The following is a 56,920-nucleotide window of genomic DNA, read 5'->3' as shown; positions in this document are numbered from 1 at the left end:
CCCCTCGACGCGAAGGGCAAGCTTCCCAAGCTTTCGAAGACCATCGTCCTGCTGTTTGCGCGGACTGTTCCGGGACGACCGGGCGAACTCAGCCTTGTTGACGGCGGCGCGCAGCTCCCTTGGAACGGGCAGATCGAGGCGCGGACGAGGGCAATCCTGACCGAGATGCTCTCGCCCGAGGCCCCGCCGCGGATCAAGGGCGTTCGCGAAGTGCTCTATGTGCCGGGAAATCTCGTGGGCGAAGGCGAAACGCAGGTTTTCCTTCAGACAGAGAACAATGCGCCGGTCTCGCTTTCGGTGGTGCGCCGCCCGGGCATGGAGAAGACCTGGGGCGTCAGCTTTTCGGAAATCGTCGATCAGGCAGCGCGGCCACCAGAGCGCGATACGCTGACATGGTATCGCCTCGCCTGCTTCCTTCCCGCGTCCATGCCGCCCGGCGCCAGCCTTTCGGGCAGCGCAGGCCAGGTGCGCGCGGCAGCGATGGACTATGACTTCGTGGTCAAGTCGCTGGGCGAGTGCACGCGCACACGTCCGGCCGTGCAGCGTTGACGTAGCGGGAAACCCGTCGGGCGACAGGCAAAGCGGTTATTGCCCGATGGCCTCTCCTCCCCTAAGGCCCGGCCCGCAGATTCTGCACTTTCCAGCGGACGGGAATGACATGAGCGAACCTTTGCGCATTGCGCTGGCCGGGCTTGGCACGGTCGGTGGCGGGGTAATCCGGCTGATCGAGGCCAACGCAGACCTTATTGCCAGGCGCGCAGGACGTCCTATCGTCATTACCACCGTCAGCGCGCGCAACCGCAACAAGGACCGCGGCTTCGACGTCTCGCGCTATGCCTGGGAAGATGACATGGTCATCCTTGGCGAGCGCCCCGACGTCGATGTCGTGGTGGAACTGGTGGGCGGTGCCGATGGCCCGGCGCTGGCTCTGGCACGCACGACCTTTGAGGCTGGCAAGGCGCTGGTTACCGCCAACAAGGCGATGATCGCGCACCACGGCGTGGAACTGGCGACCAAGGCCGAAGCGGCCAAGGTTGCGCTGAAGTTCGAGGCAGCGGTGGCCGGCGGCATTCCGGTGATAAAGGGCCTCAAGGAAGGCGTCGCCGCGAACGAAATCGCGCGCGTCTATGGCATCCTAAACGGCACCTGCAACTACATCCTCTCGACCATGGAGGATACGGGCCGCGACTTTGCCGACGTGCTCGCCGAAGCGCAGGCCAAGGGCTATGCCGAGGCCGACCCGACATTCGACATCGATGGCATCGATGCTGCGCACAAGCTCTCGATCCTGTCCTCGATTGCCTTTGGGACGGCTGTGGATTTCAAGCCAGTGGCCGCGACCGGCATCCGCCGCGTGCTTGCCGCCGACATCGCGCAGGCCGACGCGCTTGGCTACTACATCCGCCTGCTGGGCATGGCCGAAACCGAGACCGATGCGAACGGGGACCGCCGCCTGTTCCAGCGCGTCCATCCGCACCTTGTCCATCGCGACCATCCGCTGGCGCATGTCGACGGTGCGACCAACGCTGTCGTGGCCGAAGGCAACTTCGTCGGCCGGCTGCTGTTCCAAGGCGCTGGCGCCGGGGATGGACCGACTGCAAGCGCGGTCGTGGCGGACCTTATCGACATTGCCCGGGGCGACATCGGCGCACCTTTCTCGATCCCCGTGGCAGAGCTTGATCGCGCTGCGCCGGCCGAGACCGGGCACCGCACCGGCAAGTCCTATATCCGCTTCACCGTGGCCGATCGTCCGGGCGTTCTGGCAGAAATCACCGCGGCCATGCGCGACGCCGGCGTTTCGATTGAAAGCCTGATCCAGAAGGGCGGCAGCGATGCAGGGCCTGTCATGGTCTCGATGGTCACGCACGATGGCCCGGAAAGCGCGATTGCCGAAGCGCTCCGCCTTCTTGACGGATCGCCCGTCCTGGCAGAGCCGCCACTGGTCATGCACATCCTGGGTGAGTGAGCCATGCCCCGCGCTTCAGGGCGCGGGGATTTCGCCCTTGGCGATGCGATCCGCATCCGAGCCGGGTGGCGGTGGCGGAAGCGCCTTGATATCGAAGATGTAGATTTCCCTGGCCTTGCCGCCCAACCCGACGCAACCGCGGCTGCAATCGCGCAAGCCCGATACGTTCGGAGCTCGGGGCAAGCCATCGTCGGTGGACTTTGCGCCGTCGGTCTCGTCACGCAGGGGCACGCGCTCCCGATCGCTCGCTTCCTTGCCGCCGCAAACCACGATGGTGCCATCGGAGCGCTGCATCGGACGACAACGCTGCGTCTGCGACGTCGTCAGCAGATTGCGCGCCACTTCAGAATCGCTCTGCACCGGGGCTGCGGACGGACCCGATGCAGCGCCTGCCTGCTGGGCATGCGCGCTCGTCGCGCCAAAAAGAAGCGCCAAGCCTGTCAGAACCGTCACTGTCCGTCTCGACAAGACCCTTCCCTCGCGTCTAGTGCCTTCGTCACGCCAACGACATCTGTGCCATGCAAATCAGCTTCAGGCACAACATGAAGTTCGCGCATACGTTTGCACAGCTTTTGCGCTGCGTCGACCCGGCTTGGCCGGGGCAAGCTGCACGAGGGCTGAACCATCAGGTCGAGCCGCAAGGACCGTCGCCGCTACAAGCTGGAGTCACCGTGACTGAAACGAACACCAACCCCGCCGCCTCGCAAGTCCTCGACCGCGTCCTCGTGCTTGAAATGGTGCGCGTCACCGAAGCCGCCGCGATCGGCGCTTCGCGCCTGATCGGCCGCGGCGACGAGAAAGCCGCCGACGCTGCTGCCGTCGAAGCGATGCGCGCGGCTTTCAACGAGCTCTACATGGACGGCACAGTCGTGATCGGCGAAGGTGAGCGGGACGAGGCGCCGATGCTCTACATTGGCGAGAAGGTTGGTGCAGCGCCCGGCAAGGGCCCCAAGATCGACATCGCACTCGACCCGCTTGAAGGCACCACCATTACCGCCAAGGATGGCCCTAATGCCCTCGCGGTGCTTGCCGTGGCTGAAGAGGGCGGGCTGCTCAATGCGCCCGACGTCTACATGGACAAGCTGGCAGTCGGCCCGGGCTACCCCGAAGGCATCATCGATCTGGACAAGTCTCCGAGCGAGAACGTCAAGGCCGTGGCTGCTGCCAAGGGTGTTGCCCCGGGCGACATCAACGTCTGCGTGCTCGATCGCCCGCGCCATTCTGCGCTGATCGACGAACTGCGTGGACTGGGTTGCGGCATCAAGCTGATTCCCGATGGCGACGTGGCCGGCGTGATCGCAGTGACCAACGAGGAAACCGGTGTGGACATGTACATGGGCACCGGCGGCGCACCCGAGGGCGTACTCGCCGCGGCGGCACTGCGCTGCGTCGGTGGGCAGTTCAAGGGACGCCTTCTGTTCCGCAACGAAGACGAGAAGGCCCGTGCCCGCAAATGGGGCATCGAGGACCTGAACAAGCAGTATGACCTGATCGAGCTGGCCAAGGGCGACTGCATCTTCGCTGCCACAGGCGTGACCGACGGTTCGCTGCTGGCTGGCGTCAAGGTGCACAAGAACGGCACGATGACCACTGAAAGCGTCGTAATGCGCGCGTCATCGGGCACGGTACGCTGGGTCAAGGGCGAGCACCGCAAGGGCCGCTGAACACGCCGCCAATGACAAGGTCGAAGGCCGGGCACCCCTGGAGTGGCCGGCCTTGACGTATCAGGTTCCGAAGCGAACGATGGCCGGGACAGCGCGCACTGCCTGCAGGGCCGATGTGCGACGTAGCGACTGCGGGTTGCTGACCTGCCCCGGCCGACTTTCGCTGTCGCGGGTCCGGAACGTTCCAACAAGCCCGGTCAGGCGCTCGGCTTCGGCCGAAAGACTGCGCGTGGCAGCCGACGATTGCTCGACCATTGCCGCATTCGCCTGTGTCATCCGGTCCATCGCGGCGACTTCCACGTTCACCTGCTCCAGGCTTTCCGCCTGGTTGGCAGCAGCCTGGGCGATTTGCGAGACCAGAGTGTTCACGGCGGCGATCTGATCGACGATCCCGGTGAGGCAGTTGCCCGTCTCGCCAACGAGACGCACCCCTTCGCCGACCTGGCTGGTGCTGTTCTCTATCAGGGTCTTGATGTTCTGTGCGGCTTCCGCAGAGCGCTGGGCAAGCGCGCGGACTTCGGTTGCCACGACGGCAAACCCCTTGCCTGATTCTCCTGCACGCGCGGCCTCAACACCGGCATTGAGGGCAAGCAGGTTCGTCTGGAAGGCGATGCCATCGATGACCGCGATGATATTGCTGATTTCCTGCGCTGATGCCTCGATCGCGGCCATGGCGTCGATAGCCTGACGGACGACATCGCCACCGCTGTTCGCCTCACCGTGGGCAGCGTTGATGGCTTCCTGGACATTGCGCGCGCCGCTGGCGGTCTCGCGCACACTGCCGGTCACGCCCTGCATGGCATTGGCCGTCTGAGCGAGGCTGGAAGCCTGCTGCTCGTTGCGACGCGCGAGGTCGTCGCTGGCATCGCGGATCTCGGCGATTGAGGTCATGACGCTGGCAGCGCCGACGCGCACGGTGCGCATGGCCGAAGCGAGAGCGTCGACAGCGGTGTTGTAGTTTGCGCGTAGTTCCTCGTAGTCGGAAGGAAAAGCCTGCTCGATGCGGTACTCGAGGTTCTGGCGGGCCATGCAGTCCAGCCCCGCTGACAGTGCCGCGACGACGGCCTGCTGTTCCTCCTGCGCCTTTGCACGGGCGATGCCATTGCCGCGAAACACCGCAATTGCCCGCGCCATCACGCCGATCTCGTCAGCCCGCTCCTCACCCAAGGCTTCGACATCGTAATCGCCACCGGCCATTCGCTGCATCGTCTCTGCGGTCGCGACAAGCGGAGTGACCACGCGCTGGCGGATCATCCTGGCCGCGAGCACGATTATAGCCAGCAGGCCGAGGGCAATGGCCGCAAACGCGCTGACCAGCACCGTGACGAGGTGGTTGGCATGCTCCATCAGGTTGGTGCGATATGCGGTTGACCGCTCGACAAGGCGTTCGACCGCGTCGTGCTGCTTTTGATACGATGGAGCTAGTTCATCGTGATGGACACGCTTCATCGTATCCAGATCGCCTGCATCGAGAGCGGGCAGGAAGCGCTTGTCGATGGCGGCCCAGAACGCGTCGGCAGTGCCGATGGTTTCGCTCACCTCGTCGCGCAGCTCTTCAGGAATGGGCGCCGTGGCCCAGTAGGCCTTGCGCTGTTCGAACAGCGTTCGCTCTTCAGCCAGTTCCACCTTGGCACGGGCTGCATGAAGGGGGTCGGCCAGCGTCCAGGTGGCGTGCAGATAGGGTTCGACCACGAAAGCCGGCGGCGGCAGGATGTCGGCAAGGAGTTCATCCTGCAACAGGTTCTGCTTGTGCAATGGGCCGCCGAAACGAATGTAGCTTACTGCGACCGCGACAATCATGATTGCCGCCAGGATGAGCGCGATGACAAGTTTGGCGCCGCGCGAAGTCTGTTCGCTGATCATGCCAATGTCCCTATGGTTTGGTGGACATTGCATGGACCATCGCGGTTATATTGCCGTTTCACGGGCATAGCGACATTTACTGCAGTAAAAGCCCGCTGGCCTATGCAGACGTAAGCAAAAGACCCCGCCAGATGATCTGGCGGGGTCTTGTGTTGGTTGACGATGAAACGGCGAAGATCAGGCTTCGTCGTTGCCTTCGATCAGATAATCACCGGCATCGGCGTCGGTGCCGTGGGTTTCGCCCTCGACAGCTGCCAACGGATCGTCGCCGATCGCGGCTTCCGGACCCTGCGCCAGCTCTGCTGCATGCTCTTCGGCTGCCGTCGCCGGAGCGATCAGCGATTCCTGAAGCTTGCGATAGGACGCACGCAGCGCGGCATCGCGCGAGGAGGCGGCGACGCGCAGCCGGTTCATGCCCGCACCGGTACCGGCGGGGATGAGGCGGCCGACGATCACGTTCTCCTTGAGACCGATCAGCGAGTCCTTCTTGCCTTCCACGGCCGCCTGCGTGAGCACGCGGGTGGTCTCCTGGAACGACGCAGCCGAAATGAACGAACGAGTCTGCAGCGAGGCCTTGGTGATGCCGAGCAGCACCGGCTTGCCTTCGGCGGGCACCTGGCCCTCTTCCAGCTTGCTGTTGTTCTCGAGCATTTCCTCGTAGTCGACTTGCTCGCCCGGCAGCAGGGTGGTGTCGCCACCGTTGGTGATTTCAACCTTCTGCAGCATCTGGCGAACGATCACCTCGATGTGCTTGTCGTTGATCTTCACGCCCTGCAAGCGATAGACTTCCTGGATTTCCGCGACGAGGTATTCGGCCAGAGCCTCGACGCCCATCACTTCCAGAATGTCGTGCGGATCGGGCGAGCCCGAGATCAGGTTGTCACCCTTCTTGACGTAGTCGCCTTCCTGCACGTCGATCACGCGGCTCTTCGGCACGAGGTACTCGACCGGTTCACCCTCTTCCGGGATGATCGCGATCTTGCGCTTGGCCTTGTAGTCACGCACGAATTCGATGCGTCCTGCGATCTTGGCGATGATCGAGTTGTCCTTCGGCTTGCGGGCCTCGAACAGTTCGGCAACGCGCGGCAGACCGCCGGTGATGTCGCGGGTCTTGGCGGCTTCGCGGCTGGCACGGGCGAGGATGTCACCCGCTTCGACCTTCTGACCGTCCTCGACCGAGAGCGTCGTACCCGGGGCCATCAGGTACCGCGCAGCTTCACCCGAATCGTCGTCGAGCAGGGTCAGGCGAGGACGCAGGTCCTCCTTCTTGCCCCGGCCAGCGGCACGGTTCTCGGTGACGACGCGGCTCGACATGCCGGTGGCTTCGTCGGTCTGCTCGGTCAGGGTCTTGCCGTCGACAAGGTCCTGATAGCGCACGATACCGGGCTTTTCGGTGATCACCGGCAGGGTGAACGGGTCCCACTCGGCCAGGCGATCGCCCTGCGAGATGACGGCACCGTTCTCGTGCAGCAGGTGAGTACCGTAGGGCACGCGGTGGATCGCGCGCTCACGACCCTCGGTGTCCATCACGACGATTTCGCCGTTACGGGCCAGCGACAGACGACGGCCGCGCTTGTCGGTGATCGTCGGGATATCGCGATAGACCACGGTACCGTCCGAGATCGCCTCGAGATGCGACTGTTCGTTGAGCTGCGCCGCGCCACCGATGTGGAACGTACGCATAGTCAGCTGCGTGCCCGGCTCACCGATCGACTGAGCGGCGATGACGCCGACAGCTTCACCGATGTTGACCGGCGTACCGCGCGCAAGGTCACGGCCGTAGCAGGTACCGCAGACGCCCTGCTGGGCTTCGCAGACCAGCGGCGAGCGAATCTTGGCCGACTGCACGCCAGCAGCTTCGATGCGGGCAATCGCGGCTTCGTCGAGCAGTTCGCCCTTCTGCGCGATCACGTCACCCGACTTCGCCTCGATCAGGTCTTCGGCAAGGGTACGGCCGAGGATGCGCTCGCCGAGCGAAGCAATCGTCGAACCACCCTGGACGATCGCGCGCATTTCCAGCGCACGTTCGGTGCCGCAGTCTTCCTCGATCACGACGCAGTCCTGCGACACGTCGACCAGACGACGGGTCAGGTAACCCGAGTTCGCGGTCTTCAGCGCGGTGTCCGCGAGGCCCTTACGGGCACCGTGGGTCGAGTTGAAGTATTCAAGAACGGTCAGACCTTCCTTGAAGTTCGAGATGATCGGGGTCTCGATGATCTCGCCCGAAGGCTTGGCCATCAGGCCGCGCATGCCCGCGAGCTGCTTCATCTGCGCCGGGGAGCCACGAGCGCCCGAGTGCGACATCATGTAGATCGCGTTGATCGGCTTCTGACGGCCGGTCGCCTCGTCCACAGGCGAGCTCTTCAGCTCTTCCATCATGGCGTTCGCCACCTGGTCGCCGCAACGGCTCCAGGCGTCGATCACCTTGTTGTACTTTTCCTGCTGGGTGATCAGGCCGTCCTGATACTGCTGTTCGTAGTCGGCAACCAGTTCCTTGGTCTCGGCAACCAGCGCATCTTTGCTGTCGGGGATGATCATGTCATCCTTGCCGAACGAGATGCCTGCCTTGAACGCGTTGCGGAAGCCCAGCGCCATGATGGCGTCGGCGAACAGCACCGTGTCCTTCTGGCCGGTGTGGCGATAGACCTGGTCGATTACGTCGCCGATTTCCTTCTTGGTCAGAAGGCGATTGACGATCTCGAACGGAACCTTGTGGCTCTTGGGCAGGCATTCGCCGATCAGCATGCGGCCCGGCGTCGTTTCGAAACGCTTGAGGTACTGCTTGCCGTTCTCGTCGGTCTGCGGAACGCGGGCGATGATCTTCGAGTGCAACGTGACGGCCTTGGCCTCCAGCGCCTGGTGCACTTCGGCCATGTCGGCCAGCATCATGCCTTCGCCCGGCTCGCCGGCGCGGTCCATCGACAGATAGTAGATACCGAGAACCATGTCCTGCGAAGGCACGATGATCGGCTTGCCGTTGGCGGGCGAGAGGATGTTGTTGGTCGACATCATCAGCACGCGCGCTTCAAGCTGGGCTTCCAGCGAGAGCGGCACGTGGACGGCCATCTGGTCACCGTCGAAGTCGGCGTTGAAGGCCGAGCAGACGAGCGGGTGCAGCTGGATCGCCTTGCCTTCGATCAGAACCGGCTCGAACGCCTGGATGCCGAGACGGTGCAGCGTGGGCGCACGGTTCAGCATGACCGGGTGTTCGCGGATCACCTCGTCAAGGATGTCCCAGACTTCCTTGCGTTCCTTCTCGACCCACTTCTTGGCCTGCTTCAGGGTCATCGACAGACCCTTGGCATCAAGACGGGCGTAGATGAACGGCTTGAACAGCTCGAGCGCCATCTTCTTCGGAAGGCCGCACTGGTGCAGCTTGAGTTCGGGGCCGGTCACGATGACCGAACGGCCCGAATAGTCGACGCGCTTGCCGAGCAGGTTCTGGCGGAAGCGGCCCTGCTTGCCCTTGAGCATGTCGGACAGCGACTTCAGCGGACGCTTGTTGGCGCCGGTGATGACGCGGCCACGGCGGCCGTTGTCGAACAGCGCGTCAACCGCTTCCTGCAGCATGCGCTTTTCGTTGCGGACGATGATGTCCGGCGCGCGCAGCTCGATCAGGCGCTTGAGGCGGTTGTTGCGATTAATGACGCGGCGATACAGATCGTTGAGGTCCGAGGTCGCGAAGCGGCCACCGTCGAGCGGCACCAGCGGGCGCAGTTCGGGCGGGATGACCGGCACGACATCAAGGATCATCCATTCGGGGCGGTTGCCCGAATCGATGAACGATTCCACGACCTTGAGGCGCTTGATGATCTTCTTGGGCTTGAGCTCGGACTTCGTGGTCCGCAGCTCTTCCATCAGATCGTCGCGCTCCTGCTCGAGATCGAGGTTCATCAGCATGTGCTTGACGGCCTCGGCACCGATGCCGGCCGAGAAGGCGTCTTCGCCATACTCGTCCTGCGCGTCGAGCAGTTCGTCCTCGGTTAGCGTCTGGTACTTCTCAAGCGGGGTCAGGCCCGGCTCGGTGACCACGTAGCTTTCGAAGTAGAGGATGCGCTCAAGGATCTTGAGCTGCATGTCGAGCAGCAGGCCGATGCGCGAGGGCAGCGACTTGAGGAACCAGATGTGCGCGACCGGCGCGGCCAGCTCGATGTGGCCCATGCGCTCGCGGCGCACCTTGGTGACGGTGACTTCGACGCCGCACTTTTCGCAGACGACGCCCTTGTACTTCATGCGCTTGTACTTGCCGCACAGGCACTCGTAGTCCTTCACGGGGCCGAAGATGCGCGCGCAGAACAGGCCGTCACGCTCGGGCTTGAACGTGCGGTAGTTGATGGTTTCCGGCTTCTTGATCTCGCCGAAGGACCAGCTGCGAATGCGCTCGGGCGACGCCAGACCAATCTGGATCTGGTCGAAGGTCTCGGGCTTGGCGAGCTGGTTGGTGAATTTGGTCAGGTCGTTCATGTGGTGCCGTTCCCTTGCCTCAAGCAGAGGCGTTGGACGTAAAATTTGGTGCGAAGGGGTGGGCGGCAGCAGGGCCGCCGCCCGTGTTCCTTACTCCGCTGCCTCGGCGAGGCCGTCGTCATCCGTGTCATCGAGCGACGACAGTTCGACATTGAGGCCCAGCGAGCGCATTTCCTTGACGAGCACGTTGAAGCTTTCGGGAATGCCGGCTTCGAAGGTGTCGTCGCCCTTGACGATCGCTTCGTAGACCTTGGTGCGGCCGACCACGTCGTCCGACTTCACCGTCAGCATCTCCTGCAGCGTGTAGGCCGCGCCGTAGGCCTGGAGAGCCCAGACCTCCATTTCGCCGAAGCGCTGGCCACCGAACTGCGCCTTGCCGCCCAGCGGCTGCTGGGTGACGAGCGAGTACGGCCCGATGGAACGTGCGTGGATCTTGTCGTCGACAAGGTGGTGCAGCTTGAGCACGTACTTCATGCCCACCGTCACCTTGCGGTCGAACGCATCGCCGGTGCGACCGTCGAACAGCGTGACCTGGCCCGATTCATCGAGCCCGGCCAGACGCAGCATGTCGGTCACGTCCTTTTCAACCGCGCCGTCGAACACTGGCGAGCCCATCGGCACGCCATTGCGCACGGCCTGCGCGAAGTCGATGATCTGGGCGTCATCACGGGCGTCGATGTCGCCCGCATAATTGTCGCCGTAGATCTCCTTGAGCAACTCGCGCACCGCTTCCGGCGGCTGGCCGGCTTCGGGGTTCGGGTTGGCTTCGCGCCAGGAGTCGAGAGCCGCGCCGATGCGCTTGCCCAGGCCGCGGGCGGCCCAGCCAAGGTGCGTTTCGAAGATCTGCCCGACATTCATGCGCGAAGGCACGCCCAGCGGGTTGAGCACGAAATCGACCGGCGTACCGTCTTCGAGGAACGGCATGTCTTCCTGCGGCAGGATGCGGCTAATGATGCCCTTGTTGCCGTGACGGCCGGCCATCTTGTCGCCCGGCTGCAGCTTGCGCTTCACCGCAACGAAGACCTTGACCATCTTGAGCACGCCGGGGGCGAGTTCGTCACCACGCTCGAGCTTTTCCTTGCGGTCCTCGAACTTCTCCTGGATCGCCTTTACCGCGGTGTCGTACTGCGCCTTGACCGCTTCCAGCTGCTGCTGGCGCGCATCGTCGGCAACGGCGAACTTCCACCATTCGTGACGCTCGACATCGGCGAGAACCTGCTCGTCGATGGTCTCGCCCTTCTTGATGCCCTTGGGCGCCGCAGCCGAAACCTGGCCGAGCAGCATGTCGCGCAGGCGATTGAAGGTGGCGCGGTTGAGGATCGCGCGCTCGTCCTCGCGGTCCTTGGCGAGGCGTTCGATTTCCTCGTTCTGGATGGCGCGGGTACGGTCGTCGATCTCGATGCCGTGACGGTTGAAGACGCGAACGTCGACGATCGTTCCGGCAACGCCTGGCGGCAGGCGCAGCGAAGTGTCGCGCACGTCGCTGGCCTTTTCACCGAAGATCGCGCGGAGCAGCTTCTCTTCCGGCGTCATCGGCGATTCACCCTTCGGGGTGATCTTGCCGACGAGGATGTCACCGGGGTGAACTTCCGCACCGATGTAGACGATGCCCGCCTCGTCGAGGTTGCGCAGGGCTTCCTCGCCGACGTTCGGGATGTCGCGGGTGATGTCCTCGGGCCCGAGCTTGGTGTCGCGGGCCATGACTTCGAATTCCTCGATGTGGATCGAGGTGAAGACGTCTTCCTTGACGATGCGTTCGCTGATCAGGATCGAGTCTTCGTAGTTGTAGCCGTTCCAGGGCATGAACGCGACGAGCACGTTGCGGCCGAGCGCCAGTTCACCGAACTCGGTCGACGGACCGTCGGCGATGATATCGCCCTTCTCGATCAGGTCGCCCACCTTCACCAGCGGACGCTGGTTGATGCAGGTCGACTGGTTCGAGCGCTCGAACTTCTGCAGGCGGTAGATGTCGACGCCCGACTGGCCGGGTTCGATATCGCCCGAGGCGCGGATCACGATACGGGTAGCGTCGACTTGGTCGACCACGCCCGAGCGCAGCGCCGAGATCGCAGCGCCCGAATCGCGCGCAACGGTCTCTTCCATGCCGGTGCCGACATAAGGCGCATCAGCCTTGATCAGCGGCACAGCCTGACGCTGCATGTTCGAGCCCATGAGCGCGCGGTTGGCGTCGTCGTTTTCCAGGAACGGAATGAGCGAGGCGGCAACCGAGACGAGCTGCTTGGGGCTGACGTCCATCAGCGTGACCTGATCGCGCGGGCTCATCACGAATTCGCCGTTCTGGCGAGCCGAGACGAGTTCCTCAACGAACGAACCGTCAGCAGTCAGCTCCGCCGAGGCCTGCGCCACGGTGTGCTTCTGCTCTTCCATCGCCGACAGATAGATGACGTCCTTGGTCACCTTGTTGTCGACGACCTTGCGGTACGGCGTTTCGATGAAGCCGTACTTGTTGACGCGCGCGAAGGTCGACAGCGAGTTGATCAGACCGATGTTCGGGCCTTCCGGCGTTTCGATCGGGCAGATACGGCCATAGTGCGTCGGGTGAACGTCGCGGACTTCGAAGCCCGCGCGCTCACGGGTGAGACCGCCCGGCCCAAGTGCCGAAACGCGGCGCTTGTGGGTGACTTCCGAGAGCGGGTTGGTCTGGTCCATGAACTGCGAGAGCTGCGAAGAACCGAAGAATTCGCGCACGGCAGCCACTGCTGGCTTCGCGTTGATCAGGTCGTTCGGCATGACGGTCGATACGTCGACCGAGCTCATGCGCTCCTTCACGGCGCGTTCCATGCGCAGCAGGCCGACGCGATACTGGTTTTCCAGCAGCTCACCCACCGAACGCACGCGGCGGTTGCCGAGGTTGTCGATATCGTCGACTTCGCCCTTGCCGTCCTTGAGGTTCACTAGTTCCTTGACCACGGCGAGGATATCCTCGGTGCGCAGCGTGGTGATGGTGTCCTCGGCGTCGAGACCAAGACGCATGTTCAGCTTCACGCGACCCACGGCCGAGAGGTCATAGCGGTCAGCGTCGAAGAACAGGCCTTCGAACAGCGCTTCGGCGGTTTCACGCGTCGGCGGCTCGCCCGGGCGCATGACGCGATAGATATCGGCCAGCGCATGGTCACGATCCGGCGCCTTGTCGGCCTTCAGGGTGTTGCGGATCCAGGGGCCGGTCGAGACGTGGTCGATGTCGAGCAGTTCGAGCGTGTCGATGCCGGCCTTGTCGAGCAGGTCGAGGTTTTCCGGGCTGACTTCGTCGCCAGCTTCGATCCAGATGCGGCCCGTCGATTCATCGATCAGGTCACGCGCAGCATAGCGACCGAAGATTTCCTCGGTCGGGATCAGCAGTTCTTCGAGACCATCCTTGGCCGCCTTGTTGGCAGCGCGGGGGCTGATCTTCTGACCAGCCGGGAAGATCACTTCGCCCGACTTGGCGTCGACGATGTCGAACATCGGCTTCGAACCGCGCCATTGCTCAAGCACGAAGGGCACCTTCCAGCCACCTTCGGCGCGCGCCCAGTTCACGGTGTCGTAGAAGTGGTGCAGGATCTGCTCGTCACCGAGGCCGAGCGCGTGCAGCAGAGCGGTGACCGGAAGCTTGCGCTTGCGGTCGATACGGACGTTGACGATGTCCTTGGCGTCGAATTCGAAGTCGAGCCACGAACCACGATACGGGATCACGCGGGCAGCGAAGAGGTACTTGCCCGACGAGTGGGTCTTGCCACGGTCATGATCGAACAGCACGCCCGGCGAACGGTGCATCTGCGAGACGATCACACGCTCGGTACCGTTGATGAAGAACGTCCCGTTCTCGGTCATGAGCGGGATATCGCCCATGTAGACGTCCTGCTCCTTGATATCGATGAGCGACTTCGTCTCGGTCTCGGCATCGACTTCGAAGGTGGCGAGCTTGAGCGTCACCTTCATCGGCGCAGCATAGGTGATGCCGCGCTGGCGGCATTCGTTCACGTCATACTTGGGCGCTTCGAGGACGTAACCGTCACGCTCCTTGATATCGAGGCTGGCAGTGCCGGCGAAATCCTGGATCGGGAAAACCGAACGCAGCGTCTTTTCCAGACCCGAGACATAGCCCGTCGCCGGATCGGAGCGGAGGAACTGCTCGTACGATTCGCGCTGAACCTCGATCAGGTTCGGCATTTGCACGACTTCGTGGATGTCCCCGAAGATCTTGCGGATGCGCTTCTTCACGCCGGGACGACTGGCTGTCTTGGAAACCATAAAGGTTGCGAGCCTCTTCTCAACAAATGGCCGGAAAACCGGCGGAAATTCTGCCACGCGCGGTGATGGCGCCACCAAACAGCGAAAGGCCGCACAGCGCACGACATCCCGTTCGACGGAAGCCATGGCCCGCAGCCTTTTGCGTCAGATGGATTGCCCTGCGCTTCCTTCCCGAGCCACCCCCTGCGCATGGGACGGCCTTGCTCGAAGCGCTGGACAGGGGCCGCATATAGGGAACGCGCCCACACAAGTCAAAGGCCAATGACCAACCCATTGCCCTGTGGTTGCAGCGTCAGCAGTATTGGTGCTTTTCGCTGAACAAACATTCAGAAACCTTGAAACATAGTTGCGCATCGTGGCAGTCGTCGCATTTGGCGGGTAATAAAGTCTCGCTTCATCGCCAATATGGAACCCTATTTGCAGTTCATCGCGTTTTTACGGCATGACCAAGATCAACGCCATATCGCCCCGCAACACCATGGCGATTTCAGCCATGCTGATGCTTTCTGCAGGATCCGCCTACGCACAGGAGGCGACCGTTCCAGTAACTGACGCGCCCGTGATATCCGCGCCTGTCACTGCTCCCACTGTCACCGCTCCGGCTGCAACCACAGCTCCACCGACCCCCACGATCGTGATTCCGACGCCTGCGCCTGAAGCTGCAGCCGTGGCTGCGGCCGAGCCTGAAGTCGCAGCGCCCGTAGCGTCGACGACCAGCACGGCTCAGCCCCAGCCGCGGACCATGCAGTCGGCTGCCCGGACGGTTCGCAGTACGTCTGTCGCCGCCCCCGTGGCAGCAGTCCCGGCTGCAACAGCCGCATCAGCGCCCTCAGCGGCCCCGACCCCGTCAATGTCGCCTCCTGCCTCCGAGACAGCGCCGGCGCCCAGCACGGCTGAACCGGCAGCCGCGTCCGATGCGGACGATTCCTCTTCCGACTGGGCCCTGCCCGTTGCTGGCGGCGCAAGTCTGATCGTGCTGGGCGGCATCGCCCTCGCTCTCAGCCGCCGCAAGCGCGTCTATGAAGAGGATGCTGATTTCGTGGCTCTTGGCGCGCCGCGCCCCACGCCTCGCCCTCAGGCGGACGTCCGTCCTGCCCCGACCAGTGCCGTAACACCTCTCGCGACCGCAGCGATGCGCTCTGGATCGGTTGCGACAGGTAACGAGCGCGAAGCCCTGATCGAGCGGATTGTCGCATCGCCCCCTGATGCAGCCAACCCGTTCACTTCTGCAAAGGCTCGCCGCCGCCGTGCAAGGATCATGGTTCAGTCGATGCAGACGCCGCCGGCCGCCGCTGCAGCCGTGTCGCGCGATGTTCGAAGTGAAGAAGCTCCGGCACGGCCCGACTACGCGTTCGTCTGAGCACCCGACATACTGTTCGTCGCTGACGGCCCCGCCCACCACGGCGGGGCCGTTTTGGCGGGCTGGGCGCAAGGAAAACTTGACTTCGCCCCCCGAATCCGTCAGAGGCCCGCCCCGACCGGCAGGGCTTCATCGCTGTGCCGCTCATCCGTCCGAGACAGTTGGCGTGCAGGGTCTGCCTGTACTTAATCTCCAGCCTAGACGGGGAAAAGAGTTTCAAGGCCGCTCGCTCCTGAAAGGATCGTGGCGCCCCTCGCGCTTTACGGCGCATCTCCTTCCCTTGTCACGGACTCGCCGGTGGTCTTCGGGCCATCGACAAACGTAGCCGACTGTCCGGGTCTTCCGGTTCAGTCACATGTGAAGGAGTATGGCATGGATCGTTCGCAGAAAGCCGATTCGGTCGCCTTCCTTAACGGCGTCTTCGGCGAGGCCGGCGCGGTGGTCATCACCCGCAACCTCGGCATGACGGTGGCCCAGTCCACCGCCCTGCGCACGAAGATCCGCGAAGCGGGCGCGACCTACAAGGTTGCGAAGAACAGTCTTGCCAAGCTTGCCGTCGCAGGCACCGATTACGAAGGTCTGGGTGATTTCTTCACCGGTCCGACCGCAATCGCCGCCTCTGTCGATCCGGTTGCTGCCGCCAAGGCAGTAGTCGAGTTCGCCAAGACCACCGACAAGATCGAAATCGTCGGTGGTGCAATGGGTTCGCAGGTTCTCAACGAAGCCGGGGTCAAGGCGCTCGCCTCCATGCCCAGCCTCGACGAACTGCGCGGCACGCTTATCGGCCTCATCCAGGCACCGGCAACGAAGATTGCCCAGCTCACGACTGCTCCGGCAGCCAAGCTGGCGCGCGTCTTCGGCGCCTACGCCAAGGAAGCCGCATAAGACTGTTTGTTCGATTTACGCTCGCCGCGCCACTCGGGCGTGCGGGCACCACAAGATCAGGAGTGAAATACCATGGCCGATATCGCCAAGCTCGTTGAAGAACTTTCGAAGCTGACCGTCCTCGAAGCCGCTGACCTCGCAAAGGCTCTCGAAGAAGCATGGGGCGTTTCCGCCGCTGCTGCCGTTGCTGTCGCTGCTGCTCCTGCCGGCGCTGCTGCTGAAGCCGCTGAAGAGAAGACCGAATTCGACGTCATCCTGACCGGCGACGGTGGCAAGAAGATCCAGGTCATCAAGGAAGTCCGTGCGATCACCTCGCTCGGCCTGACCGAAGCCAAGGCGCTGGTCGAAGGCGCTCCGAAGGCGATCAAGGAAGGCGTGTCGAAGGCTGAAGCCGAAGACATCAAGAAGAAGATCGAAGAAGCCGGCGGCACCGTCGACATCAAGTAATCTTCTTCCGGTTTTCCGGAAAGTTACGGAAAAGGGCGGCCCGCTGGGGTCGCCCTTTTTGTTTGCGCAGGAATGCCCCTTGCGACATCCTCAGTCTTGCAATCCGGGGGGATCGAATTGGCAGCCGACATAGACCGCTATCGCAACTTTGCCGCAACGCGGGTTGCGCAACTCGATCACGAAGACCGCAGTTTGCGCAACTGGCTGTTATGGGTCCGCATCGGCAGTTGGCCGCTGCAGATCATCAGCATCGTATTCCCGGTCGCGGCGGGGTCGCTGGCTCTGGATAGCGACGGACAAGGCAATCTGGTTTCGGTGTTCAGCTTCGTCGGCGCGGCCGCAGTCGCCCTGCACCGTGGACTGAACTGCGAGGCCTATCAAAGTGCACTGAAGCGCACGACACAAGCCGTGCGCAGCATCATCGAGGACTACGAATGCCTCGGAGCACTGCCGGACGAAAAGGTGCTCGAGGGCCTGCGCAGAGCAGAAGCGCGGCTTCACGAACTGCGCGCGACCAGCAACGATGTGCCACCACGACGACGCAGGCAGTTGGCAAATCTGGTTGCCACTGCCCCGTTTCAGGCACCGGTCGCTTAGAGCAGTCCGAGGGCCACGAGCTCGCGCTCTAGCGCCGCGGCATCGCCGGTAAAATGATGAACGTGCCAACCAAGCGTGGCCGCTGCAGCGATGTTGTCGGCATTGTCGTCAATGAAGAGCATGGTTTGCGGATCGCGCCCGAAGCGTGAAGCTGCAAGGTGGAAGATCGCAGGGTCGGGCTTTATCAGGCGTTCGATGCCCGAGACAACGATGTCCTCGAAGGTGTTGAGCACGGGGAACGTCGGTCGGAACAGGCGCCAGGCGTCCACGCCGAAGTTCGTGATGGCATATTGAGGCACATTTCGGGCGGACAACCGCGCCACCAGTTCGTGCGTCCCGGCGACGGGTCCGGGCAGGCTGTCCAGCCAGTGGCTCGCATAACGGGCGATCCGGTCGGCATACATTGGGTATTGCGCGGTGCGCGCAGCGACCATCTCTTCAAAGGATGCGCCAGCATCATGCTGGGAGTGCCACGCCTCGGTCACGACTTCCGCTACGAACCGCTGACGCTCCACATCGTCGGGGATGGTGTCGCGATAGATCCGCGCAAGATCGAATTCGACGAGTACCCGCCCGATATCCCAGACGACGCAATCGACTTTCACGGGGCGCTCCGACCTGACATTTGTGAAATGGGCTGTGCGGCTATCGCGTCAGCGACACCTCGGCAGAGTGAGGGCGGATGCCATCAACCTGCCGCACCAATCCGAAACGACAGAACCCCCGCGCAAGGGCGGGGGTTACCTGACTGCCGAAGCAATCTGCCGTTTCCGATGCAGGCCCGCCGTCGCGGACCTGCACCGAAACTGTTGATCAGCCCTGGCGGGCCTTGAAGCGCTTCTGCGTCTTGTTGATCACGTAGACGCGACCACGGCGACGGATCACGCGGTTGTCCCGGTGGCGATCCTTGAGCGACTTCAGGCTGTTGCGAATCTTCATGTCGAATCCCTTTGCCCGAAGCTGACCGGGCTGAAAACTGAAGCGACGCCGTTAGTGGGGGGTCTGCAGTGAGTCAACCCCGAACGCTGGTCTTGGCGAGGAATTCGCAGGTTTCGCGCCAGCGTGCGCGCTCGCTCTTTGGAACGCGACTGGCGTTCACGAAAGTAGTAGCAGCCCTTGCCAAGACGAGAAGTCCTGTGCCAACTTTCGGGGCATGGGCGACATGACTTTTGCAGGACTTCTGCGCACCCGGGATGGTTCGACTTTCCTCAATCCGGCGCTGATGGCTCCAAATGCCTTCGCGATCGACATCGATCCTGCCTTGGTGGCTGAACTTGCGCCGATTGCCGAGGAAACGAAGGCGATGGATTCGCAGGGCGGTCGTTATGCGCTGTCCAACGGCGTGCAACTCGCCAACGTGCGGCCGCCCCATTGGCGTAGCGACATTTGCTGGCTCAGCCACGCCGACGAGAATGCCTTCGCCTGGTTCGAAGGCTTGTATGACCGGATCGGCCTGGCTGAAACAGTCGCGCCGTTTGTACCGCACGACCGGAAGGTAACATTGTACGCGGGCTTTTTCGTCACACGCAGCCGGTGCGAAGCACTGGACATGCATTGCGACTGGGTGACAGAAGATAACCAGGCCTTCACGCTGATGGCTCCCCTGACCGCTAACGGTAGTCAGTTGGGCATGACCTACAATACAATTCGGGGTGAGACGCGACAGCACGACTACGAGATCGGCAAGGGTCTCGTGTTCGGGCCAAAGTTCCTGCATTCCACCGCGGTCGGGCAACTTGATGAGCGTGCGGTTTTCCTATGCTTCAATTTCGGCACTGACCGCATGGACAACTGGGAGAAGATCGGCGCGACGACCGCACAGCAGTGCGACCTTCTCCGTCAGCCCGACGGATCGTTCACGAGCCAGGCGGCATGGCGGCAGGCTTATGGCAGCAAGGCGCTCTACTGATTGTTCGTGTCGCTGAGGCGCCGCTCCCAGGCAAGAGCGTGGCCCACGATGGTATCGAGGTCGGCATATGCGGGCACCCAAGGCAGGGTAGCGCGGATTCGGCTGGTATCGGCGACCAGCGCGGCGGGGTCGCCGGCGCGCCTGCCTTGCAGTTCGCGCACCACGCGGCGGTTGGTGACGCGGTCGATGGCATCCAGGACTTCCAGCACCGAATAACCTCGCCCGTAACCACAGTTCAATTGTAGCGATTGCTGCGAATTGGCGACCAGCGCTCCCAGCGCATGAACGTGAGCAACGGCCAGATCCGACACGTGGATGTAGTCGCGAACACCGGTCCCGTCCGGCGTATCAAAATCTGTGCCGAAAACGCCCACCGATGCGCGCTTGCCCAAGGCGGCTTCAACGGCGACCTTAATCAGGTGCGTCGCCCCAGCGGTCGACTGTCCGGTTCGGCCCTGAGGATCGGCCCCGGCCACGTTGAAGTAGCGTAGCGCACAGTAGTTGAGCGGATGCGCCGCGGCGACGTCGGCCAGCATTGCCTCGGTCATCAGCTTTGACATGCCATAGGGGTTGATCGGACGTTGGGGCGTATCTTCGGTGACGGGCGAGACTTCGGGTGTGCCGTAGGTAGCGGCGGTTGAGGAGAAGATTATGTGCCCGATGCCCGCCTCGACCACGGCGGCAATAAGACTGCGGCTCTTGGCAGTGTTATTGTGATAGTACTTCAAAGGGTTTGAGACGGATTCGGGAACAACGACGGACCCTGCAAAATGCACGACGGCGCGCGTTCCCTGCTCGGCAAAGATGCGCTTCAGCAAAGCGGCGTCCTCGATATCTCCCTGATAGAACGGCACGCCTTCAGGCACGGCAAAGCGAAAGCCGGTGACGAGGTTGTCTATCACCGCGACCGGATAGCCCGCGTCCTGCAAGGCCAGTACGGCGTGGCTGCCAATGTAGCCCGCACCACCGGTGACGAGGACTGGAATCTTGGTCATGGGCAATTCGCTCCGGGCTGCGCAGGGTTTGGCTCCCTGATGCGTTCATGGTTGCGACAGCGCGAGCGTCGTAGACGCCCGGCCGGGCCGCCCCTCACCCTCTACGGGAAAATTACGAATGCAAGCCAAACTGATCTCGTCCGCCGTAATTTTCATCGTTGCGAGCGCGCCTGCGCTTAGCCAGCCGGTCGGCGGACGATGGGACAGGCCAATGGACCAGCGGATTGGGCGGCAAAGCGCCGAACCTTCGCGCAAGGTCCAGGTCGAGGCTTTTCAGGCGCCCGACGCGGCCGCGCTGCTTGGCAAGGGGCCGATCACGGTCGCGGCAGCCGAAGGGTCGGAAGCAGAATGGAAGCTGCCGGTCTATGAGGCGGCCGTGGTCGACCAGCTCGCAAAGCTGGGATACCAGACGGCAGTCAGTGGCGCCGACGGCGGCCAGGTGGCCCAGATCGCCGTTCGCCATGAGCAGGTCGTACCCGAAGAGGCCAAGCGCAAGCCGGTGTCAGGGGCGATGGAGGTGGGCGTTTCCAATCGCGGCAATTACACCGCAATGGCGCTGAACGTCGATCTCTCGAAGCCGAAGAAGGCGATTGTCGCCACCCGCATGGATGTGCGCATCCGCGACAAGGCAACCGACCGTGTGCTGTGGGAAGGCCATGCCGAGGCACAGACCCGAGAAGACGACGATGGCCTGAACAACGGCGCGGTCGCAGCACGGCTGGCCTCTGCGCTGTTCGACAGGTTTGCCGACGCGCAGGTGGTCCCGGCGAGCTGACTTCAGCTATGCCAATTGGCATTGCGGCATCGCTTCGCCCGCCCCACCTTGCACTGATGGATCAAGGAAGCAGAACGATGAAGCGCATTGCCCCGATGGTTGCCCTGAGCATGGCATTCGCCGCGCCGGTGCTGGCCAAGCCCGCAGCGGTAGACGTCACCCGCTTTCACACCGCGCAGACGCTGCCCCGGCTCAAGGGTGCGGCAGTGATCGTGGAGGCCGCGCCTGGCTCAGATCCGGCGAGCCTCGAACACCGGGTCTGGCTGGACGCCGTGCAACGCGAACTTTTTGCCAGCGGCTTCGGCAGTGCGACGCCCGGCGCGGCAGATGCGATTGCCGAGGTCATGGTTGAACGGCAGGTGCTGAAGCGCGAACGCCAGCGTGGCCCCGTGAGCGTGGGCGTTGGCGGATCGACCGGCAGCTATGGCGGCGGCGTCGGGCTGGGCCTTGGGTTCAATCTTGGCGGCGGGCCAAAGGACCAGGTGGCAACGCGGCTTTCGGTTCGCATTCGTGATCGCCGGACTGGCGAGGCTCTGTGGGAAGGTCGCGCCGAAACGCGCGAAAATGCCAAGGCAAAAGAGGCAGCACCGGCGGTTGCCGCGCCACGGCTGGCCCATGCGCTCTTCTCTGGCTTCCCCGGCACGTCCGGTGAGACTATTACCCTTAAATGACAGACATCCGCATCAATGCCGCGTTCGATTCCGGCAACATCGAAGTGCTCGAGGTTCAGGGCGCAAGTGCAAGGCTGGCGATCCGAAAGGACCGCGACTCCGACTTCTTCCAGTGGTTTCACTTTCGCGTCGACGGGGCCGATGGGCGTGAGCTGGAATTGAGGATCACCGGCCTTGGCAATTCCGCTTATCCGGGCGGATGGCCGGGATACCGCGCGGCGTTTTCGGAAGACCGTGAATACTGGGGCCGCACCGAGACCAGCTACGACCCGGGCGAGGACGGCGGTACGCTGACGATCCGCCACACGCCAGAGGCCGGCACCTGCTGGTTCGCCTATTTCGCGCCCTATTCGATGGAACGGCATCACGATCTGGTGGCGCAGACAGCGGCGTTGCCCGGCGTGACCTACCGCAACCTGGGCACCAGCATCGAGGGCCAGCCGATAGATTGCCTCGAGATTGGCGAAGGTCAGCGTCAGGTGTGGCTCTATGCCCGCCAGCATCCCGGCGAATCGATGGCCGAATGGTGGATCGAAGGCGCGCTCGAACTGCTGACCGACCCGGCTGACCCGCATGGCCGCCGCTTGCGCCAGTTGTGCCGTTTTCACGTGGTGCCCAATGCCAACCCGGACGGATCGTGCCGGGGGCATCTGCGGACCAACGTCGTGGGCGTGAACCTCAACCGCGAATGGCACGAGCCGACGCCGGAGCGTTCGCCCGAAGTGCTGGCGATCCGCAATGCCATGGACGCAAGCGGCGTGGACTTTGCCATGGACGTCCACGGCGACGAGGCGATCCCGCACGTGTTTCTGGCAGGGTTCGAAGGCATCCCTTCGTGGACGGACGAGCTTGGCGCCGCTTACGAACGCTACCGCCGCATCCTCGAACGCCGCACCCCTGATTTCCAGACGCGGCGCGGCTATCCCATCGCTGCTCCCGGTCGCGCGAATTTGACGATGAGCACCAACCAGGTCGCCCACCGCTTCGGCTGCGTGGCGATGACGCTGGAAATGCCGTTCAAGGACAATGACGACCTGCCCTGCAAGGAACAGGGCTGGAGCCCGGAACGCTCGAAGCTACTGGCGCGCGATTGCCTGGCGTCGCTGCTGGAGTGGCTGGAGGGCTAAGCCCTTTACGCAAAGTTAAGAGATGAGGGCGCATGACACGGACATGGCCCGCACCATCGCCCTCATCCATGCGCCTCTCGCCGACTTTTCGGCGGTTGAACTGGCGCGCAAGGCGATCGTCCTTGGCTGCGCCGCCGCGCTGATCATGGCGGGCAAGCCTTTTCTGTTCTTCTGAAGAAGACCCGGCGACCAGTTAATCGATGGCAGGCGAAGGGATGGTTTGCGTCATCCAGCATGCCTGCGATCCATAGGCCGCAACCTTTGCTTCAAGCTCCGCTGAGATTTCTGCTGCAGCGAAACCCAACGACCGCCAATAGGCCGCTGCACCTTCCACCGCGATCAATTCTGCGCGATCCAGTTTCTGCTGCGCAGCCAATTCGAAGGCACGGTTTACCAACCGTCGTCCCAGATCTAAACCGCGTCCGTTGGCCCCGACTGCAAGATCATGAATAAGCAGGACTTCGTTCCGTGCGGAAGGCGACAGAATCGCGCCAACGGGCGGTGGACTCTGCCGTGGCCACCCATGAGCGAGCAGATAGCCTGCCAGTTCCCCATCAAGGACTGCGGCCAGGCAGAATTGCGGGGAGACGCCGAGCCGGCTCGCGAATGCGTCGGGAGGTTCGACAAGAAAGGATGGATAGACCTCTGACTGGATTGTTAGCGCGGCTGGCAAGTCACACCGCGCCAACGGGCGTATGATGATGTCTTCAGACACTGCTCGCCCTGATCGAAGTCTTGTCGCGCATTCGCCAAGTCCTAAGCATATTATCGGCTAGCCTGCGTACCTTTATAAGCGCTGCCTTCCCGCGGCACTTACAAGATCTCCAGCACCTTTTCCTTCGGGCGGCACAGGCGGGCGCCCTTGTCCGTCTCCACCAGCGGGCGTTCGATCAGCTTGGGTTCGGCGGCCATGGCGGCGAGGACGGTGGCGTCGTCGGCTGAGGGGAGGCCACGTTCTTCGGCGTCAGTGCCGCGCAGGCGCAGGCCCTGCTGCGGGTTGATCCCTGCGTCGCGGTGGAGTTGGGCGAGCTTTTCGGCACTGGGCGGGGTCTTGAGGTATTCGATCACCGTCACCTCAGCGCCTGCTTCCTCAAGCATTGCCAGCGTGTTGCGCGAGGTGCCGCAGTTGGGGTTGTGCCAGATCGTCGCCTTCATCGGTGCCTCCTGCGAATAACCTGACCGCTTCATAGCGCTCGAAATCCCGCCTGCAATGACGAGCAAGAGAGCAGCGCTTTGACGCAGGTCAATGTTATTGCGAAAAATTCGCAAAATTGGCTTGCAAGTGCGACTGAGTCGCAATACTCGCCCTCTTGCGAATGATTATCGCAAGCACGTGATCGTTAAGGGGACTACCGTGAACCGTCTTTCCAGCCTGCTGCTCGCCGGAACCATGCTGATGCCTTCTGCCGCCTTTGCAGAGGATCTCGTGCCAGCAGACGCAGCGCTGGATGCAGAGAGCGGCAACACCGTGATCGTGGTTACCGGCACTGCAGACGGCTATCGCCCAGTCGATGCCAATGCGGTCAAGACCCCGACGCCGCTGGTGAACGTGCCGCAGACCATCACCGTGCTGACGCGTGAGCAGCTTGACGATCAGGGTATCACCCAACTCGGCGACGCGCTCCGCTATGTTCCGGGCGTCGTGCTCGGCCAAGGTGAGGGCCACCGCGATCAGGTGAACCTTCGCGGCCAGAACACCACAGCCGACTTCTATCTCGACGGCCTTCGCGACGACACGCAGTACTACCGCTCACTCTACAACATCGAGCGCGTGGAGGTGCTGAAAGGTGCCAATGCGCTGCTGTTCGGCCGTGGCGGCGGCGGCGGCGTGATCAACCGCGTCAGCAAGACGCCAGACCTTACCCGCGAGAAGGGCGAGGCCAGCGCCAATGTCGACAGCTTCGGCGCCTTCGCGCTTGCCGCAGACTGGAACCAGCCGTTCACCGAGACGGTCGGCGCGCGCTTCAACGGCACTTACGAGGAATTCGACAATCACCGCCAGGACTTCGAGGGTCGCTTCATCGGCGTGAACCCGACGCTGGCGTTCGAGCCGGGCGAGAAGACCCGCATCGAACTGTCCTACAATTACGACGATGATCGCCGCACCACTGACCGTGGCGTGCCTTCGCAGAACGGCAAGCCTCTGACGGGCTACGATGACACGTTCTTTGGCCGCAGCGACGTGAATATCGCGACGGTGAAGGCGCATATCGCACAGGCCCGGCTCGACCATGAATTGGCCGACGGCCTCAGCTTCAATGTGCTCGGCCAGTACACCCACACCGACAAGTATTATGGCAATGTCTTTGCCGGCAGCGCGGTCAACGCCAATAAGGTTACACTCTCGGGCTATACGAGCGCCAATGTGCGCGAAAGCTGGGTCGGGCAGACCAACCTCGTGTGGGAAGGGAAGACCGGCGGCATCGGCCACACCGTGCTGGCGGGCCTTGAAGTGTCGAGCCAGGACACCTCCAGCCTGCGTTCCGACCCGATCTTTGCCGGATCCGCGACCGTTGCGCTGGCCAAGCGCCTGACAATTCCCGCCGTCTCCTTTGCCGCGCCGAGCCGCTCGACATTCAGCCGCGTCGATACCTGGTCGGCCTATTTCCAGGACCAGATCGAGCTCGCCTCGTTCCTGCAGGTGGTGGCAGGCGTGCGCTTTGACGAATTCAGGATCAGCGCGGACAACCGCGTCCCGCCAGTGGCGACGAACAGCCGCACCGACCGCAAGTGGTCGCCGCGTTTTGGCGTCATCCTGAAGCCGCAAGAGAGCGTCAGCTTCTACGGCAGCTTCACCCGCACTTTCCTGCCACAGTCAGGAGATCAGTTCGGCTCGCTGGATGCAACGCAGGCAACGCTGGCTCCCGAGCAGTTCGAGAACCTCGAGGCAGGCGTGAAGTGGGACGTGAACCCCAACCTTGCGTTTACCGCAGCGGTCTATCAGCTCGACCGCGAGAATTCGCGTTTCAACAACCCCGCCACCGGCTTTCCAGAGCTTTCGGGCAAGACACGGGCAAAGGGGGTGGAACTTTCGCTGGCAGGGCGCGTGCTGCCTGACCTGCAGGTGAGCTTGGGCTATACGCTGCAGGAAGGCGAGGTACGCTCAACAACGACTGCTGCCCCGGCTGGTCGCAAGCTGGCCCAACTGCCCAGACATCAGGCCTCGGCGTGGACACGCTATGATGTGACCGACAAGCTCAGCCTTGGTCTGGGCCTGACACACCAGTCAAAGAGCTTTGCGACGATCAGCAACTCGGTAACGCTGCCCGCGTTTACCCGCGTAGATGCAGCAGTGTTCTACGACCTGTCGGACCGCATCTCGCTGCAGGTGAACGTCGAGAACCTGACTGACACCGACTATTTCCCCTCAGCCCACACCGATAACAACATCACCACAGGTGAGCCGATCAACGCTCGTCTGACGGTACGCGCGAAGTTCTGAAACCCCAGGCGTCCGCCCCTTCCCCCCTCCCTGAGGGGCGGACGCCACCCCTTATCCTGCGCCAGGTGCAACGATCGCTGGGGGCGGAGCCGCGCTGACGGTTTCCTCGCCCCGCATCACGCGGGCGGCGCGTTGAATTGCACGGGTCAGACGCGGATAGACACCGCAGCGACAGATGTTGGTGATTGCCCGGGCAATGTCCTCGTCAGTCGGGCTGGCGTTGGTTATCAGCAGCGCCGCAGCGGCCACGACGATCCCCGGCGTGCAAAATCCGCACTGGATCGCCTGTTCAGCCACCATTGCCTGCTGTACCGGGTGCGAGCGATCGCCTGAAAGCCCTTCGATTGTAGTGACGCTGCGGCCCTCGGCCTCGCCCAGCGAGAGGGTGCAGCTCGGCAGCGCCTGCCCATCGACGATGACCATGCAGGCGCCACATTCGCCGGTGCCACAGCCGTATTTGGTGCCCGTCAGGTTCGCCGCATCGCGCAGCGCCCAGAGCAACGGCGTATCGTCCTCGAGACGATACTGCACGGGCTGGTTGTTCACGGTAAGGCGGGCCATGCTAGTGGCTTAGCCCGCCCTGTCCTGTTCGATCAATCCCGCCAGCTGCGGTCAATCCGGTCAATCCGGCGGACCCAAGCCGCAAAATCCGCTTCACCGACGTTTCCTCCGGCGTTCACCTGGGAAAGATCGCGCTGGTGCACCTTCACGACATCCTCACCGACGTGGATCGGCGGGCGCCCCATCGAAAGCGTCGCCATCTGGATTTCGCATGCGCGCTGCAGGCTCCATTGCGTGATGAACATCTGCTGCAGTGTCTTGGCGAGCACGACAGGGCCGTGATTGCGCAGCATCAGCACGCGCTTGTCACCAAGGTTGGCAAGCAGGCGCTCACCCTCTTCGGCACGGACAGTCACGCCTTCAAAATCGTGATAGGCTAGCTGGCCGATGAAGTTGCAGGCGTAGAAGTTGATCGGCATCAGCCCTTCTTGAAGGCTGCAGACCGCCATCGTCTCGGTCGTGTGGACGTGGGCAATGGCGTGGGCCCAGGGCAGATGGCGGTGGAAGTAGGCATGCTGGGTAAAGCCTGCCTGGTTCACCGGATAGGGGCTGTTGTCGAGCTTGTTGCCGTCGATGTCGATCTTGACAAGGTTCGACGCCGTGACCTCGCTATAGAGCAGGCCGAAGGGGTTGATCAGGAACGCGCCCTCCTCGTCCGGCACTTTCAGCGAAATGTGGTTGTAGATCGATTCGGACCAGCCGAGGTGATCGTAGATACGATAGCAGGCGGCGAGTTCCTGCCGCGCGTGCCATTCGGCATCGCTGCATTCGATATTCGGCCGCAAATGGGTGGCCATGGCGCTCTCCCGCACATATCTGGTTGTTATGTGCAACTTGTATCGCATGACCGGCAACGTGCAAGCCATCGCGCAGATGTTCGCGCCCTTGGCGAATGCGCAGATCAATTTGCCCGCGTTCGACGAGATTTACCCGGATGCCGCGGCGCCGGTGATCATCGCCAAGGGCGGTAAGCATCGGCTGGGCACGATGCAGTGGGGATGGCCGTCGTTCGGCTCGGTAAAGCGCCCGATCACCAACATTCGCAACCTGGCGTCGCCGATGTGGCGGTCGGCACTCGATAACCCGGCGCGGCGCTGCCTGGTGCCCGTCACCGCGTTTTCCGAATGGTCGGCACAGCCTGATCTGGCGACCGGACGCAAGCGCAAGCACTGGTTTGCCCTCAAGGACCAGCCGCTCTTCATGTTCGCTGGGCTGTGGCGGCAGACGGAGCAGGGCCCACGCTTTGCGTTTCTGACATGCGAGGCGAATGCGCTGGTCGGCAGGGTTCATCCCAAGGCCATGCCGGTCATCCTGGGATCGGCGGAAGAGCGGTTGCGCTGGCTGATCGCCGACGGAGACACGGGCCTCGCGCTGCAGCGCCCCTACCCGGACGAGGCGATGGTCGAGATCAGCGAGGAGCTGCCGGATCCTGCACCTTCGCGCCAGGTGCCGTTACCGTTCTGAGGAACGGCAACACGGCATCTACCGCGCGGGCATCGCGCAAGAAGGGTCTTGCGAACATCATGATGATCTTTTCGTGCGTTACGCCTTCGAGCAGTATTGGCTGATTTGAAACGCCTGCCCTTGTCAGCAGTTCGGCCAGCCGGCGCGAGTTACGCGGCTTGACCCGCGTATCGGCATCACCAGTGACCAGAAGCAGCGGCGGCGCATCGGCGCGAACGTGGTTGATCGGCTGGGTTGCGGGAAGATCCTGCGCCTTGCCGAAGGAGTTCACCGTCGCCGGGGAATCCAGCGGCAGGAAATCGAAAGGTCCGGCAAGCGCCACGGTGCCGCGAATGGCGCGATCGTCCAGGCCGACGCCGCGCAGCCATTGCCGATCGAGCGTGAGCATCGTGACGTTGTATGCGCCCGCCGAGTGCCCCATCAACGCCAGTCGATCAGGGTCCCCGCCGAGGCGGCGGGCATGATCGTGAACCCACCGCAGGGCCGCAGCGCCATCCTCGAGCATGCCGGGATAACGCGCTTGAGGATAGAGGCGGTAGCCAGCCAGAACGACGGCATAGCCCTGCGCGCACAGCGTGCGCGCAATAAAGCGATAGTCATGGGGGTCACCGCTGGCCCAACTGCCGCCATGGACGAACATGACCATGGGCAGCACCCCTTTCGCACCTTGAGGCACGAACATCTCAAGCTTCTGGGAGGGGTCCCCGCCATAGCGGGCCACGGCGACCTGACGGATTGCCCCATCGCCGCCATTGAGCAGTTTGTCCGCAGCATCGAGTACGGCAACGGCATTGCTCTGCAGAGCATGGCGAACACCGACATAACCAAGCACCCCGAGTGCCAAGAGGCATACAAGGGTCCAGCCGATCCAGCCCATGCGCCGTGCGCCCTTTGCCGTTGCCATCATGCTAAGGCGCTAGCAGGACGGCATCGGCGAAGAAAGCGGCCTGTTGGTCAGGTTAGGCAGCGTAGTTCAGGCGACGAGATGGCGAGCCGCCCGTTCGAACAGTGCAGCATCGTCGGCGACTTCGCCAAGAGCCACGATTTCCCCGCTTTCAAGGCGGCGCACCATGACCAGGGCAAACTCCGCTCCTTCGGGAGGAGCGACGTCGGTGATCTTGCGCGGCGCAATTGCCCGCAATGATTCGGCAAGCGCTTCAGGCCCTCGCTTTGCCAGCGCCCTGCCCGCTTCCTCACGCCGCAACCGTCGTTCGGCGTTGATGATCCCTTTAAGGCCGCCCTGCGCGTCGGACAGATACGCAGCCAGTGCGCCCTGGCCCAGCCCGATGCGGTGAGCATGGGTCAGTGCGGTGGCGTACTCGGTCAGTCGCGTCTTGTCGTAGTCCGCACCGAAGACCAGTTTTACCACCGGAGTCATCGGTGCCCTCTCCTGCATGGTCAGGCCGGCATCTTCGAGCAACTCGGCGAAGTCTTCAGGATTGGCTTGCGCGGCCAGGGCAAAGTCCCACGCCCTGCCGATCGCGGCATACAAGGTTGCGCGAGTACGGTCCTCGCTCGAATTGGCAGCCAGCGCCAATTCGCGCGCCGAGGCCAGCCAATCGGCCAGCGCTTCGGGTTGCGGCTCGATTGCCTTGCTCGGCAGGGGCAGGATATCATCGTCGAGACCGAAAGCCGGTGCAGGAAATTCGTCGAGATCGAGCGTGACCGGGCCATCCGCCCAGGCGTCCGTCGTTTCGATAAGCGGACGGCGCGGCTGCTGCTTGATCGGCGCGGTATCTAGCGCCTGACCGATTTCCAGCAGAAGTTCATCGGTCGTGGCCTGATCGGCCAGTTCCTTCCAGTTGATTGCGCCCATGATGAAGTCGATCTGCGACCCGTCGGACGAGAATGGCAGGAGAATGCCGCGGTACAGCACGGTGCGACCATGCTGGTTCACGAATTCCGCCTCGAAGCCGATCGGCGCCTGGTTGGCGATGATCTGCATGTAGTGGTCGGTAATGCGCGAGAGCAGCGAACGGCCCGGCACCTGGCTCAGGCGTTCAATCGAGCTTTCGGTACCGCATTCATCGGCAAGCTTCGCGCCGAGGAAGGTGATGGCCGGATCCTCGATGCCGTCGTCGAAGTGCAGGAGAACCAGATTATCGGCAAAGTCGGGATAGTGTCCGTCAAGCAACGGGCTGACGAGCGGAAAGCTGTGGCTGCCGAGTTGACCGGCCCAGTAGTTATAGGCCCGCACCTGCATGCGGCGCTCATCCTGACCGACCGGCTGCGGCGGCGGCTCGGCCCCAACGCCATCGTCATAATCGGCGAGATCCAGTTCCACCCCGCTGTCCCGGTCGATTCCGCGCAAACTGTCCATCACGTGCACTCTGATCCCCTTGTTCGGGACCTGTCTGGCGCAACTTCGTGAAGAACTGCTTAAGTTGCGCCAGTGTGCCTACGGCGAAGTTAACGCTGGCGGATGGCATCAGCCTTGCCAAGAAGCTGCTCAGCCTGCCTAAGATGCAGAATTTCAACCATTTTTCCACCAACGCGCAACGCGCCCTTGCCGGCTGCGGCAGGGTCGGCAAACGCCTCGACGATTGCTTCGGCTTCGGAGATATCTTGCGCCGAGGGAGCGAACACGCGGTTGCAAACGCCAAGTTGCGCGGGGTGAATAAGGGTCTTTCCATCAAAACCCGAATCGCGGGCCTGCACGCATTCCGCTTCAAGGCGCGCTTCGTCGTCAATCGCGTTGCACACCCCGTCGAGCGCGACCAGCCCATAAGCGCGTGCCGCCAAGACTGCCATCGTCAGTATCGGCACAAATGCTGCGCGTCCGGCGAGCTGGGCGATGCCGCTATCCTTGGCAAGATCATTGAGGCCGAGCACGAAACCGGCAAGTCGGGTTGTGGCGGCACAGGCCGCAATGCGCTCGAGCGCGAGTATGGCCCGGGGCGTTTCGATCATCACCCACAGCGCCACGCCTGCGTCGAACCCGGCGGCATCCATTGCCTGTGACAAGGCGAGAACGTCCTGCGCGTCGTCAACCTTGGGAGCTAGCAAGACATCGAGAGGGGTGGAGCCCAGGGCCGCGATGTCATCCGCGCCCCATTCGGTCGTCAACGCGTTGATCCTGGCGACCAGCAGGCGATGGCCAAAGCCGCCTTCTTCAGCTTGCGCGACCAGTGCGGCGCGCGCATCGGCCTTGGCCTCGGGCGCGACCGCATCCTCCAGATCGAGACATACTGCATCGCAATCAAGCGTGCGCGCCTTGGCCATGGCCCGAGCGTTACTGGCAGGCATGTAGAGCAGCGAGCGCAGGGGGCGGGCATGGGCCATCGACAGAACCTTCGGAGTGCTAGCGTTTGGGCGCAGGCACGACGTCCAGCCGCCCTTCTTCGCGCGTTGGCATAGGCGCAAAAAAGTGCATGGCAAGTGAAAGCGCCAGCCAGGCCGCTGCTGCATGGAGTGCGGCGGGCAAGCTGGCCATGTCGGCTACCGTGCCCCAGCACCACGCGCCCAGGGCCATGCCCCCAAAAGTCACCGCCTGGTAGATCGACAGACAGCGGCCGAGGATGTCCTCGGGACTGCGCAACTGCATGGCGACGTTGAGGCTGGTCATCGCACTGGCCCAGCCGATACCGCCGACGAACGCAGCCAGAACAGCCATCGGGATGCCGTTGGCCGAAGCCATGATCAATTGCGCGCTGGCAAAGATCAGCGTTGCCCCGGTGACAACCGCTTCGCTGCCGAACCGTTGGCGCACTTTCGAGACGAACAGCGCGGTAAAGATCGAACCGATGCCGAACCCGCCAAGCATGAGCCCGTAATCGAGTTCACTGCCCTTGAGGATATCCCGCGCAACGCTGGGCATCAGCGCCTGCAGGCCTGCTGCACCAAAGCCGATTGCAAGACCGCGCATTAGAACCTTCCGGATGGGCGAAGATGATGCGCAAAAGCGCAGGCCACGCCCGATCGCCGCCAGCATCGGCTCGCGCATCGGCGGAAGCGATTCTGGCCTCCAACGGGAGAGCACGACGATCATGCCAAGGTAGCTGACCGCGTTAAGCGCGAAGGCAAGGCTGGTATCCCACAGCGAGATGAGTATCCCGCCCAGCGCCGGTCCGACGCTACGCGCCAAATTGAACGAAATGGCGTTGAGCGATATCGCTTGCGGCAGATCCTCGCGACCCACCTGCAATCGTACTGAAGCCTGCCACGCCGGCCCGTTCAGCGCCGTGCCCATCCCGACCATCAGGGTCAGTGCAAGCAGGGAGAATGGTCCTACGCCACCGGTATAGGCAAGGACGGCCAGTACCGAGGACACGACCAGCATGCCCGTCTGCGCCGCCAGCATGACCCGGCGCCGGTCGTAGTTATCCGCGATGGCGCCCGCAAAGACGCCGAGCAACAGGATCGGAATCGTGGCCGAGGCCTGCACCAGTGCTACAAGAACGTGGCTGGTAGTCAGTTCGGTCATCAGCCAGGCTGCGCCGACCGACTGGATCATCGAACCGATGTTCGAGAACAGATTGGCCGTCCAGATTGCCCGGAAAGCGGGATAGCGGAAGGGCGCTAGGGCACTTTTCGAAGTCGACTGGACGGTTACGGCTGCCACTACAGATATCGGACCTTCATCTTCATGCGAACGGGCGCGCCACCAGTTACGCTGAACGCTGCGGCATCGAACTTGGGCGCCGACATCTTGACCGGCGCGTCGTTAGAAAAGCCGAAGCCTTCCTTCGGAAGGAAAAGCGCCTTGTCCATCTTCTTGTTCCCGTTCTCGTCGTGCAGCAGAACAATGGCATAGCGCCCCGGCATGACGTCGCGGATCACCAGCGGGCCGGGCTGATCGGCCCGAAACGAGGCGGTGCGACGATTGGGATCCCTGTCACAGCCTTCCGGGAAAAGCTTGGGATTTGCGCTCATGCACAGCCACACCATGCCCTTGGTGTTGCGCAGGCCCGTGACCTCGACAGTGACGCTGGTCGGCGCCGCGGCATTCCCGGCGAGCACGAGGGGGAGCAACCAAGCTATGCGCTTCATGGGGCGGACAATCCCTTGTCGGTGCCGCACATCCGGTCCCAGAAACGAAAGTAGAGACCGTAGTTGCAGCGATAGAGTTCATGATGACGGTGGTGATGGCTTGCCGTTATCAGCCAGTTCCCTGCTCGCGAATGAACGAGCCATGCGGGAAACATCTCCCAGCCCATGTGGTTCGTCACGCCCATCACGGTCATCACCAGCAGCACCAGCCCCAGCATCCCGACATGGATCGGGATCACGAAGACCAGCGCCGGGATCAGCAGCGAAACGATCGCCGCCTCGATGGGATGAAAGTTCATCGCCGCCCACGCAGTCGGCGGACGGCTGGCATGATGGATTGCGTGGACCCTCCGGAACACTGCCGGACGGTGCATCCAGCGGTGAGTCCAGTAGAACCACGTATCGTGGATGAAGAGATAGAGCAGCAGCGAGACCGGCATCCACCACAGCGGATAGGCCTGCGGATCGGCGTAGATCTTCGTCCACCCGCGCTGCTGCCAGCCCCAGGCGACAGCGCCCGCCGGCACGCCATAGATGGCGGCCGTGGCGAGGCTCCAGGTGATTTCCGAGCGGATCTGCCTGTCGAGGCCGGTGTAGTGTCCGGGCCGCACCTTGTGCGTTGCCCACGCGAACATGCCGCTGGTGATCAGGTAGCGCACTGCCACGATCACGGTCATGGCAATCGCCGAGGCAAGAACGCTGTCCATCGCGCCGCTCTATGCCAAGGTTTGCGGCCAGAGGACAGCCCTGCCTTGGGGCAGGGCTGCACCTGAGGAGAAATCAGCTCGCGCGGCGAACCTTGTGCTTGTGGGCGCCGACGCCCGGCGCACCGCGGGGGCGGAAGTGGCGCGGCTTGTTGCCGTCCTCGCGCTCGCCACCGTTGAGGGTCGCTTCAAGTACTGGATTGCGCACCGGACCGCGATCGGACTGGGCACTGTCACGACGCTCCTGACGCGGCGAGACGTCGCGCGGACGACCGTCGCGGCCTTGCGCACGACCGCCATGGGCCTGGCTGTTGCGGTTCTGACCGCCCCGACCCTCGCCACCACGGCCTTCGCCACCACGGCCTTCGCCGCCACGGCCTTGGCCACCACGCCCCTGTCCTTGGCTGCCGCGACCACCATTGCCACGCGCATCGCGGGCATCGCGGCGAGCGTCCTGCTCCATTTCAGCAGGCTTGCGGCTGGGCGCGGGCAGCTTGGCTGCTTCGGCCATGAAGTTCTCGGGCAGGCCCATGGTATCGATCTTGACCCGGGTCAGCTTCTCGATGTCCTTGAGGTACGGCTTTTCGTCCGGCGCGCAGAAGCTGATCGCGATACCGTCGGCCCCGGCACGCGCGGTGCGACCGATGCGGTGGACGTACTGTTCCGGCACGTTGGGCAGTTCGAAGTTGAACACATGGCTCACGCCCGAAACGTCGATGCCGCGCGCGGCAATGTCTGTGGCGACCAGCACCGGGCACGAGCCCTGGCGGAACGCCTCGAGCGCGGCGGTGCGCTGCGCCTGGCTCTTGTTGCCGTGGATGGCGCGGGCGTCGATCCCGGCGGAAGACAGATGGCGCACCACGCGGTCGGCGCCGTGCTTGGTGCGGGTGAACACCAGCGCGCGGTCGAGTTCCTTCGAGGCGAGCAGCGCACGGATGCGCAGCGTCAGCAGCGCCTGCTTCTCGGCCTGGTTGATGAACGTGACGAACTGTTCGACGCGCTCGGCCGTGGTCGAGTTCGGGGCAACTTCGACGCGCACCGGATTGACGATGAACTGCTTGCCAAGGTCTTCGATCGCCTTGGGCATCGTTGCCGAGAAGAACAGGCTCTGCCGCGTCTTGGGCAGCAGGTTGGCCACGCGCTTCAGCGCATGGATGAAGCCGAGGTCCATCATCTGGTCGGCTTCGTCGAGCACGAAGATCTCGGTTCGCGACAGCGTCAGCGCGCGCTGGTCGATCAGGTCGAGCAGGCGGCCCGGCGTGGCGACGAGTATGTCGACGCCCGGCACGAGACGGCGGGCCTGCTTGCCCACCGGAACGCCGCCGAACACGCAGTCGACCGACATGTTCAGGTAGCGGGCATAGCCCTTCATGTTGTCGGCGATCTGCGCGGCGAGTTCTCGCGTCGGCGAGAGCACCAGCATGCGGCATGAAGCCGGCTTGCGCGGCTGCGGGTTTGCCGCAAGGCGGTGCAGTGAAGGCAGCGAGAACGCAGCGGTCTTGCCGGTGCCGGTCTGCGCAATGCCAAGCAGGTCACGGCCTTCGAGCAGAGCAGGGATCGCCTGGCGCTGGATTGGCGTGGGATCGTTGTAGCCCTTGGATTCGAGCGCACGAAGAATGGGTTCGGCAAGGCCGAGATCGGAAAAGTAGGACATGATAATGCTTTCATCGGCGCATCGGCAACGGCCGACGCACGAGGTGTGTGTTCGCTGGGCGCACGCGCCGAAGGGGCACGAGCGGGGTCGATCGTGCGACCCATGCGTGAAAGGGGAAGCGGGCGGGGCAAAAACCGTTCGTCCGGGGCGGATTTCTGCCGTTTCAGCGAAATCTCACGCCAGCACCCGGATTGCAGCGGATAGTTCCGCCGCCGGTCTTGCTGGGCCGCACATAGGTATGGATTGCCGACAAAGCAAGGAAATTCCGGCAAAAGGCGGTTGCATGGCACCGTCCGAGCCGCCACCCTGCGGCAAAAGGAGTGGGTTGATGCGTTTCACGTTTGCTCTGTCGGCAGCGCTTGTCATCGGGACAGGCTCCGCTCAGGCTGCGCCCAGAGGCGCCGAGGCGAAGATGGTTGCCACCGTCGATGCCGAACAGGCGCGCACGCTGAAGTTCCTCGAAACCATGGTCAACCAGAACTCGGGCAGCCGCAATCTCGATGGCGTGCGCAAGATGCGCGACATCGTCGTGCCTGAATTCACTGCGCTGGGATTCTCCTCGCGCTGGATACCGATGGAGCACATTGGCCGCGCGGGGCACCTCGTCCTGACGCACAAGGGCAGAAAAGGCGGAAAGAGGCTGCTGTTGATCGGCCACCTCGATACCGTGTTCGAGCCTGACTCATCGTTCCAGACGTATGTCCTGAACGGAGACAGGGCGACCGGCCCCGGCGTTGGCGATGACAAGGGTGGCATCGCAGTCATCCTTTCCGCGGTGCGCGCCATGCACGCCGCCGGAACGCTGGAAGCAAGCAACATCCAAGTCTTCCTTACCGGTGACGAGGAGGAGGCAGGTTCGCCCACCGACGTTGCCCGCGCCGATCTGGTCGCCGCAGCCAAGGTTGCAGACGTCGCGCTCGATTTCGAAGGCCTGTCGCGCGAGGAAGGCCGCGACATGGGGTCGATTGCCCGTCGCTCGTCGCAAAGCTGGTCGCTCACAGTCGAGGCAAAGTCCGGCCATTCCAGCGGGGTGTGGGGCCCAAATGCCGGTGACGGCGCAATCTACGCTGCGGCGAAAATCGTTAGCGCTTTCCGCGAGGAACTGCCCGAGCCCAACCTCACGCTCAATGTCGGCCTTATCGCGGGCGGGGCAGAAGCTGAGGTCGCGCAAGACAATGCCCACGTCTCGGCCCAAGGCAAGACCAACATCATCGCTGGCAAGGTTGTGGCTCGCGGCGATCTTCGCACCCTGAGCCCCGATCAGAACGCCACTGCGATGCGCAAGATGCAAGCGATCGCTGCGCGCGCCTATCCAGGCGTGACCGCGGCAAGGATCGATTTCAGCGAAGGCTATCCGCCGATGGCTCCGACTGATGGCAACAAGGCATTGCTGGCAAAGCTAAACAAGGTAAACGCAACGCTCGGCCTGCCACAGATGCTGCCGCTCGATCCGATGAAGCGCGGGGCCGGAGATATCAGTTTCGTCGCCGAATACCTCGATGGACTGGTCGGCCTTGGCCCGCACTCGACCGGCGATCATGCGCCGGGAGAGACGGTTGATGTGCCCAGCATCTGGACCCAGGCGAAGCGCGCTGCGCTGCTGATGACCCTTCTTTCGGCGGAGAAGTCCGCACGGTGAGCGAAGCGCACCCGCCAAGTCCCTGCACCGGCATATGCGAAGTCGACCGGCGCACCAGCATCTGCCGCGGCTGCCGGCGCACGCTCGGTGAAATCTCCGCGTGGTTCACTGCTACAGCGATTGAAAAGCATGCCATCCTGCGTGATCTCGCCGCGCGTCAGAGCGACAGCGTCAGGTCCACATAGCCGTACGTTGTGTTCCCGGTCGGCGGCGCATTGGGGGCATCGCGCAGAACGCGGCGCTTTAGCAGCATTGCCGCCCCGCCATCCACCTGCAGCAGCCCCGGCACGATCCAATGGCGCACCCGGCCCTCGATCTGATGCCCCCCCAAACGCCCTGAAGCCCCATCTGCATCGCGCACGCCCGTTGCGGCGAACTGGTCGCGCGGATTTTCGGCCCAAGCGGTGCGCCAGGCAATGAACGCATCGGTACGCTTGGACGGCGTCACTTCCAGCCGCAGCGAAGGCGAGACGATATTGCTCCGACGGAACGGCCCATACAGCCCGTTCGGCCCGAATTCGAAGCGCCGTGCAGAATAGAGCGTGTCGAACCGCGTGAACTTGCCGGCCGAACCCTTGTCCCCGCTCGCCGCATCGAACATCGCGACCACCCTCGGACTCCAGCCGGTTGCAAAAGTATATCCCGCGTCGGCGTGGAGAAACCACGCCCGCACTTCGAGATCGGTCCGGTCCGCCAACCCCGCCGTCCGCCGCGCCTTGCCGAACTGCCAAGCCGCCTCCACGTCGTGATCCCAGGCTCCGGCCCTCGCGTTCACAAAATGACGTGCCCCTACTGTTCCGATGCGCCTGTTCGCGGTCACCAGTCTGGCGCTGTCACGCTCGAACAGCCCAAAGACAAAAGGCTGCAGCGTTCCGCCGAGGACCTCCGGCAACGTGCCATGCACGCCAAGGAAGACCACGTCGAAGCTCTCGCGATCCCATTCCACCCGGTCGCTCCGGATCCCCGCAGGATCATCGGGCAGGCGCTGGTGCGGCAAGGTCAACATCACGTCGAGCTTGCGACCCTTGTCGTCATTGAGTGAAAGCAACGCGCCGGTGAATGCATTGGTCGTGTTGCGAAACCGCTGCCGCGCCACAACGCGACGGTTACCGAGGTCCAGCGTATAGCGCCCCAGTTTCAGCGAACCCTGCCTGCCGAGCTTTAACGCGATATTGGCCTGTACCAACTCAAGCGCATTCACCTCGCCGGTATTGGCCGAAGACCTCGCATCCTGTGCCCACGCCCGTGCATCCCACAACTCGGCATGGAACCGCAGTGGCCCGGCATCATAACTGGCAGCAAGTTCGGTGCGCAGCGACACCATGGTGTCGGTTGCCGGTGCGGGTAGTGGACGGAACTGCCCGCTGATCGATTCGACCCGTAACCGCGCGGAAGCAGACAGTGTCAGGGGGTTTTCTTCCGCCCAAGCCGGATGCGCGACACAACAAGCGAGGGCGGCAACAGCGGTACGCTTCACTTGAAGACCCTCATTCCACGCCTCCGTGGTCGGCTGGCGCATTGCTTGCCCTTAGCCTGCACTTGCGCGCTGCACCATACGCCGCTAACGCGCCAACACGTCACTTGGGGAGTAGCCACCGCGTTCGCGGCCCTCAGCGTCAACATGCTTGGTCGAGAGGCCATGGCGCAGGCGGCAGAACCACCCTTCATCGGAACAGGTTCACCGGGCGAGACCAATGACAGCGAACCCATCGTCCGGGCCGGGCGGAGGGGATCGCTGTCGTTGGCCTGATCGCTCCGCCCGGCCCCGGAAGTTCTGATGTTCGAAGCTTTGACAACGTCCACCGCGATCGTCGCACTTGCCGAGATCGGCGACAAGACGCAGCTCCTGGCAATCATTCTTGCCACCCGGTTCAAGCGCCCGCTACCGATCGTGCTCGGCATCCTTGCCGCAACGCTGGCCAATCACTTCCTTGCTGCCCTGCTCGGCGCGACTGCTGCCGCATACCTCGACGGCCAGTGGTTCCGTTTTGCTGTTGCGATCGGCTTCGTGGCAATGGGATTGTGGACGCTGGTGCCCGACAAGATGGACGAGGACGAGGCGCCCAAGCAAACGCGCTATGGCGCCTTCCTCACCACACTGGTCGCTTTCTTCATTGTCGAGATGGGCGACAAGACGCAGATCGCGACAATTGCGCTCGGCGCGCGCTTCAACGATGCACTGGCTGTCACCGCCGGCACTACGATCGGCATGATGCTAGCCAACGTACCCGCAGTATTTTTCGGCAACGAACTTATCAAACGCGTGCCTTTGGACGTCGTGCGGATGATTGCTGCAGCCCTGTTGGTTGCCACCGGCGTTTGGCTTTTCGTGCAAACGCTGGGTATCTTCTGAGCTTTCCAGCGTTCGGCCTTTGTTCTACCATATTGGCATGAACGAATCAGCGGTTACGATCTCCGGCACCAATCCCGAGGTTTTGGAACGGGAAGCCCGCGCCGTAGCGCGTGGCATCTGCCGTCTCTTTGCGCGCAACGATATCTGGTGCTTGTCCGAAATGCCGCTGCGCTCTGGCCGTCGGGCCGACCTGATGGGTATTGATGCCCGGGGACAGGTCGTGATTGTCGAGATCAAGGTCAGCCGGGCAGACCTGCTCGGGGACTCAAAATGGACCGATTATCTCGACCATTGCGACCGGTTCTACTGGGGTCTTGCGCCCCATCTCGATCGGGCAGTACTCCAGACAGAGGATTTCCTGCCGCACGCCTGCGGCGTGATCGTGGCCGACGGCTATGATGCCGAAATATTGCGGCCGGCTCCAAGTATCCCGCTTGCGGCGGCACGGCGCAAGGTCGAGGTCGAACGCCTTGCCCGCGCCTCGCTGCGGCGGCAGTTGGTGGGGTCGGATCCGCGCTGCGCCGAATGGGGTGCAGGCTGACGGATTCAAGTCCGCCGCTTGATACCAAGAGGGGGTATCAGGGCGAGCAATGCGGAACGCGCCGCAATGAATTCGTGCCAAAGCGCCAATGCCGGCACCTGCGGAGACTGGCCACGTGCAGAAACAGCGAGCAGCGCCGCGAGGCCTGGCTCCATGAACGCCGTCAGATCATCCACCCCCTGCCGGGCATGCTCGTAGCGCCAGCCGCCAGTATCGCGCATGATGGCAGGGAAGTTGCGGATTTCTGGCTTGCGCATTTCCTGTTGCAACCCTGCCAAGGTCGCAACGACCGCCGCAGCATCGTGCAAGGCAGACCATGTCATCGACATGGCGCTGCCAGCTGCGTTACCGAAATCCGCCCGTCCAGACACAACCGACGCGGGAGCCGCGCCGCCTGCCGCGAAAGACGAGTCACTGGAATAAGGTGGAAGTGCCTGCATGATTCGCAGGAATACCCCACCGCAACTAACCAAAATGCTAAGCGATCAGCTCGCCGCTTTCAGTTAAGATAAAACAGCTGGCTTGCTTGCCCACGCACTGCTAGTTGCCCGTTCGGTCCTTCGCCTGTAATCCAGAAGGATCGAGCGCCGTCCGCCAAGGGCAGGGGCTCAGACGCTTTGATTGAATTTTGGAGATCCTGGCGAGTGCTTTCAGGGATTTAGGCTTGGAGCCAAATGGGCTTCACACCGCAAAAATTTCCGCGTAAGCACCGCGCAAGCAGATGCACCCGTAGCTCAGCTGGATAGAGTGTCGCCCTCCGAAGGCGAAGGCCACTGGTTCGAATCCAGTCGGGTGCGCCAGCTTCTCCAATTTTGTTGTAGAACTGCCTGTGTTTTCTGGGGAAGCCTGCCCAGACCTAAGCCGCTTCGCTCTTGGCGGCCGCTCTTTCGCCCCTTGGCCAGATCAGGATGGCATGGCGCTTTTAGAAACGGCTTTATCTTAACACCTTGAAGCCATGAATGTTCTGGATCGCCATCCCTTTGCGCTAGGCTGACAGGCGCCCCACAGCACGATTGAAGCTGTTTTACGATCATGCTGATACGGCTTACAAAGGCCACCACTTCTCCATACCCGAGCAATGCTGCAGCGCGGCAAATCCTTGTAGTGTTGCGGGTAAATGGCCTTTCTGATGCGCCGTTTGCCATAAACACTTGCCAAAACGGGTGTACTTCGTATTTTCCGCAACGCAACAAACCAGTGTCCGCAGAACCGGGAAAGCCGGACGGCTGCCGCCAACAGATGTAGAATAAGCACTTTTAGCGAGACGCTTGCATGACGCAGTACGTTCCGACCGACGCGCTGACCAAGACAGCTGACCGCCGTCGGATAACGCTGCCGCTCGCGCCTCGGCTGGAACAGCGCAGGCTCCAGTTTTTTCTTGCGCTTCTGCTGCTTGACGGTTTCGCAGTGATAGGGGGACTGTGCACTGCAAGCTGGCTTTACCTGGGCAACTTTGCGGATGAAAGTTCGCTTCTGCACGGCCAGGTTCTGGTGCCGATTTATTGGACTGTAGCGCTTAGCATACAGGTCTATTCGCTTGAGGCGCTACGCAACCTTCAGTTTGCCCGTACACGCGCCGCGTTATCGCTGTTTGGGGCCGAGAGCGCCCTGCTCTTCGTTGGGTTTGCAACGAAGAGCACGGACAACTTTTCGCGTGTTTCCGGCTTGCTTGGCTTGCTGTTCGGTCTTTTGCTGTTGTTGTGGGTGCGCAGCCTGATCCGTCCAGTGATCAAGGCGGGTTGCGGCGAATCAGGTATCAACGTCTTGCTGATCGACGATGGCGGCCCGGCTCTGCGTGTAAAACATGCCTATCACATCGATGCGCGGGAGCACCATCTGGCGCCGGATCTGTCCGACCCGCACATGATGGACAGGCTTGGTCTGTACATGATGAACATGGACCGGGTCATGGTCACTTGCCCACAGGACTCGCGCGCTGCCTGGGCCCTGGTATTCAAGAGTGCGAATGTTTCCGGCGAAATCCTTGACCCCGACGTGAAAGCCCTCGGCGTGTTGGGTGCGCGGCGCGAAAAGGACTACGGCGCGCTCATCGTTGCCAATGGCCCGCTCGGATTGCGCTCGCGTGCGCTGAAGCGCGCGCTTGATACCATGCTGGCTGGCAGCGCCATTATTGCGTTGGCTCCGTTGCTGCTTCTTGTCGCCGCACTGATAAAACTGGAGGACGGCGGGCCGGTGTTCTTCGTGCAGAAGCGGACGGGCCGCGGAAATCGCTTTTTCCCGATATACAAGTTCCGTTCCATGCGAGTAGAGAAACTGGATTCGGCGGGCAATCGCTCAGCCTGCAAGAACGATGACCGCGTGACACGCAAGACCAGCATCGACGAATTGCCGCAGTTGATAAATGTCTTGCGGGGTCAAATGTCGATATCATTGGCTTGTCGAAGACGGGCATGAGTTGCTTCGAAACGCCGCGAGTCAGCGGGTACAAACGTGTCCCAGAGCCGCCTGCAAGAATTATTCCCTTGCGATTCATATCTCAGACCTCAACGTTCACACCGTAACACGACATCTTTGCCGCGCTGCAACAAGCTCGCCGCTACCGCATTGCAGCACCCCACGAATTGGTCAACACCATATTGAACGCAATCTCGGCTAGAGGCTGGCAGCAGGTTTGGGACGATAACGGTTCTTTTAAAAAGCCGCGCTTTCCTTAAAATTTGCCATGGCCTGCTATCGCCGCCCTCGAACCTTCATCCAGTTCCGATAGATTTTCTGCATGTCTGTGCCGCCCCCATCGCCTGTCCACAGAGACCCAAACCTTTGGCCCGGTCTGCGCACTGAAGGCTGACCAGTTCCTATACGGGCGCCTGACTCGCCGGGGGGGGGCCAACATCATGCCAGAGGCAAGGCATGGAGTGGCCAACTCTGGCTCCCGGTAGCCAGCGGTTCAGCTAATCGATATTTCTGCCAATGCTACGTATATCGGGCAGGAGATATGAATGGGGCTACGCAGCGATAAGATAGAAGGCATTCAGTTGCTGCGCGCCCTCGCCGCTTCCATTGTTGCATTTACGCACCTTGCATTCGGATTTGCCAATCATATCGGGCCAGGTTTGGGACTAGCACGTGCGAGTGGCCACGCATCTCAAGTAGCTGTAGCCCTGTTCTTTATAGTTTCCGGGTTCATCATGGTGATCGCATCGGAAGATCTCTTCGGCACATCAGGCGCTTCGCGCACGTTCTGGACAAAGCGATGCGTCCGCATTTTTCCGGCATACTGGCTCGCCAGCAGCCTGCTCGCAGTCATCTTCGTAATTTTGCATAAACCCTTTAAGATAAACGAATTTTTCCTTTCGCTGCTGCTAATTCCTTATCCCAACGATCAATTCATTGGTCGGCCAATTTTCTTTTTATGGCCCGGCTGGACGCTTTTCTATGAAATCATCTTTTATGTCTTGTTTGGCATCGGGATATCCCGCGGGCGAAATTTTTCCATAGTATGAACATTTATTTTTATACTCCTGATTATACTGCTTGGTGTATTCTCCACAAACCAAAGCGTCTTCATTTCGAGCCTGACGCAACCTGTGTTGCTAATGTTTACTCTGGGCATGACACTTGCGCTCGTCAAAAGTCTGCGTGAATTGCCAATACTGTGGCGCTTTATCGCGCTTGCTGGTGGGGTAATGGCGTACGCTTACGTTCCCGCACCGCCTGCATCCCCCGCTCTTGGGTTCGAGTACGTCGTGTGGGCAGGCCTGCCTGCCTTGCTGTTTTCGATTGCCGTGCTTGGCGGACCACTGCGCTTCCGCTGCTTTGGCGCGATCGATCAACTTGGCAATATCAGCTACAGCGCCTACCTCCTGCACGTCCCATTGGCGCATGCCTGGATCAACATCTTCCCTTTACGATTGGGCGCATGGCCCTTTCTGATATCGTCGATAGCTCTGCTATACGGTGTGAGCCTGCTCAATTTCCGCTATTTCGAGCAACCGACGATGCTGTGGCTCAACCGGCTCCTGCTGGGTCGCCTCAGCCGTCGACCGGCAAGCGCGATATGACCGCTCCATAGCGAACTCTTCACAGGTCAATTGAAGCAGGGCAGGCCTCGAGTCCTGGCATCAGTTGCGAATGCGAGTGGACGTTCTCCGGCCGAGCGCGGAGGCTAACCATAGTCTCTACCAGAACGGCTCGCTTGGCCGAGTGCTTGGAGATTCGCAATCGGCACGATCAATCGAGACTGCGCTGGGATCGCGCGCGACCAGTCTTGAGAAGAATGCGGATTGTCGACACCAGGGCGCGTGCGATGAAATAACGGCGCCAGGACCTCGCGAGCTACACGAGGTGCAGATGCCTGGTTTTCCTGAGGAAAACTGGAGCGGGCGAAGGGATTCGAACCCTCGACCCCAACCTTGGCAAAATGCCGGATTGCATCTGCCGAGAGCACTCCAGAGCCCGCTATTGAACTCTATCCTTCTGAATGTACGCGCAAATATCGAAACGGCGCTACGCCAGGACTACCCGATTCCAACCTGTCGTTTCTTCCCGCTCGCTTACATTGTGCGTACATTGCCAAGGACTCCGGCTTGTGTAAGCAAAACGTCCGAAAGGACAAGCCGGCATGGGCAAGCTCACCAAGACAGCAATCGACGCGCTCGCGATCCCTGCGAAGGGACAGGCGTTCCTGTGGGATTCGGAGCTGCGCGGATTTGGCGTCCGCGTCATCCCGTCAGGCCTCAAGGCATTCGTGCTTCAATACCGGAACGAGGAAGGGCGCAGCCGCAGGATCGTGATCGGTAGGTATGGCGTCCTCACCGTCGAGCAGGCGCGCAAGCAGGCGATCTTGAAGTTGGCAGCGGTCGTCGGCGGTGCTGACCCGGCCGAGGAGCGAGCGCAGTCCAGGGCGGCCATCACGATCCGGGAAGTCTGCAATTGGTATCTCGAGAACGCCGAAGCCGGGATGATCCTCGGTCGCAAGCACAGGCCGATCAAGGCTTCGACGCTGGCCATGGATCGCAGCCGGATCGAGACGCATATCGTGCCTTTGATCGGCACTCGGCAAGTCCGCGCCTTGCGCATCGCCGACATCGAAAAGATGCAGATGGACATCGTTGCTGGAAAGACGGCCAAACCCCGGAAGGAAGGTGGGCGCGGTGGCAAGGCTGCGGGTGGGCCGGGCGTTGCCGGACGCGCCGTCTCGACGCTGCAAAGCCTCCTTTCCCATGCGCTTCGCTATGACATCGTCGAGAACAATCCCGCAGCGGGCGTTCGCAAGATCGCCGGCAAGCCCCGCACGCGCCGGCTCAATGCAACTGAGATCCGTGCCCTCGGCGAAGCAATGGAAATCGCCGAACGGAACGGAGAAAATCCGACTGGCCTCGCCGCAGTCCGAGCGCTGCTGCTCACCGGCTACCGCATTTCTGAGGTCATCGGCATGGAACGGAGTTGGCTCCACTCTGACCGCGGATATGTCCACTTCCCAGACACCAAGACCGACGGGCAAGTGCGGCCGATCGGTCAAGCTGCAATCCGGTTGCTTAAAGGTCTGCCAGAGAAGCGCGGCCTGTCGCTTTTCTTCCCGTCGGATTTTGTGGACCGTCCCTACTCGGGCGTTCCTGAAACCCTGCGCGCCTTGTGTGCCATCGCAGGGATCAAGGGCGTCACACCCCATGTGCTGCGTCACACCTTCGGAAGTGTCGCGGGCGACATGGGCTTTTCGGAACTGACCATCAAAGCTCTGCTCGGCCATAGCGCGAGGGGATCAACGCAGAATTACGTCCACATCGACGAAGCCTTGCGGTTGGCGGTTGAGCGGGTTTCGTCGAAAATCGACCAACTGCTAAAACGTGAAAATGCCGTCGTCCTGGAATGGGCCGCGTAGTCACCTTACGGCAGACCTCCCAGAGGATGCCCTGCAAGTCCATTAAATTGTACGTTATATCAATGGTCTAGAATCTAAATGGACTAATTTTATCATCGCGGGTTGAAAATTAGTCCATTCTTTGCCACACACCTCGGATAACTCAAAGCCGGGGAAGTCGACGTCGTGGAAAAAATGGTTGAGGATTTCATTCAAATGGCCCGGATCGGTCTATCCGGTCGCACGCAAGACGTGCAGTCGCTCATCCATCGCATTTCGAAGCGCTACCGTACGGCATCTCCCGAGTTGTCGGCCGCACTGACTGACCTGCTGCGCCAGGCTCCGACCCGTTCCTCTCCATTGCGGAGGGCCAGCGAGGTCGCACTTCCAGTGGACGTGGATTCGAGGTTTCAATTGCTACGGGTCGAGGAGTCTCCCTTCCTTGATCACGAGCCTGTGTTTGCAAGCGATGTCCAATCCGCACTTGACGCGCTTGTTTCAGAGCGACGGGAAGAAATCGTCCTGCGGGAGGCCGGGCTTGAGCCGGTACGATCGGCAATTTTCACCGGGCCGCCTGGGGTTGGTAAGACTTTGGCGGCGCGTTGGGTTGCCAGAGCTCTTGGCCGCCCGTTGTTGATTCTGGATCTGTCGGCCGTAATGAGCAGCTACCTTGGTCGGACGGGGTCCAATCTTCGCCACGTGCTCGATTACGCCAAGTCCATCGACTGTGTGCTTCTGCTCGACGAACTCGATGCAATCGCCAAACGTCGCGACGACCGTGGCGAGATCGGCGAGCTCAAGCGCCTCGTGACAGTCCTGTTGCAGCAACTCGACGACTGGCCCGCTTCTGGACTTCTGATTGCTGCTACAAATCACGCCGACTTGCTCGATCCGGCTATCTGGCGCCGCTTTGAGCTTGCCGTCGAGTTTCCCCTGCCCACTCCTGCCAGCGCCGCACGTTTCATCGCCGTAGAATTGGATGGTTTGAGCGAAAAATCTGAAGCTTGGGCCGATATCCTGGCGTCAGCCTTGGCGGGTCAATCGTTCAGCGACATTGATCGACATCTCAAGGCCGCACGACGGGCTGCAGCACTTCAGCGCACCCCGGTAGACGAACAGCTTTTGGGTTTGCTGCAACTGGACTCCCTGTCAAAGGATCAGCGGATAGCGTTCGCGACATCGCTCGTTGACCATGGGTTCTCAACCCAGCGCCAGGCAGCCGAACTCACTGGTGTCTCGCGTGATACAATTCGGTCCCACAGCGCCGCTGGTCCGGCGCATCCTGGTCGAAAGAGGAAAGTCGGATGAAACGGAACTTCTTGCTCGGCAAAGGTGAACGACTGGCCGAGGACATCACCGTTCGTGGGGGTGGTGGGCCAAAGGAAGCTCCATACACATTCTTCGAAGCCCGCCAGCGGCTAACTCCGATGCTGCAAAAGGCATCCTCGCAGATCGATGCCCTACCTGATGCGGCCTGTCCGAACGAACAGGCCGTTGTGGGTCTGACGCTCAATCCCGAATATCTCTCGAAGTCAGCCTATCCGCTTGAACTGCTGAAGGCTGCGGGTGTCACGCCTGTTGGCAGTCGTCCCCGCCGAATCACGCCAGAGCGGCGCTCACGGAATCGAGCACCTTCCGAGACGCTAACTACCGAACTCTTTGTTATGGCCCCTCGGGCGACCTTCAGAAACTGGGGGGCGTTGTTGCCGTCTCTGGCAGAGAATGCACCCGGCGCGAAGGACCTAGCATCCCTCGAGGACATCGAGGCTCCCGGCCCCGAAGACAAGATCAAAGGTAAGTTGCCTGATGCTCAAGAAGCGGTGTTCGAGGTCGTCTTGCACGCCGACTCGCTGACCGGTGACAGGTTTGTCCTTCCCTATTTTCAACAATACCTCGCACACCTCGGGGTCGAATCTGACTTCCGGCGGCGCTTTTATGTGGGCGGCTTGTGCTTTCTCGAACTCGACGCCCCGGTGGACCTAGCCGATGAGATTGCGACCTTTACCGTGGTGCGAGCGCTGCGGGAAATGCCGCGTTTGCGCATGCTTCGCCCAACGATCCGCGCCGCCACTTTGCCAGGCCAATCGTTGATCCTGCCGACCGCACCAGCCATCGATCCGTCGATCAGGGTTGCAGTCTTTGATGGCGGGGTTCCGGACGGGCACCCCTTGACCTCCTGGGTCACCCCAATTGAGGCCCATGGCATCGGCCCGGCCCACAGCGAGTTTCTGAAGCACGGCATTGGAGTTTCGTCGGCGCTCTTGTTTGGGCATCTCGACCCCAAGGTGCCTCCCGCAGTGCCCTACGCAAATATCGACCACTACCGGGTCCTCGATACCGATCCCGGACAAAATCCGCATGAATTGTTCGACGTACTTGATCGCATTGAACGCGTCTTGACCGACCAGCCCTACGAGTTTGTGAACCTTAGTCTGGGGCCTCGCCTTCCGATTGAAGACGACGATGTGCATGCTTGGACAGCAGTGCTCGACGACAGACTGGCTCGCACCGACACCTTGGCGGCCATTGCTGTCGGCAACGATGGAGAAGGCGATGCCCTTCTTGGTTTGAACCGCATCCAGGTCCCCGCTGATTGCGTCAATGCCCTCGCGGTTGGCGCATGCGATACACCTGACACCGATTGGCAGCGCGCTGCATACAGCTCCGTAGGTCCAGGCCGTAGCCCTGGGCTTATGAAGCCGGATCTCGTCGATTTTGGCGGCTCGCTCGGCCGACCGTTTCTTGTTGTAGGCGAAGGGCTGACCCCTGAATTCGACGCTACAGGTGGCACGTCGTTTGCGGCGCCCAGCGTGCTTAGGCTTGGGACAGGAATCAAAGCACACTTTGGCTCGGGGCTGAACCTGCTGGCCATTCGGACATTGCTCATCCACAGCACCGAGTGCGCCGATCATTCGCGGCAGGAGGTGGGCTGGGGCCGTGTCCCGCGCGACCTCGCAACCATTGTCCTGTGTGACGATGACACAATCCGGATCGTATATCAGGGGACGATCTCGCCAGCACGGTATATCCGGATTCCGGTACCCGTTCCCCCGGGCGAGTTGACCGGCAATGTCTCGATCAAGGCTACCTTGTGTTACAAGACACCGACCGACCCGCACCATCCCGGCAATTATACACGCGCGGGCTTGGAACTGACTTTCCGCCCTCATGATCAGAAGTTCTCGCGTGAAACTCAGTTGCATCCTGACTCAAAGAGTTTCTTCGGCACGACCGTGAACGGTATGACCGAGGACGAGTTGCGCAAAGATGCCTGGAAATGGGAAAACTGCCTGCACGCAACAAAGTCTTTCAGAGGCAGCAGCCTTCGCAATCCAACGTTCGACCTACATTACAATGCGCGGCTGGAAGGTAGGGACTTCCGACCCGACGAACCGCTGTCATACGCGATGATCATCACGGTAAAAGCGCGCAATACTCTTGATCTATATGATCAGGTGGTGCGCAAATACGCGACCCAGTTGGAACCAATCCGCCCTGTGGTGGACATTCCAATCCAGCTTTGAATTAGGCGCCGCAATTGGCTCGACTACCTCTATGAGCCATCACAATCCGTCGAGGCGCTCTCGCTCGTGAAGCAGCCAATCAAAGACTTCCTCGGCATTCCAGTCGGGAAGATCTCCCGATTGCGTCAAGTCTGTGATCGCGTGCTGCCTTGCGATAGTCGGGGGCAACCCTCGCCCATCGACATATTGCGACAGGCGCAACGATGCTTCGCTAGCGTGCCTACAATGTGACCAAAAATCGTCAGCGGCGCTCGACCATGAACTGCTCGTCTCGATCGCTTCTCGCAACTGCTCGTCGCTGACATCATGACGGCAATTCGGCCTGGCTTCTCCGACCTGCGATCGGACAACGTCCGGCGACAGGCAGTTCTCACCCCCGCGACCATCCCCTTTGAGCTTGCACGCATCAGTCATGACGAGTCTGCAATCCTGGCAGATGGTGATCTTGACGTATGATCCGAAAATCGGCCTTTCAGCCCTGTAGGCTGAGCGAAACGCCAAGGCGCGCTCATTCATTTCTTCACGATAGTCACAGATCTCGTGAATGTGGCCGGTCCATCGCCCCTTCCCGGAAATGCGCATGATCTCTAGCCTCGAGCGCGAACAGCAGGCGCAGCGCCAGTCCGCAGCGGCCCTGCTCCAGGGTCCCGGCTTTTGCATGCCTCGATCAAAGTCCGTGAATTCCTCCAGTGTCGGGGTCCGAACACGCGTTGCGCGTGACTTCTTCAGTGCGGACCTATGACCGTCACCGGCACATGACCTTGCGCGCAATGCCTCCCACAGTGGCGGCAGCCTGCCTCTGGCACCAAGCTGGCCGGTTGCAAGACTCAGAAACATGCAGGCATCCTGGTCGCCGACCAAGTTGTATGAATCGTTGTATTGTTCACGGTCGTGCAAACCGAGGGTCAATCGCCCCGCTATTTGTTCGACGAAAACGAGGCGCTGCTGGAAGTCCGCGTCGGCCTTCGCCCAAATCGCCAAGCCCCTTTCGAAATTGAGTTCGTGGGCACAGTTGGGACGGGCATCGACAAATGCGCCAATTTCGCTGGGGCTAAAGCTGAAGTCGCGATGGACGCGACCACCGAGATCCTTTTTCATCGCTGCGTCAGCCGCATTGCAATCCATGCATACCAGGGTCTCGGCGAAGCGCTCGACCAAGGGCAGGACCGCAGCGCAAGCGCGTTTGCGCTGTGTATAGAGGGGGTCTGTGTTGTCCAACCACGCGGTCTCCCGCAGAATTCTTGCGGCGAGATCGCCCAAATGATCGTGATGGCGTTCAAGCTGGCACAGAATGACGCCGCTTTCGGTCTTCCTGGCAATGTCGATCTTTTTTCTGCCGCACGCCGGGCAACGCCACGCAAGCGAGGTCATCGCCCATGCTTCGTTGATGTTCATTCGCTCAGTTTCAAAGTCGCTTTTCAACACCTGCGACAATGCACTCCACTTGCCATCGCTATGCCTGGTCAGTGGATGTTGGCGAACCTCGTCGTCTTCCATCGAGGCAAAATCAGGAACGTGAACGGTGATCTCAGGCATGACCCTTCGTGATCGGAATTGCCGTACAGATCAATCGATGCGCGCCCATTTGACCTAAGCCCTTCACCGCAATTTCTTGAACGCCCAGAGGTGCATATAGATCTCGGCCAGTTCCACCGCCCGTTGGGTTGAGAACCCTGCCTTGGTCAGATGGGACCGCAACAGGTAATCGGGGATTTCCTGTCGGCCTTCACGAACCAACGCATAGAAACGCTGCCAATCGTAGAAGTGGAGCGACGAGGTGTTCGCGAGAATGGTGAAGCGCTCGAGCAAAGTCGTCGTTCGCTCACTCATTGCAAAGGCCTTGCCATGGCGCGCACCTATCCGCAGGCGATATCGCGAGCCGAACTCTCGATTGTACTGCCTGAGCAATTCGCCAGCTAAACCGTGCGCCGCCTCGATATAGACCGCCTTGGTCGGCGGATCCGGCAACCATCGCGCCGCCCGCATCTCGACGTTCACCCGACCAGGCCGGTCGTCGTAGGCAATCAGTTGAAAGCCATGTCCCTCGTGAATGCTCTCGCCGATGAGCCGGAAATTCACGATGTCGGTCCGGCGTTGTCCTGGATGAATACAGTGGCGTTCGACTTCGAATTTGTCGGATTCTTCACCCAACCTTGCCATTCGTTCAAGGAATTCGACCAATTCAACGCACACTGCGACATCAATGTTGGGGAGTAGCTCAGCCATAACGGCACTTTGCATCGAGAAATCGCCGGCATCCAGCTTGCATTGAACCGGTGAGCAAATTCCACATCATGACGGGAAACGAGAACGACGATCTAGTCCATGGCTTCCAATATCTCGCCGAACCCCCTCCTGATCACCAAGCAATCATCGCACAGCCGTAAAGACGGTACGCCCGGCATCGCTTCTGCAGCATTCGCAATCCGGTAGTCATTTGCGGGGTCGCCGCACGACGAGCAGACTTCAAATGATTGCTCACTGCTGATCGACATACGTGCGATTGCGCCAAGACGCGGTTCGACCCGATCTACAATTGAGAACCAGAGCGGTGTGTGCGGTACAATCCTCTCGAGGTGTTGATCGATATCTTCCGGGAAATGCTTTGCCAGCCATTGCCGCGCTGTCTCAACGCGCCGTTCGTGGTCACGAACGAGGGTCTGATAGAGCTCGATCAACAAGCCAACTGTCTCGCGGGGACTTTCCTGCTGTGACGCTTCATAATGTGCGAGATTGACCGAGAAGCGTAATCCGCCGGAGTAATACTCGCGGATTGTGCCGACGCAGTACGCCCTCATATCCGCGAAGAGCCGCGGTTCTGCGGCCTCCTCCATCAACGCTAGATCGTACCGATAAGGGTGGGCAGATAGTTCGTGTCCCCAAAGATCCAGGTAGCCTGATGTACGATATGCATCGGCAATTGCCGCATCCCACTCGGCGTGCTCGCGCACCACCCGATCGACGTCGGTGAAGTTTTCCACTTCCGGGTCAAGCGAACGGACAAAGGCCAGGATTTCATTTTGCGCCTCGCGCATCAGCTGCAGGGGATTTGACCGCTTCGACATTGCGGCAACCTCTTCGGCGGACACCGGGACGGTAATGTCGTCCAATTCCTGCAGTAGACCGCTCTTTCGCAGCTCTTCAGGCGTGCAATAATCCTGATCTGCGACGAGAAGGATCCCAACACTGGCATAAGCTCTGGCTACCAGCCGCGAGCAGAATTGCCTTCTGCCGCGAGGCTTCCCAATAGGAGCGACTGAACGCGCAGCTTCGATTTTGGAGTATCGTGTTCCGATCTCGGACCGCGCGAAGTCAACGACTTTCTGGATTTCGAGCGGCGGCAGGGCCTCGCGCAACCGAAAAGCGATCAACTGCTCATCGTCGCTGAAGAACTCGCGCTGAAGATTCCGGGCCTGCACGCCCTCTGACGTTGAGTCGATGATCGACCCATGTTGAACGCAGATCATCGCGTGCGACACCTCGCCCTTACTTGCCACCCTGACCAGCTTTCCGGTCGGGCTCTTGCTGGCAGTAAGAATAATGTCGCCAGGTTGCAGCCTGTCGATATCGATGCACTTCATATTCGCTGGAACCGCGTCTGTCATCGCGGTACTGGACACAAAAACCCAAATTACTGCAATTGCTCAAATCATGATTGCAATCAGCCAGAAGCGTTTTGACGCGCTTGCGGGATACACTCGCCTGCCAGCCATTGTCCTGATCATCCAGGAAGCCGGCTGGTTCGCCACCGACGACGAGCGCTTGCTAGGCCTTGTTACCTGGGACCGGTTCGATAGGGACTACGGGTGGATCGTATTGGGCCGAGACGGTCGCGGGCGGTTTCGAGCAATCGATCAGAACGTCTCTTTTCCGAGCTTCGATGACGCGAAGGCACGGCTTAAAGCTGCACTCGAGAAGTATGCTGCGCTCCCCGACGAAGCATTTCATCAGGGCGACGAACAGGGTGCCCCGGTGGATTTCTTCACCCCCATTATCCCGGAGAACCGGATCAACAGCACTTTCAAGACGCTAATCGGTGAAGAGCGATTTTCGCCCGCGCGCGAACTCATTGGCGCGATGATGCCATTCTTCGAAGACGTAGATGGAAACTTCATCGAACAGTTTCAGACGACTGGCTTTGATCCGAGGCTGTGGGAGTTGTATCTGTTCGCAGCGTTCACCGAGCTCGGATACGCACATGAAGAAGGCGTAGCGGTGCCGGATCTGCTCTTGTCGAGCCCAGCGGGCCGCCTTGCCATAGAGGCCACCACCGTCAACCCACCACAGGTCGGCGCCGTCCCAGACCCGCAGACTGATGCTGAAATTCGGGCCTACCTTGAGAATTATGTTCAGATCAAACTGGCCCGGTCCCTCACTCGCAAACTTTACCACAAGCAGCGCTATTGGGACGCGGCCGGAATAGACGGCGCTCCATTTGTAATCGCTTTGCAGGATTTCCATGCCCCCGCAGCCATGACGCGCATTGTGCCCCTGGCCACCGAATATGTGTTCGGAGTGCGCCATTCGATTGTCGATGGCGCGCGCAAAATCGAACGCATTGTCGAACATGTCTATGGGGAAGCCCGCGTGGCCTCGAACTTCTTCGGGCTACCCGAAGCCGAGAATGTCAGCGCTGTTCTCCTAAATCCGCAGGGCACAATCACCAAATTCAATCGCCTTGGCTACATCGCCGGCTTTGGCAACCGGGATGTCCGGATGGTGCGCTCGGGGATCGCAAGGGGAGAACTCAATCCTGGGGATCCACGCCCGACAGAATTCCGGCATGACGTTCGAGATCCGAACTATTCAGAAAGCTGGATCGAAGGGGCAGTCGTCCTTCACAATCCCAACGCCCGCATACCGCTCGACCCGGACCTTATCCCCGGCGCCGCCCATGAGTTTCTCCAGCCCGACGGCAGCATCATGTCACTCTTGCCTGAATTCCAACCCTACATGTCGAGGACAAGCATTACGCTTGGTAGTGAATCGAGCGAAATCGATGACGCGAGTGCTGTGGATCAAGGAATTTAGGGGGAAAGCCTTCCCCTGAGCCGGAGCTGCTATGCGGTCTCCGGCTACCCCTTCGAGCGGGGACACCCCGCAACGCCCCGAGAAGCGGAGCGGTGCTGATGTCGCGCACGGTCCCGCGCGCCGTTCCTGCGCGCTCCTGCGGGCGCGGCGTTTGACGAGAAGGCCCGCACGCACTCTGAACCGGCGATCATGGTTTCATGTGCAGGCTTGGAAAGTCGACAAGCCCCGCCTTTGCGCCTGCACGAGCAAGGTCGTGACCTTCGCCTCTCTTCAGGGTGCGGTCTTCTGTCTTGGCAATCTCGCTGGCCGCTCGCGCGACGCCCAGCATCAGCAGGTAGAGTGAGAGGATAGCGGGCTTCGCCGTGACGGGATGAGGGTCGAGAGAGGCTCCCGGCCGACCGTCATGGAGATTTCCCATGAACATGCAGGTTCTCGATGCGCGCCGTGACGTCAGCGGCGGCTACAAGGTCGATGTGTCCCGCGGCTCTCATAATGGCCGCGTGTCATCGGAATGGTTCTCGCGGCCCGACGATGAGCGTTTCCTCTCGCTCGGCGATCTTGCCCGCTCGGTTCGCGGCCGATCAGAGCGCAGCCGGACCCGCGTCGTCGAAAGCGCGCTGATCCACGTCGAAGCAAACCGCAACGATCCGGAGCGCCTGGCGCTGAAACTGCCCGGCGCCGATGGGCCTGTCACGCCGACCCATTGGAGCTTCGGCCAGCTCGCAAGCCAGGTCGGTGCCCCCGCTGCCTATCTTCGCCAGCTTCCCGCGCCATTGGCGGCGATTAACCTGCAATACGGATTGACCTCGAACCGGACCGAGCAGATCAAGACACTGGAAACCGACAACGGCCACGTGGAGCTGCGCGCTGTCACCGGCCCCGATTATGGACGCATCTACGACCACGAACTGGTCGAAGCCGTGCAGAAGATTGCCGGCAACGGCACCGGCGATACCCGCTGGAAGGTGCCGGGTGTGCTCGACTGGTCGACCGGCGTATACAATCCCCGCGTCGACATCACGCGTGACACGACCACGCTCTACGCCTCGGATCGCGACGTCTTCCTGTTCCTGGTCGACGATCTCAACCCGATCGAGGCCGGACGCTTGCCCGACGGCTCGCCCGATCTCTACTTCCGCGGCTTCTACTGCTGGAACTCCGAGGTCGGGGCCAAGACGCTGGGCATGGCGAGCTTCTACCTCCGCGCCGTTTGCCAGAACCGGAACCTGTGGGGTGTCGAAGACTTCGAGGAAATCAGCATCCGCCACAGCAAATATGCGGCGAACCGTTTCGCGCACGAAGCCGCACCGGCGCTGGAAGGCTTCGCCAACTCCTCGCCGCTGCCCTTCGTCAACGGCATCAAGGCGGCGCGCGAGCGCATCGTTGCTCGCACCGACGAAGACCGCAGCGACTTCCTGCGGGCGCGCGGCTTCTCCAAGGCCGAGACTGGCAAGATCATCGAACGGGTGCTCGCCGAAGAAGACCGCCCACCGGAATCCATCTTCGATTTCGTGCAGGGCATCACGGCGCTGGCTCGCGACAAGGCCCATCAGGATGCCCGCCTCGATATGGAAGGCAAAGCTAAAAAGCTGCTCGACCGGGTCCACTGAGCCCGGACCATTCCCGTGTTGTTCCAGCGCGGCGCTGCCTTCTCAAGAGTGAGAGGGCGGCGCTTCGCTTCGTGACGGGTCGAGGCCGAGAGAGAGGCTCCCGGCGGCCCGTCATGGAGAACACCCATGACCAAGTCCCAAACCAAGTCACTTCCCAAGCTCGTGCTCAGTTCCTCGCGCGACATTCCCTTTTCCCAGCTGGTGCTGAGCCAGAAGAACGTCCGGCGCGTGAAGGCGGGCCTTTCGATCGAGGACCTGGCCGACGACATCTACCGCCGCACCCTGCTCCAGAGCCTCAACGTCCGAGCGATGCTGGATGATGATGGCAGGGAAACCGGCCAGTTCGAGGTCCCGGCCGGCGGCCGCCGTTTCCGCGCGCTCGAACTGCTGGTGAAAACCAAGCGGATGGCCAAGGATCAGCCGGTTCCCTGCGTGGTGCGCGAAGCCGGCATCGCCGAGGAAGACTCGCTCGCCGAGAACGTCATGCGCGTCGGGCTTCACCCACTCGACCAGTTCCGTGTAGATTTCCGCTGAGAATTGACCCGGTATTTCCATCGAGAATTGACCCGGGTGATGGTATGTCCCGCAGAGCGGGTTTTGGGTCAAGCTGGTG

At 61.7% G+C, this 56,920-nt stretch carries 50 protein-coding genes, 1 tRNA gene and 2 pseudogenes (1 of these 53 cut by a window edge); 28 read left to right on the top strand and 25 right to left on the bottom strand.

What is annotated here, in order from left to right; all coding sequences use genetic code 11:
• Together B9A23_RS12005 and B9A23_RS12000 are read left to right on the top strand one after the other, a co-directional pair.
• Positions 1-549, top strand: the 3' portion of a protein-coding gene (locus B9A23_RS12005) for a hypothetical protein (protein ID WP_084279547.1). The gene continues 345 nt to the left of window position 1, outside the view; only the last 549 of its 894 coding nucleotides appear in the window; its start codon lies off the left edge, out of view; its stop codon occupies positions 547-549.
• A 109-nt stretch (positions 550-658) separates the two neighbouring features.
• The gene (locus B9A23_RS12000) at positions 659-1,966 is read left to right on the top strand and encodes a homoserine dehydrogenase (RefSeq protein WP_084279317.1); all 1,308 of its coding nucleotides are present in this window, start codon (positions 659-661) and stop codon (positions 1,964-1,966) included.
• A 15-nt stretch (positions 1,967-1,981) separates the two neighbouring features.
• On the opposite strand, the gene B9A23_RS11995 is transcribed toward B9A23_RS12000, so the two are convergent.
• Complete coding sequence (locus B9A23_RS11995; protein ID WP_084279315.1) at positions 1,982-2,419, bottom strand: hypothetical protein; 438 nt, start codon at positions 2,417-2,419, stop codon at positions 1,982-1,984.
• 218 nt (positions 2,420-2,637) lie between these two features.
• Between B9A23_RS11995 and glpX the strand changes: the two genes are divergently transcribed.
• Positions 2,638-3,630, top strand: a complete 993-nt coding sequence (gene glpX / locus B9A23_RS11990) for a class II fructose-bisphosphatase (protein ID WP_084279546.1) — start codon at positions 2,638-2,640, stop codon at positions 3,628-3,630.
• Between the two features lie 60 nt (positions 3,631-3,690).
• On the opposite strand, the gene B9A23_RS11985 is transcribed toward glpX, so the two are convergent.
• The 3 genes from B9A23_RS11985 to rpoB all read right to left on the bottom strand — a co-directional run bounded on the left by B9A23_RS11985 (position 3,691) and on the right by rpoB (position 14,208).
• On the bottom strand, positions 3,691-5,493 hold the full coding sequence (locus B9A23_RS11985; protein WP_084279312.1) for a methyl-accepting chemotaxis protein: 1,803 nt from the start codon (positions 5,491-5,493) through the stop codon (positions 3,691-3,693).
• A gap of 177 nt (positions 5,494-5,670) precedes the next feature.
• On the bottom strand, positions 5,671-9,957 hold the full coding sequence (gene rpoC, locus B9A23_RS11980; protein WP_084279309.1) for a DNA-directed RNA polymerase subunit beta': 4,287 nt from the start codon (positions 9,955-9,957) through the stop codon (positions 5,671-5,673).
• A gap of 90 nt (positions 9,958-10,047) precedes the next feature.
• On the bottom strand, positions 10,048-14,208 hold the full coding sequence (gene rpoB, locus B9A23_RS11975) for a DNA-directed RNA polymerase subunit beta (protein WP_084279307.1): 4,161 nt from the start codon (positions 14,206-14,208) through the stop codon (positions 10,048-10,050).
• 442 nt (positions 14,209-14,650) lie between these two features.
• Between rpoB and B9A23_RS11970 the strand changes: the two genes are divergently transcribed.
• The 4 genes from B9A23_RS11970 (at position 14,651) to B9A23_RS11955 (ending at position 17,497) form a co-directional block, all read left to right on the top strand.
• Positions 14,651-15,568 carry a hypothetical protein gene (locus B9A23_RS11970; protein ID WP_084279306.1) on the top strand — a complete coding sequence of 306 codons (918 nt, stop codon included), beginning with the start codon at positions 14,651-14,653 and terminating at the stop codon, positions 15,566-15,568.
• Between the two features lie 372 nt (positions 15,569-15,940).
• Positions 15,941-16,453: a 50S ribosomal protein L10 gene (rplJ, locus tag B9A23_RS11965; protein ID WP_084279304.1), complete on the top strand. Its 513-nt coding sequence runs from the start codon at positions 15,941-15,943 to the stop codon at positions 16,451-16,453.
• A gap of 72 nt (positions 16,454-16,525) precedes the next feature.
• On the top strand, positions 16,526-16,900 hold the full coding sequence (gene rplL / locus B9A23_RS11960) for a 50S ribosomal protein L7/L12 (RefSeq protein WP_084279303.1): 375 nt from the start codon (positions 16,526-16,528) through the stop codon (positions 16,898-16,900).
• 117 nt (positions 16,901-17,017) lie between these two features.
• Positions 17,018-17,497 carry a hypothetical protein gene (locus B9A23_RS11955; protein WP_084279302.1) on the top strand — a complete coding sequence of 160 codons (480 nt, stop codon included), beginning with the start codon at positions 17,018-17,020 and terminating at the stop codon, positions 17,495-17,497.
• Here B9A23_RS11955 and B9A23_RS11950 read toward each other — a convergent pair.
• Together B9A23_RS11950 and ykgO are read right to left on the bottom strand one after the other, a co-directional pair.
• The gene (locus B9A23_RS11950; protein ID WP_139797443.1) at positions 17,494-18,102 is read right to left on the bottom strand and encodes an HAD-IA family hydrolase; all 609 of its coding nucleotides are present in this window, start codon (positions 18,100-18,102) and stop codon (positions 17,494-17,496) included. The two genes, B9A23_RS11955 and B9A23_RS11950, sit on opposite strands and share 4 nt — an antisense overlap.
• A 208-nt stretch (positions 18,103-18,310) precedes the next feature.
• Complete coding sequence (ykgO, locus tag B9A23_RS11945; RefSeq protein ID WP_011446910.1) at positions 18,311-18,436, bottom strand: type B 50S ribosomal protein L36; 126 nt, start codon at positions 18,434-18,436, stop codon at positions 18,311-18,313.
• Between the two features lie 214 nt (positions 18,437-18,650).
• On the opposite strand from ykgO, the gene B9A23_RS11940 reads away from it, so the two are divergent.
• Positions 18,651-19,406, top strand: a complete 756-nt coding sequence (locus B9A23_RS11940) for a hypothetical protein (protein ID WP_084279300.1) — start codon at positions 18,651-18,653, stop codon at positions 19,404-19,406.
• Here B9A23_RS11940 and galE read toward each other — a convergent pair.
• Positions 19,400-20,401, bottom strand: coding sequence for a UDP-glucose 4-epimerase GalE (galE, locus tag B9A23_RS11935; RefSeq protein WP_084279299.1), 1,002 nt, complete (start codon positions 20,399-20,401; stop codon positions 19,400-19,402). The genes B9A23_RS11940 and galE overlap by 7 nt on opposite strands.
• Positions 20,402-20,519: 118 nt before the next feature.
• On the opposite strand from galE, the gene B9A23_RS11930 reads away from it, so the two are divergent.
• The 4 genes from B9A23_RS11930 (at position 20,520) to B9A23_RS23060 (ending at position 23,149) form a co-directional block, all read left to right on the top strand.
• Positions 20,520-21,176, top strand: a complete 657-nt coding sequence (locus B9A23_RS11930; RefSeq protein WP_084279297.1) for a DUF4136 domain-containing protein — start codon at positions 20,520-20,522, stop codon at positions 21,174-21,176.
• Positions 21,177-21,253: 77 nt separating this feature from the next.
• Positions 21,254-21,847: a DUF4136 domain-containing protein gene (locus B9A23_RS11925; RefSeq protein WP_084279545.1), complete on the top strand. Its 594-nt coding sequence runs from the start codon at positions 21,254-21,256 to the stop codon at positions 21,845-21,847.
• Entirely contained in the window at positions 21,844-22,974 is a 1,131-nt protein-coding gene (locus B9A23_RS11920; protein WP_084279296.1) for a M14 family metallopeptidase, read from the top strand. Before B9A23_RS11925 ends, B9A23_RS11920 begins: the two co-directional genes overlap by 4 nt.
• Positions 22,975-22,996: 22 nt before the next feature.
• Positions 22,997-23,149 carry a hypothetical protein gene (locus B9A23_RS23060; RefSeq protein WP_217806605.1) on the top strand — a complete coding sequence of 51 codons (153 nt, stop codon included), beginning with the start codon at positions 22,997-22,999 and terminating at the stop codon, positions 23,147-23,149.
• An 18-nt stretch (positions 23,150-23,167) separates the two neighbouring features.
• Here B9A23_RS23060 and B9A23_RS11915 read toward each other — a convergent pair whose 3' ends face one another.
• Positions 23,168-23,689: a GNAT family N-acetyltransferase gene (locus B9A23_RS11915; RefSeq protein ID WP_084279294.1), complete on the bottom strand. Its 522-nt coding sequence runs from the start codon at positions 23,687-23,689 to the stop codon at positions 23,168-23,170.
• A gap of 98 nt (positions 23,690-23,787) precedes the next feature.
• The gene (gene arsC, locus B9A23_RS11910; protein ID WP_084279544.1) at positions 23,788-24,129 is read right to left on the bottom strand and encodes an arsenate reductase (glutaredoxin); all 342 of its coding nucleotides are present in this window, start codon (positions 24,127-24,129) and stop codon (positions 23,788-23,790) included.
• Positions 24,130-24,328: 199 nt separating this feature from the next.
• Here arsC and B9A23_RS11905 point away from each other — a divergent pair, with 199 nt between their 5' ends.
• The gene (locus B9A23_RS11905; protein WP_254895088.1) at positions 24,329-26,416 is read left to right on the top strand and encodes a TonB-dependent receptor; all 2,088 of its coding nucleotides are present in this window, start codon (positions 24,329-24,331) and stop codon (positions 26,414-26,416) included.
• Positions 26,417-26,467: 51 nt separating this feature from the next.
• Here the strand turns inward: B9A23_RS11905 and B9A23_RS11900 are convergent, their stop codons facing one another.
• A complete protein-coding gene (locus B9A23_RS11900) occupies positions 26,468-26,977 on the bottom strand; it encodes a (2Fe-2S)-binding protein (RefSeq protein ID WP_084279291.1) in 510 nt (169 codons plus the stop codon).
• A gap of 32 nt (positions 26,978-27,009) precedes the next feature.
• Complete coding sequence (locus B9A23_RS11895) at positions 27,010-27,774, bottom strand: class II aldolase/adducin family protein (protein ID WP_084279289.1); 765 nt, start codon at positions 27,772-27,774, stop codon at positions 27,010-27,012.
• On the opposite strand from B9A23_RS11895, the gene B9A23_RS11890 reads away from it, so the two are divergent.
• Positions 27,773-28,441: an SOS response-associated peptidase gene (locus B9A23_RS11890; protein ID WP_254895107.1), complete on the top strand. Its 669-nt coding sequence runs from the start codon at positions 27,773-27,775 to the stop codon at positions 28,439-28,441. The genes B9A23_RS11895 and B9A23_RS11890 overlap by 2 nt on opposite strands.
• On the opposite strand, the gene B9A23_RS11885 is transcribed toward B9A23_RS11890, so the two are convergent.
• The 7 genes from B9A23_RS11885 to B9A23_RS11855 form a co-directional block, all read right to left on the bottom strand.
• Complete coding sequence (locus tag B9A23_RS11885; RefSeq protein WP_254895087.1) at positions 28,386-29,348, bottom strand: alpha/beta hydrolase; 963 nt, start codon at positions 29,346-29,348, stop codon at positions 28,386-28,388. The genes B9A23_RS11890 and B9A23_RS11885 overlap by 56 nt on opposite strands.
• Before the next feature lie 66 nt (positions 29,349-29,414).
• Positions 29,415-30,761, bottom strand: a complete 1,347-nt coding sequence (locus B9A23_RS11880; protein WP_084279542.1) for a hypothetical protein — start codon at positions 30,759-30,761, stop codon at positions 29,415-29,417.
• An 89-nt stretch (positions 30,762-30,850) separates the two neighbouring features.
• Positions 30,851-31,723 (bottom strand): HpcH/HpaI aldolase/citrate lyase family protein, encoded by an 873-nt coding sequence (locus B9A23_RS11875; protein ID WP_084279288.1) that lies wholly within the window; start codon positions 31,721-31,723, stop codon positions 30,851-30,853.
• Positions 31,724-31,742: 19 nt separating this feature from the next.
• The gene (locus B9A23_RS11870; protein ID WP_139797442.1) at positions 31,743-33,002 is read right to left on the bottom strand and encodes an MFS transporter; all 1,260 of its coding nucleotides are present in this window, start codon (positions 33,000-33,002) and stop codon (positions 31,743-31,745) included.
• Positions 33,002-33,430 carry a DUF2141 domain-containing protein gene (locus B9A23_RS11865; protein WP_084279285.1) on the bottom strand — a complete coding sequence of 143 codons (429 nt, stop codon included), beginning with the start codon at positions 33,428-33,430 and terminating at the stop codon, positions 33,002-33,004. The genes B9A23_RS11870 and B9A23_RS11865 overlap by 1 nt, the downstream gene beginning before the upstream one ends.
• Entirely contained in the window at positions 33,427-34,137 is a 711-nt protein-coding gene (locus tag B9A23_RS11860) for a sterol desaturase family protein (RefSeq protein WP_084279284.1), read from the bottom strand. The genes B9A23_RS11865 and B9A23_RS11860 overlap by 4 nt, the downstream gene beginning before the upstream one ends.
• 73 nt (positions 34,138-34,210) lie before the next feature.
• Positions 34,211-35,788: a DEAD/DEAH box helicase gene (locus tag B9A23_RS11855; RefSeq protein WP_084279283.1), complete on the bottom strand. Its 1,578-nt coding sequence runs from the start codon at positions 35,786-35,788 to the stop codon at positions 34,211-34,213.
• 328 nt (positions 35,789-36,116) lie between these two features.
• Here B9A23_RS11855 and B9A23_RS11850 point away from each other — a divergent pair, with 328 nt between their 5' ends.
• Together B9A23_RS11850 and B9A23_RS11845 are read left to right on the top strand one after the other, a co-directional pair.
• The gene (locus B9A23_RS11850; protein WP_084279281.1) at positions 36,117-37,427 is read left to right on the top strand and encodes a M20/M25/M40 family metallo-hydrolase; all 1,311 of its coding nucleotides are present in this window, start codon (positions 36,117-36,119) and stop codon (positions 37,425-37,427) included.
• Complete coding sequence (locus B9A23_RS11845; protein ID WP_084279280.1) at positions 37,424-37,612, top strand: DUF1289 domain-containing protein; 189 nt, start codon at positions 37,424-37,426, stop codon at positions 37,610-37,612. Before B9A23_RS11850 ends, B9A23_RS11845 begins: the two co-directional genes overlap by 4 nt.
• Here the strand turns inward: B9A23_RS11845 and B9A23_RS11840 are convergent.
• Positions 37,585-38,904 (bottom strand): alginate export family protein, encoded by a 1,320-nt coding sequence (locus B9A23_RS11840; RefSeq protein ID WP_254895086.1) that lies wholly within the window; start codon positions 38,902-38,904, stop codon positions 37,585-37,587. The genes B9A23_RS11845 and B9A23_RS11840 overlap by 28 nt on opposite strands.
• Positions 38,905-39,204: 300 nt before the next feature.
• Between B9A23_RS11840 and B9A23_RS11835 the strand changes: the two genes are divergently transcribed.
• Entirely contained in the window at positions 39,205-39,780 is a 576-nt protein-coding gene (locus tag B9A23_RS11835; RefSeq protein WP_084279276.1) for a TMEM165/GDT1 family protein, read from the top strand.
• Between the two features lie 37 nt (positions 39,781-39,817).
• Positions 39,818-40,321 carry an MmcB family DNA repair protein gene (locus B9A23_RS11830; RefSeq protein ID WP_084279275.1) on the top strand — a complete coding sequence of 168 codons (504 nt, stop codon included), beginning with the start codon at positions 39,818-39,820 and terminating at the stop codon, positions 40,319-40,321.
• Positions 40,322-40,326: 5 nt separating this feature from the next.
• Here the strand turns inward: B9A23_RS11830 and B9A23_RS11825 are convergent, their stop codons facing one another.
• A complete protein-coding gene (locus B9A23_RS11825; RefSeq protein WP_084279540.1) occupies positions 40,327-40,644 on the bottom strand; it encodes a hypothetical protein in 318 nt (105 codons plus the stop codon).
• 400 nt (positions 40,645-41,044) lie between these two features.
• Between B9A23_RS11825 and B9A23_RS11820 the strand changes: the two genes are divergently transcribed.
• Positions 41,045-41,121 (top strand) — tRNA-Arg (locus B9A23_RS11820).
• A 472-nt stretch (positions 41,122-41,593) separates the two neighbouring features.
• A complete protein-coding gene (locus tag B9A23_RS23525) occupies positions 41,594-42,736 on the top strand; it encodes a sugar transferase (protein ID WP_139797441.1) in 1,143 nt (380 codons plus the stop codon).
• On the opposite strand, the pseudogene B9A23_RS22265 reads toward B9A23_RS23525, so the two are convergent.
• Positions 42,663-42,815: pseudogene (locus B9A23_RS22265) on the bottom strand (sugar phosphate nucleotidyltransferase); the annotation flags it as partial. The gene B9A23_RS23525 and the pseudogene B9A23_RS22265 overlap by 74 nt on opposite strands.
• Positions 42,816-43,281: 466 nt before the next feature.
• On the opposite strand from B9A23_RS22265, the gene B9A23_RS11810 reads away from it, so the two are divergent.
• From B9A23_RS11810 to B9A23_RS11790, 5 genes are all read left to right on the top strand, one after another.
• Positions 43,282-43,785, top strand: a complete 504-nt coding sequence (locus B9A23_RS11810; protein ID WP_084279272.1) for an acyltransferase family protein — start codon at positions 43,282-43,284, stop codon at positions 43,783-43,785.
• 108 nt (positions 43,786-43,893) lie between these two features.
• Positions 43,894-44,343: an acyltransferase family protein gene (locus tag B9A23_RS11805; protein WP_139797440.1), complete on the top strand. Its 450-nt coding sequence runs from the start codon at positions 43,894-43,896 to the stop codon at positions 44,341-44,343.
• Between the two features lie 560 nt (positions 44,344-44,903).
• Positions 44,904-46,163 carry a tyrosine-type recombinase/integrase gene (locus B9A23_RS11800; RefSeq protein WP_084279270.1) on the top strand — a complete coding sequence of 420 codons (1,260 nt, stop codon included), beginning with the start codon at positions 44,904-44,906 and terminating at the stop codon, positions 46,161-46,163.
• Between the two features lie 174 nt (positions 46,164-46,337).
• Positions 46,338-47,450, top strand: coding sequence for an AAA family ATPase (locus B9A23_RS11795; protein ID WP_084279268.1), 1,113 nt, complete (start codon positions 46,338-46,340; stop codon positions 47,448-47,450).
• A complete protein-coding gene (locus B9A23_RS11790; RefSeq protein WP_084279267.1) occupies positions 47,447-49,666 on the top strand; it encodes a S8 family peptidase in 2,220 nt (739 codons plus the stop codon). The genes B9A23_RS11795 and B9A23_RS11790 overlap by 4 nt, the downstream gene beginning before the upstream one ends.
• Positions 49,667-49,705: 39 nt before the next feature.
• Here the strand turns inward: B9A23_RS11790 and B9A23_RS11785 are convergent, their stop codons facing one another.
• From B9A23_RS11785 to B9A23_RS11775, 3 genes are all read right to left on the bottom strand, one after another.
• Positions 49,706-51,202 carry a hypothetical protein gene (locus B9A23_RS11785; RefSeq protein WP_084279265.1) on the bottom strand — a complete coding sequence of 499 codons (1,497 nt, stop codon included), beginning with the start codon at positions 51,200-51,202 and terminating at the stop codon, positions 49,706-49,708.
• A 63-nt stretch (positions 51,203-51,265) separates the two neighbouring features.
• Complete coding sequence (locus B9A23_RS11780; RefSeq protein ID WP_217806603.1) at positions 51,266-51,907, bottom strand: hypothetical protein; 642 nt, start codon at positions 51,905-51,907, stop codon at positions 51,266-51,268.
• 77 nt (positions 51,908-51,984) lie between these two features.
• Positions 51,985-53,271 carry a YiiX/YebB-like N1pC/P60 family cysteine hydrolase gene (locus B9A23_RS11775; RefSeq protein WP_084279263.1) on the bottom strand — a complete coding sequence of 429 codons (1,287 nt, stop codon included), beginning with the start codon at positions 53,269-53,271 and terminating at the stop codon, positions 51,985-51,987.
• Here B9A23_RS11775 and B9A23_RS11770 point away from each other — a divergent pair.
• Complete coding sequence (locus B9A23_RS11770) at positions 53,237-54,697, top strand: hypothetical protein (protein WP_217806602.1); 1,461 nt, start codon at positions 53,237-53,239, stop codon at positions 54,695-54,697. The genes B9A23_RS11775 and B9A23_RS11770 overlap by 35 nt on opposite strands.
• Positions 54,698-54,884: 187 nt before the next feature.
• On the opposite strand, the gene B9A23_RS22260 is transcribed toward B9A23_RS11770, so the two are convergent.
• Positions 54,885-55,115: a hypothetical protein gene (locus tag B9A23_RS22260; RefSeq protein ID WP_139797439.1), complete on the bottom strand. Its 231-nt coding sequence runs from the start codon at positions 55,113-55,115 to the stop codon at positions 54,885-54,887.
• On the opposite strand from B9A23_RS22260, the gene B9A23_RS11765 reads away from it, so the two are divergent.
• Both B9A23_RS11765 and B9A23_RS11760 read left to right on the top strand, forming a co-directional pair.
• On the top strand, positions 55,114-56,307 hold the full coding sequence (locus B9A23_RS11765; RefSeq protein WP_084279259.1) for a DUF932 domain-containing protein: 1,194 nt from the start codon (positions 55,114-55,116) through the stop codon (positions 56,305-56,307). The genes B9A23_RS22260 and B9A23_RS11765 overlap by 2 nt on opposite strands.
• Before the next feature lie 126 nt (positions 56,308-56,433).
• Positions 56,434-56,826 (top strand): annotated as a pseudogene (locus B9A23_RS11760) (ParB/Srx family N-terminal domain-containing protein); the annotation flags it as partial.
• Between the last annotated feature and the right edge of the window lie 94 nt (positions 56,827-56,920).

It is taken from the genome of Novosphingobium sp. B1, from assembly GCF_900176395.1.
Taxonomy (GTDB): Bacteria; Pseudomonadota; Alphaproteobacteria; order Sphingomonadales; family Sphingomonadaceae; genus Novosphingobium.
The sequence above is the reverse complement of the archived record's forward strand: the minus strand, read 5'-3'. Positions and strand labels throughout refer to the sequence as shown.

Excerpts from the sequence above, each read along its gene's own strand:
- B9A23_RS11875 (WP_084279288.1), bottom strand. The coding sequence starts at position 31,723 with ATGGCCCATGCCCGCCCCCTGCGCTCGCTGCTCTACATGCCTGCCAGT.
- B9A23_RS11765 (WP_084279259.1), top strand. The coding sequence starts at position 55,114 with ATGAACATGCAGGTTCTCGATGCGCGCCGTGACGTCAGCGGCGGCTAC.
- B9A23_RS11925 (WP_084279545.1), top strand. The coding sequence starts at position 21,254 with ATGAAGCGCATTGCCCCGATGGTTGCCCTGAGCATGGCATTCGCCGCG.
- B9A23_RS22260 (WP_139797439.1), bottom strand. The coding sequence starts at position 55,115 with ATGGGAAATCTCCATGACGGTCGGCCGGGAGCCTCTCTCGACCCTCAT.
- B9A23_RS11920 (WP_084279296.1), top strand. The coding sequence starts at position 21,844 with ATGACAGACATCCGCATCAATGCCGCGTTCGATTCCGGCAACATCGAA.
- B9A23_RS11890 (WP_254895107.1), top strand. The coding sequence starts at position 27,773 with ATGGCGCTCTCCCGCACATATCTGGTTGTTATGTGCAACTTGTATCGC.
- B9A23_RS11940 (WP_084279300.1), top strand. The coding sequence starts at position 18,651 with ATGGGCGACATGACTTTTGCAGGACTTCTGCGCACCCGGGATGGTTCG.
- B9A23_RS11865 (WP_084279285.1), bottom strand. The coding sequence starts at position 33,430 with ATGAAGCGCATAGCTTGGTTGCTCCCCCTCGTGCTCGCCGGGAATGCC.
- B9A23_RS12000 (WP_084279317.1), top strand. The coding sequence starts at position 659 with ATGAGCGAACCTTTGCGCATTGCGCTGGCCGGGCTTGGCACGGTCGGT.
- B9A23_RS23060 (WP_217806605.1), top strand. The coding sequence starts at position 22,997 with ATGAGGGCGCATGACACGGACATGGCCCGCACCATCGCCCTCATCCAT.
- B9A23_RS11900 (WP_084279291.1), bottom strand. The coding sequence starts at position 26,977 with ATGGCCCGCCTTACCGTGAACAACCAGCCCGTGCAGTATCGTCTCGAG.
- B9A23_RS11810 (WP_084279272.1), top strand. The coding sequence starts at position 43,282 with ATGGGGCTACGCAGCGATAAGATAGAAGGCATTCAGTTGCTGCGCGCC.
- B9A23_RS11880 (WP_084279542.1), bottom strand. The coding sequence starts at position 30,761 with ATGGACAGTTTGCGCGGAATCGACCGGGACAGCGGGGTGGAACTGGAT.
- rplJ (WP_084279304.1), top strand. The coding sequence starts at position 15,941 with ATGGATCGTTCGCAGAAAGCCGATTCGGTCGCCTTCCTTAACGGCGTC.
- B9A23_RS11930 (WP_084279297.1), top strand. The coding sequence starts at position 20,520 with ATGCAAGCCAAACTGATCTCGTCCGCCGTAATTTTCATCGTTGCGAGC.
- B9A23_RS11855 (WP_084279283.1), bottom strand. The coding sequence starts at position 35,788 with ATGTCCTACTTTTCCGATCTCGGCCTTGCCGAACCCATTCTTCGTGCG.
- B9A23_RS11775 (WP_084279263.1), bottom strand. The coding sequence starts at position 53,271 with ATGACAGACGCGGTTCCAGCGAATATGAAGTGCATCGATATCGACAGG.
- B9A23_RS11785 (WP_084279265.1), bottom strand. The coding sequence starts at position 51,202 with ATGCCTGAGATCACCGTTCACGTTCCTGATTTTGCCTCGATGGAAGAC.
- B9A23_RS11895 (WP_084279289.1), bottom strand. The coding sequence starts at position 27,774 with ATGGCCACCCATTTGCGGCCGAATATCGAATGCAGCGATGCCGAATGG.
- arsC (WP_084279544.1), bottom strand. The coding sequence starts at position 24,129 with ATGAAGGCGACGATCTGGCACAACCCCAACTGCGGCACCTCGCGCAAC.
- B9A23_RS11770 (WP_217806602.1), top strand. The coding sequence starts at position 53,237 with ATGCACTTCATATTCGCTGGAACCGCGTCTGTCATCGCGGTACTGGAC.
- B9A23_RS11970 (WP_084279306.1), top strand. The coding sequence starts at position 14,651 with ATGACCAAGATCAACGCCATATCGCCCCGCAACACCATGGCGATTTCA.
- B9A23_RS11795 (WP_084279268.1), top strand. The coding sequence starts at position 46,338 with ATGGTTGAGGATTTCATTCAAATGGCCCGGATCGGTCTATCCGGTCGC.
- B9A23_RS11885 (WP_254895087.1), bottom strand. The coding sequence starts at position 29,348 with ATGATGGCAACGGCAAAGGGCGCACGGCGCATGGGCTGGATCGGCTGG.
- B9A23_RS11850 (WP_084279281.1), top strand. The coding sequence starts at position 36,117 with ATGCGTTTCACGTTTGCTCTGTCGGCAGCGCTTGTCATCGGGACAGGC.
- rpoB (WP_084279307.1), bottom strand. The coding sequence starts at position 14,208 with ATGGTTTCCAAGACAGCCAGTCGTCCCGGCGTGAAGAAGCGCATCCGC.
- B9A23_RS11835 (WP_084279276.1), top strand. The coding sequence starts at position 39,205 with ATGTTCGAAGCTTTGACAACGTCCACCGCGATCGTCGCACTTGCCGAG.
- B9A23_RS11825 (WP_084279540.1), bottom strand. The coding sequence starts at position 40,644 with ATGACATGGTCTGCCTTGCACGATGCTGCGGCGGTCGTTGCGACCTTG.
- B9A23_RS11790 (WP_084279267.1), top strand. The coding sequence starts at position 47,447 with ATGAAACGGAACTTCTTGCTCGGCAAAGGTGAACGACTGGCCGAGGAC.
- rplL (WP_084279303.1), top strand. The coding sequence starts at position 16,526 with ATGGCCGATATCGCCAAGCTCGTTGAAGAACTTTCGAAGCTGACCGTC.
- ykgO (WP_011446910.1), bottom strand. The coding sequence starts at position 18,436 with ATGAAGATTCGCAACAGCCTGAAGTCGCTCAAGGATCGCCACCGGGAC.
- B9A23_RS11800 (WP_084279270.1), top strand. The coding sequence starts at position 44,904 with ATGGGCAAGCTCACCAAGACAGCAATCGACGCGCTCGCGATCCCTGCG.
- B9A23_RS11830 (WP_084279275.1), top strand. The coding sequence starts at position 39,818 with ATGAACGAATCAGCGGTTACGATCTCCGGCACCAATCCCGAGGTTTTG.
- B9A23_RS11860 (WP_084279284.1), bottom strand. The coding sequence starts at position 34,137 with ATGGACAGCGTTCTTGCCTCGGCGATTGCCATGACCGTGATCGTGGCA.
- rpoC (WP_084279309.1), bottom strand. The coding sequence starts at position 9,957 with ATGAACGACCTGACCAAATTCACCAACCAGCTCGCCAAGCCCGAGACC.
- B9A23_RS23525 (WP_139797441.1), top strand. The coding sequence starts at position 41,594 with ATGACGCAGTACGTTCCGACCGACGCGCTGACCAAGACAGCTGACCGC.
- B9A23_RS11985 (WP_084279312.1), bottom strand. The coding sequence starts at position 5,493 with ATGATCAGCGAACAGACTTCGCGCGGCGCCAAACTTGTCATCGCGCTC.
- B9A23_RS11805 (WP_139797440.1), top strand. The coding sequence starts at position 43,894 with ATGACACTTGCGCTCGTCAAAAGTCTGCGTGAATTGCCAATACTGTGG.
- B9A23_RS11780 (WP_217806603.1), bottom strand. The coding sequence starts at position 51,907 with ATGCAAAGTGCCGTTATGGCTGAGCTACTCCCCAACATTGATGTCGCA.
- galE (WP_084279299.1), bottom strand. The coding sequence starts at position 20,401 with ATGACCAAGATTCCAGTCCTCGTCACCGGTGGTGCGGGCTACATTGGC.